A 57,671-nucleotide genomic window follows, 5' to 3' on the forward strand; every position below is an offset into this window, starting at 1 on the left:
GTTAGAAACTTTCTACGATTCATTAAAATTGTCTCCCTGCTGAGATATTTCCATTTTAGGAATATTATGGATTAGTAACGAATAAGTGACGCACAGAATAAGCAAGTTAGTTCGCGAGTGCAATAAATCCTAGTGTTTTTCCTAAGAGTATTATTGCATAATCAGACTGAAATTTATGCATATTTTATATATATCAGATGGATAAATGGTGTTTTCTAATGTGAAATCGTAAGATTAATTGACTGTGAATATTACCGTGTTTGGTAAAGAAACAATAACAAGGCCTGCTATTTTTATTGATGTTTGTCTATTGTTGTTTCGCTGAATGGTGTCGGGAAAGATCTGATCAAATTAATTCAGTCCATACCCCGTCCTGAAAAGCTTCAAGCGGTGTGAATTTAGATTTATATGACATCTTTTGTGATTCCTTTATCCAATAGCCGAGATAAAGGTACTGCAATTTTCTTTGCTGAGATTCCTGGATAAGCCACAGGATCATATAGCTTCCCAGACCTTTATTGGAATGCTTGACATCAAAGAAACTATAGACAGCAGAAACACCGTCATTCACCCAATCGACCAGACACGTTGAAATGAGTTTATCTTCTGGGGTTCTAAACTCGATAATCTCTGTGTCTATGGGGCTGGTTTCAACCATTTCTTTGTAATCATGCCATGACATATCACTCATATCACCATCGCTGTGACGTTGCTCTACATAAGAACGGAAGAGTTCAAACTGTTCCTTGGTTGCTTTGGAGTTGTATGCCTTGGCTTGTAAGTTTTGGTTTTTATTCCAAATACGGCGTTGTGATTTTGTCATTTTAAAATCATCTGTGCGCACCCGTACAGAAAGACAATAATCGGAATTATTATACAGAGGACGGTACAGATAATTATGACTACGCCGAAATCCAGATTTTATAAGTAAATTATATTGTTGAATTGGTTGGTGGCTTGAAAATTCTGTTACCAGTTTACGTTCTTCTTCCCCATCTTTATAGGGGCAAGGCGAGGGAGGCGTTGTAAAGAAGAGTTGTGGCTTGGTGAACATCATGCACTAAAGTTTATTCGTAATTTTGGTGCTCAAGAATAAACAGGGCCGTTGTTCATGGTCAACGGCCCTGTCAGTTTTGCTGGTTTTGTTCCCAGTTATTGGGAAAGCCTATGCCAGTTTATCTGCCAACTTTACAAATGGACGGGTTAAAGCATCTGGCAAATTTAAAACTAAAACATCAGCCAATGTATTAAGGAAGCTCTCGGCCCAACGAACAGCTGGAATTGTAAAGGTTAGCGCCATAATCGGAAGAATATGAATTGCCCCGCCGACAACTAGGTCGGATAACCAATGGGCGCCTGCTACTGCTCGTGCTGTTCCGCCAAGTATCGCGATTGGGAGTGCGAGCCAAAAATATTTACGGCCAATAGCAAAATAAAAGAAGAAACCATAAATACCAGCAACAACAGCATGATTACCGGGGAAGCTGTCATCGGCACTTACTTTAGCTTTTAACCAAGGGACAAGTTCGTTCAAGTTATTGAATGTATCACTATAAATCAAAGAAGGACTAAGGGATTCATAGGATCGGAATGCATGTTTGGCAAAATAAACGCCAACAATAATGCCAATTCCCATAACCAGCATGTGCCCTAGTCTCAGACTAAGGGGTCTGCTTCGATCACCGATCACATACCAAAGGCAGGGAATTGCCATGATAAGCCCGTTCAGCTTATCAAATACCGGTGTATTTGAAGCAGCCCAAAAGACTTGCCAGGGTTCGCCCCAGGTTAAAGTACCATTGACGGCCCAGAAAAAATCAACACTAGCAGCGTGCCAAAGCTCACTTGTTGGTTCCCAGATATATGAAAGTCCGAAAAGAACGGCGAGGGTTATCAAAATGGTGAAATTTTTTATTCGCCACTCGGTTCCAAGTAGTTCACGCTGCATTTTTAATTTCTCAATAATAATCTGATACGAATTTTAGTCTTTATTACCGAGAAAAAATCGATAAGACCAGACTAAAAGATGACAGATTTATTATGCTTGAATGCGGCTAAATTATGAAGGGCGGCGATCTTATTCAAATCTGCCAGGTATTTTGTGGAAATATAAAGGTCGTTAGAGTGAAAACCCGTTATTTACTTTAGGATATTATCAATTGTTTCATTGGGAATTTCATCATTAACAACAACTGTATGAGTTAAAATATCATGCAAGGTTCTTTTCTCATCATTAAAAAAAGCGACAAGTAATATTAAGAAGCTTGTGGCTGGTACTGTCAGATAGAAAATAACCGTCGTCAGAAAAGCATGAACCAAGGTTACAGGCTTTCCATCCATCGTTATCATTTTGACACCCATTGCATTCATCCCCGGTGTTGCCCCTTGCTGTGACAAGAAATAGGTATGATAAACTAACGGAATAAATGACAGAAGCGCCAATAAAGGGGATAAAATTCCAAAAGACAGTATAGTTAAAACAAAGGCAATAAAACCTGCAACAAGGCCTAAAATTACTAATATGATAAAATCAATTACATAGGCAAAACTGCGATCAAAAATTACACCCCTTGTATCTGATGGGGTAATTCCAAATCTTAGTTTTTGCGCTACTCTGTTAAATCCTACGGCTTGTGTATCAGTCATTTCAATCAGATAGGGATGAAAAGCAATAATTCAAGATCTGTTTTATGTCGGGTCCGAGCTTATGGTATCGACATCAATGGATTTTCCTTGATCCATTTTTTTCTTCAGGACTTCATCGTCATCTTTTAGAAGAATGATTGAAATACGTCTGTTAATATCTGCTGTCGGATTTTCTTTGTCAAAGGGCTCTGTTGCGGCCAAGCCTTCAACAGAGGCGACACGGTCATTTGCCAGTCCCGCATCTATAAGGGCACGTCGGCTTGCATTGGCCCTTTCCGAAGAAAGTTCCCAGTTTGTATACCCGTTCGCAGCTTTATAGGGCGTGGCATCTGTATGCCCTTTGATTGCTATCTGTTGGTCAATATCTTTAATTGCATCTGCAACAAGGCCTAAGAGTTCTTTTGTATGGTCTAGCATATTGGATGTTCCGCTCGGGAACATAGAGGTGCCATTCTGATCGACAAGTTGAATTCTTAGTCCATCAGGTGTTTTATCTATCAACAAGTTTTCTTCTAGACCTGCAAGAGCTGGATTTTCTGCAATTGCTGTTTTTAGGGCAACGGCGGTTTCTTCGAATTGTTTTTGCTCTTGTTCGCGACGGAATTCTTCTAACTGTTCCTCATCTGCCTTGCCTTCGCCTTTTAAGGGGTCTTTTTCTGCGTTTGGATCTGTTTCTTCGCTGTCTTCTTCGGGGGGCAGTTGCATTTGCACACCAATACTTGAAAACTGAGACACTAAGGCTCCGTCTTTGGATATAGATTGCCCGCCTAATAGCCCGTCAGAACCACTTGTTGCTTTTGAGATGTTGGAAGAGGGAGCAAAATAGTCTGCAATTCCGTTTTTTTGCTCTTCTGTTGTGGCATTAAGCAACCAGAGAAGGAGAAAAAAGGCCATCATTGCAGTCACAAAGTCAGCATAGGCCACTTTCCAGGCGCCGCCATGATGTCCGCCGTGGCCGCCTTTCTTGACCTTTTTAATTATGACTTCGCCTTGAGCTTCCTCAGCCATTCTTCTTTTCCGAACTAACTAATATTATAAGAATATATACAAATTGGGGTGAAATTATGAGCCTTGGGGAACTTAAAGCGTTCTAACCCGGTGCAGGTAGTTCATTCGCAGCTTCTTCGACTTCGTAGAAGCTTGGGCGGACATGAGACATTAGGGTTTTGCGGGCGTACTCAACTGAAACGGTCGGCGCATTGCCTGCCATATGTGCGAGCAAGCCGGCTTTAAGGCACTCATAATATCTGGAATCTTCTTCAGCGACCTTGGTGAAGGCAGAAGCCATCGGCGAGACGAAGCCATAGGCAGCAAGAATTCCCGAGAAGGTCCCCACAAGCGCCGCACCAATTAGCTTACCAAGAATTTCCGGTGGCTCATTAATCGAACCCATTGTGTGAATCACCCCAAGAACCGCGGCAACAATACCAAGGGCAGGAAGACCATCACCCAATCCTGCCAAAGCACCGCCAACATTGGCATCCTCTAAATGGTGAACTTCGAGTTCTTGATCCATCAGCCCTTCAATTTCATGAGGGTTATCTGCCCCCAAACTCATCAGACGCAGATAATCACAAACAAAAGAAACTGCATGGTGATCGCCATGGAATTTGGGGAATTGAGAAAAGAGAGCAGATTCTTCTGGATTTTCAACATGCTGTTCAAGGGCTAACATGCCTTTGGTCTTGGCCAGTTTGAAAATTTGATACTGCAAACAAAGAAGCTCGAGAAAGTCTTCCTTTTTATAAGAAGGCCCCTTGATCATACGACCAAAAGCAGAGCCAATTCCTTTGAGTGTTGCTTTGGAGTTTGCGCAAACTGTTGCACCAACACCAGCCCCCAAGATAATTACGAATTCAAAAGGTTGCCAAAGGACACCCATGTGTCCGCCAGCCCCCATATAACCACCCACAACACAAGCTGTTACGACGATTAGACCTATAATTACTGTCATGACAGAAGTTCAATTCCTGTTAAAAGCCTTTTCTGCATCTTTGCGGAATAAGGTTAACAAGTCGTAATTATCTGTAAAAATTAGTTAAATAATCTTATGATTTTATAATTGTTTATTGACCTTAGCTATAATGCCTTCTCTTGCGGATCAGCATAGGTAAAAGCTCGACCATTAAAATAGCGCTTAAAATAAGAGCACAGCCAATTATACCGTTTGTTTCCAGTCGTTCACCCAATACGACTGCCCCGGCGATGGCGGCAAAAACTGTTTCCATACTTAAAATCAAGGCGGCATCGGCGGGCTGGGTATGAGCTTGACCAACAACCTGTAGGGTAAAAGCTATTCCCACAGATAGAATTCCGGCATAAGCAATCAGCCAAAAAGCAGACTTAAGTATTTCTAAGGTAATGGTTTCCATCGCAATAGCAAAGATAAAACCGATAACTGCCGAGACAGCGAATTGTATAGATGCAAGGGTTAAGGGCATGGACGTTCGTGATGCGACCAAGCCAACCAACAAGACATGTAGTCCCCAAAAGATGGTTGAGGTCAGAACAAGCGCATCCCCATAGCCCAGCTGTAAACTTGAATCAACGCCGCTTATAAGGGTGGTCCCTGAAAATGAGCACGCAATTGCAATCCAGGTAATCCAATGGGGTTTTTTGCGGAAAATAATAAGGCCCAGCAGGGGAACCATAGGGACATAAAGGGCGGTTAAGAAACCTGCGTTGGTAACGCTTGTATGAATTATACCGTATTGTTGAATAATTGTTGCGGTAAAGAGGATGACCCCAATTACCCCCATAAGGAAGAAATCTTTTTTAGATACAACAAGAAAAGGTTTCTCTTTTCGCACAGCTTTTTTCTTTTTCCATTCTCTCAAGGCGAGGGGGAGAACGACAAGAAATCCAAGAAAGAAACGGGCAGACGTAAAGCTCATAGGGCCAATAACATCCATCGAGACATGTTGGACAACAAAAGTTGACCCCCAGATAGCTGCAGCAACTAACAATATAAGGTTAGCTTGGATACGAGACATGGCCCTAAAACTCTCAACAACATAAACCGAATTCCGTTCAACTATCTGCTTTTGCATGCAGTTACAAGCATCGTGCGCTTTATAGATGGATTTTGTCGAAATTAGGAAACTTGATGATGAAAAAGAAGTCGCTTTCAGAATACTTTAGTATTTTCATGGGTAATATCTATCGATACAAAAAAATTCGGTTGTTTTTTCTATAACTTTGTTTGTAGGGTGCCGTTGCGTCCGCATGGGCCATGAATGCAGAATATGTAGAATACAGATTTATAGATAGAGTACTTGGGTATGGCATTTAACTCTGACGAGTTTCGCAAAGTATTGGGAAATTTTGCTACAGGTGTGACCGTTGTCACAACCCGGGATAAATCTGGTATTCCTCATGGTCTGACGGCAAACTCTTTTTCTTCTGTATCTCTTGAACCGCCTTTAGTGCTGTTCTGTATTGACAAGCGATCCAACTGTTTGCCTGCATTTAACGAAGCCGATGCATTTGCGATTAATGTCCTGACTGATGGTCAGAAAGATATCTCTGACCGATTTGCCTTTGCCGAAGAACGATGGGAAGGCGTCAAAACCTTTTCTATGAAAACGGGAGTACCAATTTTAGAAGGTTGCCTGGCTAATCTGGATTGCTCGATGCATGCACAATACGATGCTGGTGATCATGTTATTATTGTTGGTAAGGTAGAAGAGACATTGATCCAGAGTGAAGGTGATCCATTACTATATTTTCGCGGTAAATACCGTGGTGTCCATATTGAATAAAAATATCAAAATCTGCCGTTAGACACTTGATATTGTTATGTGAGTGCGAATTTAAGGTCGTTAATAAGATCATTGGAATCTTCCACCCCCACAGACAACCTTATTAAGTTATCAGTTATACCAATAGCCTGTCGGTGGGCGGAAGAGACCGCAGCGTGGGTCATCGATGCAGGATGCTCAACAAGGCTTTCTACGCCTCCCAAGCTGACAGCAAGAGCAAACAGATCCACACGCTCAAGGAAGCGCTTGCTTTCTGCCAAGCCCCCTTTGAGTGTGAAGGTTACAATACCACCCCCAGATTTCATTTGCTGTTTACAAAGTTCATATTGAGGGTGAGAAGGTAATCCCGGATACCACACTTTTTCAATTTGATGCTGTGTTTCCAAAAATCGTGCAATTTCTAGAGCGTTCTGACAATGGCGATCCATTCGTAATGCCAGCGTTTTTAACCCCCTGAGCGCCAGGAAGGAATCAAATGGTCCCTGAATTGCCCCCAAAGCATTTTGGAGATATTTAACTTTATCACACAGATCAGCGTTTTCTCCGACAACAAGTATCCCGCCAATCATGTCAGAATGACCGTTAAGATATTTTGTGGCAGAATGCATAACCATATCAATGCCCAGTTCCAGCGGGCGCTGAACCCACGGCGAACAAAATGTGTTATCACAAACGGTAATTATGCCTTGTTGCTTGGCAATTGCGGCAATCGCCTGAAGATCAACGAGTTGTAGTAGTGGGTTCGTAGGTGTTTCTATCCAGATCATTTTTGTTTCTGGTCTCAAGGCTGCCTTTAAGGCATCAATGGATGTCAGATCAACAAAATCAATTTCTAACCCCGCAGAACGTGGCCGTACATCACGAAATAGCCTGTGTGTTCCCCCATATAAATCATGCATGGCAATAACATGCGACCCACTATCCAATAAATCCAGCGCTGTACTTATTGCGGCTAGGCCGGATGCAAAAGCAAGTCCCAGTTGACCGCTTTCCAGATCAGCAATACAGCGTTCATAGGCCTGACGTGTCGGGTTTTCAGTACGACTGTACATGTACCCTTTGTTCGCACCCAAACCGTCCTGCACGTAGGTTGACGTGGCATAAATCGGCTGCATGATCGCCCCGGTACTGGGATCTGGTTCCTGACCTGCATGAATGGTACGGGTTGCAAAGGATAATCTATTGGGGCGTTTTACAGGGATATCAGACATTGGATAGCTTCGCTTATGATGATTTTAAATCGCTAACGATTTGAAACACTGCCTTTTCCGGGTTGCTTTGACAAGTTGTAAGAGTCTGCTCCAGAAGTGGTTCGATTGCTTCCTGATCAAAGAATGGTTTTTCTTGTGTCCCTGTTACATAACCATCTATCCAAAAGGCAAAAGTCATTAAATCATCCTGATCATCAAAGGCTGAACAGGGGACTTCTTTAAAACTTTGTTCAGATGCATTCACAGGTGAGCTTAGTAAATATAGGGGGAACAAGAACAAAGCCACGACGTGTTTGTAGTTGTGTGTTTTCATAACGAATACCTTTCAAAAAATGAAATGATATCGTTTGATAGCTGACATAATACTGATAAAAAAAGGGACCCGAAAGCCCCTTTTGATTTAGATTGAAATCACTCTTTAATCCGTTGATCTGGAAGATAATATTCTTGTGGAAATACCCATTTCCTGCAGGCGTTCAACGATCTCGTCAACATGTTCGCTATCACGGGTTTCAATGATAAAATCAATTTCGACCATTTTTGCCGGGACATCATAAAAATGTCTTTGATGCATGACGTCGATAATGTTGCCGCGGGCTTTGCCGATTTCACTAGAGATCTTGGCTAACAGGCCGGGTTGGTCGACCATTTCGGTTCTGATACGTACCAAGCGACCATCCCGCATCAAGCCACGCATCAACAATCCAGACAACATTCGGGCGTCTATATTGCCGCCACAGATAACTGTCGCAATTTTTTTACCCTTGAATTTTTCCGGGTTATTCAAGATAGCTGCAACACCTGTTGCACCAGCTCCTTCGGAAACAACTTTCTGTTCTTCAACTAGGGTCAGGATCGCTGTTTCAATCTGGCTTTCATCCACAAGAAAGATCTCTTCAACAAGCTGATCAATGATCTCACGGGTGATGACACCGGGCTCTTTAACGGCAATACCATCAGCCATGGTTGATCCGCCGGATGTGGCCGGTTGATGTTTTAAGGCCTGTGACATTGAGGGGAATAGATTTGCCTCAACGCCATAGAGCTCGATGTCTGGATTGATTGCGTTTGCTGCAAGCGAAATTCCTGACAAAATACCGCCGCCGCCAATAGGCACGATGATCGCGTCCAGATCGGGTTGTTCTTCCAGCATTTCCAGACCAATGGTTCCCTGACCGGCAATAACATGCTCGTCATCATAGGGATGAACAAAGGTCAAACCGTCTTTCGCGACGATTTCATCGACAACCTTGCGCGAATCATCCAGCGTTTCACCCGACAGAATAACCTTGGCGCCCAAAGCACGGGTGCGCTCTATTTTACTGAAAGGGGCTGTTTCGGGCATAACAATTGTGGCCGGTATGCCCATACGGTTGGCATGCAAGGCAACCCCCTGTGCATGGTTGCCCGCAGACATGGCAATAACGCCTTTTTCTTTTTGCGCATCCGTCAGGTTCTTGATCCGATAAAGTGCGCCACGATCCTTGAATGATCCACTAAACTGCTGACTTTCCAGTTTAAGGTAGAGTTCGCAATCCAGTATTTTAGAAAGCCGTTTTGCATGAACAAAGGGTGTTCGAACCACTTCACCGCGTATTTCATCCGCCGCCTGACGAATATCTTCAATTGTTACTGTCACCCTATCAATCCTAATATTTTTTTATTTAGTTTCGTTTGTCTTCTTTGCGCTCAACGTTAAGTGCTGTGCATTTTTTTCTACTTTTTTTCCATCAAGCTTCACATAATCTCCATCGCGCCAACGTAATAGAAAGTTACCGTAAAACTTTGACAGCGGGTTTCCCGATTGTCCTGTTGCGATCAGAAACCTTGAGTTATCAAGGTTATCCAGATCGTAAACAGCCCGGTAAGAGGGGCCATGAACATTCGGAAAACGCCATAAATCGCCATTTTTCATAGATGGACTGGCACGATTTATTGTGTCGTGTCCACCCGGCGTTGCGATTTTTAGTTTTAATAACTTACCTAAAATTGGAATTCTATCAAAAATTTGATGCTTGAAGCTTGTTGAGTGTAACTCTCCCCAGGTGATGTCTTTGTCCAGTTGCTCATAATTAGACGCAACTCTTCTGAGGCTTTCTGTCATCTGGGCGACACAGTTATCTTCATTGACGAGTTTTTCACCATATAAACACCAACTGTCAGGTCTTTCAGACAGGCGTCTTTGCAGCCGTAGTATGTTTGCTGTTTGGAAAGAACTGGCATCCGAGGGCAGACTTCCAAAAGCGGCCCGGTTTAACCAGTAAATCCAGTGATAGAAAATTGCAGGTTCCGTTGCGTTGAGAGAAAGCTGCCCATCCCACTCTGAAAGTTTTTGTTTTATGGTTTCACTCTCTGGGTCCGTTGTGGGTGTCTTGAGCAAAATTTCCAGAACTTCCAAGGCGGCAATTGATAGAGTATCCATTTGAATTGTCAGGTTATCTTCAACAGACAGTTTATCGCTTTGGTCAAGAAGTTGATGAATTCGACGGGCGCGATAGGAATTGGGCCAGTCCTTAGCGATCAAATAGGGATAATCATCACTGACGAGCTTATTATTTGCCGTGACCAGCTTTTGATCAACCGGGTTTAGGCTTTTGGGTAAATCCTTGTGTGGAATGATACCAACCCAATCATTGTCCCCGGTCCAGCCTGAAACCGGATAGCGTCCATCGCCTTGCTTACGAACAGGAACGCGTCCCGGCGCCATTAGTTGAATATTACCCAGGCGGTCAGCCATAACCAATGTTTGTTGCGGCGAATGGAAGTTCTTTACGGCGCGGGAAAAGTCCTCTGACTGTTTGGCGTAATTGATATCGTAGAGTGCCTGAGCTGTTAAGTCGTCTTTGCGTAACGCTGTCCAGGATAAAGCTAAAAGGTGCCCATCTTCTTTATTGGCCGTACCATTTAAAACAGGCGAAAGAATAGGGCCATGACGTGATCTGCGTACAGTAAGTTCGTGTGCAGGCTGATCCTTGATCAAAATTGTTTCTATGCTTTTCTCAAAATCTTTATATCCCTCTGGGGTTAAATACTGGTTTGGATCGTCGGGATTGAGCTTTTCTATAAATAAATCCTGTGTGTCGCTGTGTGTCGTCGTAAAGCCCCATGCAATATGACTATTATGTCCCAACACGAGAAATGGGACACCCGGCGACGTTGCACCGGCCCAAGTGTAATCTGGCGTTTCTATTCGTACCAGATACCAAGGCCCCGGGGCATCCAGCGCAAGATGCGGATCATTGGCCAGAATAGGCTTTCCCGTCGTCGTTTTGTTACCGGAAACAACCCATGCATTCGATGCGTCTTTGGGTGCCAGAGGCCAGGGCAAGGGGTGCTGCCCGGCAAAAATTCCTTGTGGTACGGCTTTCGACAAATCGAATGAGGCGATAATTTGCGGATCGTTTTTATCTTGAGGCCAAAAACGATCAACCTCTTCGGGTGACAGGTGGTTTAACAGTCTTTGCCGTAAGAGTTCGCGATTGAAATTGTCAGAAAGCTGGAGAGCCATAAGCCGCCCCCATAACAGAGAGTCCGTTGGCGTCCATTTTTCAGGTCGGTAATTTAACAGTTGAAATTCAGGGGAAAGCGTTGATGTGTGATTGTTAATATAGGCGTTTACACCAGCGCTATAGGCAACAAAGGCTTTTTGTACATTGGGGGAAAGAATTTCATAATTTTCTTCTACTAGCTTTTGAAAACCCAGGGTCCGCATAAACCGATCAATATTTAGCGTTGCTTCACCAACCACTTCTGACAGTCTTCCAGATCCTGCTCTGCGCATAAAGTCCATCTGCCAAAGCCTGTCTTGTGCATGTATAAACCCCAGTGCTTTGTACGCATCATATTTGTTCTGTGCCTTTATTGTTACAAGGCCTTGATCATCGCGAATAACATCAACCCTTTCCTGTAAGGCCTGAATTTGAATGTTACCGGTTAATTGGGGCAGCGATCCACGCATCCAAAAGAATATTCCTGTGCCAATAAAAAGAACAGTGAGGAGCATTCCGGCAAGACAGAGTATGGGAATTTTAATTTTACGAGACATTATAAACCCGAAAGAAAAAACAAATAAAATCCGATTGTTCAAGAAGGTGATTGAACCTTCTCACATGTTGCTTATTATGTCGCTTCTTATTTGATTTCTATTTCAGTATACGAACCAAGTCTGATAAAGGGCCACATTAAAATCAGGCCTTGAACTTGTTTGTGATTAAGGGGAACAAACATGGCCGGAAACTCTTCCAAAGTTGTCATCTTCGCAGCAATGGCCGGAAATGGTTTGATTGCGATAACCAAGGCGATCGCCGCTGCTTATACTGGTAGCTCTGCGATGTTTAGTGAAGCTATTCATTCTGCGGTCGATACCGGAAATCAAGGGCTATTGCTTTATGGGTTGCATCGGGCAAAGCGATCTCCGGATCAAAGACATCCTTATGGATATGGTCGTGAATTGTATTTCTGGGCTTTTGTTGTTGCTCTGCTGGTTTTTGCGATTGGCTCTGGCGTATCCATATACGAAGGCATCCACAAGGTTATGGAGCCTGAACCAATTCAAAACCCGATGGTCAATTTTGTTGTGCTTGGTGCTGCTCTCGTCTTTGAAGGAGCGGCGTGGTATATCGCCTTTAAAGAATTCAGGAGATCTGTTAAGGGGCGGAGTTATTTTGCTGCTGTCGCCGCGAGTAAAGACCCGTCAATTTTTGCGGTGCTTCTGGAGGACTCTGCCGCTATGCTTGGGCTTATGATCGCATTGATCGGACTGGGCCTGGGGCTATGGCTTGATATTCCTGAACTTGATGGTGTTGCCTCAATCGTAATTGGTATCCTGTTAGCTGCTATCGCGTGGGTCCTTGCATATGAGACGAAGGGACTTTTGATCGGTGAGGGGGCTGACCCCGAAATTGAAAGGTCAATCCGTCGAATTATCGCGCACCATTCCGAAGTTCTAAGAACCAATGAAATCTTGTCTTTGCAAAATGGCCCCATGGATATTCTGGTTACGCTGTCTTTGGACTTTAAAGACGATATTTCATCACAAGATATCGAAGCTGTTATTTCTAAAATGGAACGGCAAATCAGAACAACCCATGCCGATGTCAGAAAAGTATTTATCGAAGCGCAAAGCTGGCGCGGCCATAATCGCGCAGCCAATAGTAATTGATTGAAACTGACCAGTTGTTAGACCTGATCAGGATGCTTCAAAGTGTTGTGATTTTAAGCTTTCAATAAAACTTTAGGGCAATAACATAATCTTCTTACAATCTGTGTCGTACTATCTCTGGGTACAATTTAAAAATGTATCTCAGTTAGTCTTGACTTCATCATAAATGATATCACGTGTGACAGACTACATTCTGATATTTAAGGGTATTAATAATGACGAATGAAAACCTTGTAAGTGTTAGCACTTTATCACAACTTTCAGGCGCATGGCGTGATATTGCCCAGACAGCCGCGCGCAGTGTGGGACTTTCAAGGTCTGATACATCCGTTAGCACAAAAAATATCAAGAAGATGATGGACGAATGTCTAAATGGTCCGGGTGGCGATGTAGCGGCAAGAATGCGGACCGCAGATCTTGGGCGGGCCTATCTGGACCTGGATTTAGATGGGAAACGTATCTTTCTTAAAACACTGGCAGAGGATTTTTGTGCCAACGATGATCTGATTAAATCAGCAATTAATGAATATCAGACATCAAAAGATGAAGCAGAACGTATTATTGCGGCTTATCATCTTAGACAGGCGTCATCACCCGACCGTTTAAAGCTTTTAATGCAATTCAATGCGCTGCCAAATGGTGTTAAGTTTTTAGTCGATATTCGCGACGACCTTTTAAAGATAAAAGGCAAAGATCCTTATCTCAATGCTTTGGACCGGGATTTACAACAACTTTTGAGCTCTTGGTTCGATACGGGGTTTCTGGACCTTGTCGAAATGAACTGGAATACCTCTGCGGCTCTGTTGGAAAAACTGATCGCTTATGAAGCTGTTCACGAAATAGGTTCTTGGAATGACCTTCGAAATCGTCTTGATTCTGATCGGCGGTGTTATGCGCTTTTCCACCCGCGAATGCCCGATGAACCGCTTGCGTTTGTAGAGGTTGCGTTGGTGAAAGGGGTGGCCAAGAATGTTCAAGCGCTATTGGACGTAGAAGCCCCCCTTGGAAACCCGCGAAATGCTGATACAGCTATCTTTTATTCAATCACCAATACGCAAACGGGGTTACGTGGTATTTCATTTGGGGAACATCTGATCAAACAGGTTGTCCAACACCTTTCCCATGAAATGCCGTGGATAAAAACCTATGCAACCTTGTCACCTGTTCCCGGGTTCAGGGCTTGGCTTGCCGATCTGGATGCCAGTTTCTACGAAGATGCCGTTACGACGGACGAGATGGAACGCCTAAAGGCAAAAACCGGCGCAGATGTGGCCAAGACAGCGATCTTTCTCTGTTTTCAGGATCAGAACTGGTATGAAAATAAAGAACTCAGCGAACTATTGCGCGGCCCGCTTAGCCGTTTGTGTGTTGCCTATTTCCATGAGAAAGATCACAAAGGGCGCGCACTGGACCCAGTTGCCCGTTTTCACCTTAAAAACGGTGCACAGTTAAATCAGATAAACTGGTTGGGCGATACATCTGAAAAGGGAATTTCGCAAGCAAGCGGCATTATGGTCAACTATCGTTATGATCTGGCTGATATTGAGAAGAACCATGAAAGGTTCATGAATGACGGCTCAGTTGTGATGAGCTCACAGGTGCGGAGTTATTTAAAGCAACTCAGCGGTGAATTAGGTGAGGAAAGTACCTTTGCCAAGCTAAAGCGAACAATTGCGGGATAAAGCGCGTTTGATACCAACTTTGCTGCCTTCTGTACTCAAATAGCTCAGGAGTGAAAACCTTTTCTTAAAATCGAATCAATCTCATCATTGATGACTTGTTCAGCCTCTTTACGCCGCAGTCCCGCCCGAACAAGAACAAGAATACCCTGGTAAAAAATGAGCAAACGCGTAGCCGCTTGTTGTGGGGAAGGGGGTTTGGCTATTTGTCCTTTTTCAGCACAACGCATGATCTGTCTTTTGAATGCGGCCTCTAAAAGGGAAAATCCGGTATCAAGTTCTTGGGTGGTATGTCGCCGTCTATTGTTAAACTCGACTGCTGTGTTGGTCAACAAACACCCATTTTCCTGACCGTCGGCTTCATCCAGTAATGAATGGAAAAGATCTTTTATGCCAATAAGCGGATCATCTGCTTGATCCAGGAAAGTACTGATTCTATTTCGCACAACATTATTATTGTAGAAGCCAATCGCGATATCAAAGAGAGCTTCTTTTCCGCCAAAGGAATTATAAAGACTTCCCGATGTTAAACCCGTCGCCTTTTCGAGGTCTTTCACCGTTGTCGCTTCGTAGCCCTTTTCACGAAAGATATTTGCGATCTTCGCGAGTGTATCTTTTTCGTTAAATGACAGATTTCGACCCATATTATTCTCATAAAATTTTAGATTGATTATTTTAAAATAAATATTATAAAATAATTATTATCACAAGAAACTTATATTTTCTTTTGTTTTCAATTTTTAAGGGGAATGCGGAGTTAAAGAGAGACAAGTTTATTGGTGTCAAATTAGGCAAAAGAAAAATATGCAATTTTACCTATAATTTATGTCTGCTTCACCCTTACACGGTAAAATATTCAGAAAATGAACCAGATTGAGTCAGCTTCATGCTCGGAATTTTTGCAATCGCTTCTGTGGTATTTTTACTGCCAACAATTATTTATGTTAGCAGCGATGAAAAGATTCTTGGACGCCTGACTTACGTTTTCAGGATGCTGTTTTTATCTCTTTTTCTCTGGGCATTTCTGGTTATGAGCTTTACCAATGCCGTCTCTGTCGAAGATGTTTTAAAACTATTAAAAGATCCCATTGCTGATATTCATATTGAGGGAGGCTGGACTGTTTTGTCCGTTATTCTCGCCACAATGTGTACACAAATATGCTGGATGGTTCATCGTCTAAATCATATCGGTTGGCCCAAGTGGCTGGCGCTCTTGATAACAATCCCCGGTATCAACCTTGTTTTCGGTTTCTTGCTGACGACTATGCCCGGAAAAAGAATAGCAAGAGGGCGCTCATCTTTTTTAGATGATCACAACGATATCGAAACCGATTTTTCATTTGAAAATCCTTCTTCAAGCCCCGGTATTCATCGCCTGAATAAAGATCTATATGAATAAGAAAAGCCCGGCAAAATTACCGGGCTTTCTCATTATACACATAAAATTTTGTGTTTATTTATTGGGCTGTGGCGTCACACGCAGATAAGGTTTGTGTGCCACCCAGCCTTTCGGGAAGCGTTCTTTTGCATCTTCGTCGCTCAGGGCTGGAACGATAATTACATCATCGCCGTCTTTCCAGTTAACTGGCGTTGCTACTTTGTATCCATCGGTCAACTGCAATGAGTCAATAACACGCAGGATTTCATCAAAGTTACGTCCCGTGCTTGCCGGATAGGTAATGATCAGGCGTACTTTTTTCGCCGGATCAATGATAAATACTGAACGAACGGTCAGCGTATCGTTCGCGTTTGGGTGGATCATGTCGTAAAGATCAGACACTTTGCGATCAGCATCAGCCAAAAGCGGGAAGTTAAACTGGTGTCCCTGAGTTTCCTCGATATCGCCAACCCACTGTGTGTGATCCGAAAGGGGATCAACACTTAGGCCAAGAACCTTAACATTGCGTTTGTCAAACTCTGGCTTGAGTTTCCCGACATAGCCAAGTTCGGTTGTACAAACCGGGGTGAAATCTTTTGGATGAGAAAAAAGAACGGCCCAGCTATCACCAACAAAATCATAAAAATCGATTTTACCTTCGGTAGAATCCTGTGAGAAATCAGGTGCTGTATCACCTAAACGTAAAGTCATTGCAGCCTCCATTGAGGTGTCATAAGGAACGGAAAGAAATCCGCTGTCGAGATAAATATGAAAACTTGAAAAAGTTCCCGAAAAAGAAAAGTGATCTTACCCTGAAAAGATAGGGATTGGTAGTAAATATCCAACCCGTTTAAACCATTTTTTGTAATTGTTTCTTTATCTTTAAAACAAAAGACCTGAATTTTGCTTCAGGCCTTTTGCAATTTTTGTATTCCTTGGCTTTATTACGTAACTGGGATTTATTTTAGTAGCCGGGCGGCTTCGAGTGCAAAGTAAGTAAGAACAGCGTCTGTACCCGCACGTTTAAAAGCCATCAGACTTTCCATCATAACCGCATCATGATCAAGCCAACCGTTGGCAGATGCAGCCTTGATCATCGCGTATTCGCCGCTGACCTGATAGGCCATGGTTGGTACGCCAAAGGTATTTTTAATGCGCTGAATGATATCCAGATAGGCAATGCCAGGTTTTACCATAACCATATCCGCCCCTTGTTGAAGGTCATTTTCAACAAGTCGCAAGGCTTCTTCGCTGTTGGCCGGGTCCATTTGATAGGTTTTTTTATCGCCCTTCAAAGCACCCTTTGCACCGACTGCATCCCGGAAGGGACCATAAAAACCACTGGCATACTTGGCACTATAGGCCATGATTTTTGTATAGGTATAACCCGCTTCATCCAGTGTATCGCGGATTGCGCCGATGCGACCGTCCATCATATCCGAAGGACCTACATAATCACATCCGGCTTCGGCCTGTACCAAAGCTTGACGGCACAAAATTTCAACGGATTCATCATTCAGAATAACACCGTCCTTAACAATACCGTCATGCCCCAATGAGTTATAAGGGTCCAGCGCAACATCACCGATCAATGCGATTTCCTGATAATGTTTTCGGATTGATCGTGTTGCCTGACAGATAAGATTATCGGGGTTATATGCCTCGCGACAATCTTCTGTTTTTGTTTCAGGGTTGTTATAGGGGAAAAGCGCGATAGCCGGGATACCCAATTCAACAGCCTCGGCAATAGCATCAACCAAACAGTCAGGGCCGTACCTTTTAACGCCAGGCATTGACGGTACATCGCTGGTACCGTTGTTTTCTTGTAAAAATACGGGCCAGATAAAGTCATCAACAGACAGGCGGTTTTCGGCAACCATACGACGCGTCCAGTCATCTGTACGAATACGACGCGGTCTAACCACAAGATCCTGCCTAAAGGTCTTATTCAATTCTTTTCTCCTGATGAGATTCGTTTTGTGCTACCTTCTACCGAAGCTCTCGAAATTGCAAGTATTCGGCTTAAAGCGCGATGGGTCAGATCGTCGCAAACCCTTTAGAATAAAGAAAATAGTTGTCTAGAATAAATCTTACGATCCTCTGACAACATCCACCATGCTTTTGTCGGCTGTAAATTTTGTTTCATCGGGTTGTCACTTTTATGTCCTTGGAAAAAAGCCCTGGCCATGAGTAAGCTGTTTTGCTTAAGCATACATACAGGTGAGATTATGAAAAAAATTCTTTTAGCAGGGGCAGGGGTACTGGCCCTTGGGTTTGGCACGTCACATTCCTCAGAAGTTCAATTGCGCATACTGGAAACGACAGACATTCACGTTCATATCGTTGATTATGACTATTATAAAGATGCACCATCTGTTGCGGTTGGTCTGGCTCGTACAGCAACACTTATCAAAGAGGCGCGCCAAGAGGTTCCGAACTCTCTACTAATTGATAATGGTGATCTAATACAGGGTAATCCATTGGGGGATTACATGGCCAAAGAGCGCGGTTTACAGCAAGGGGAAGTACATCCCGTTTTCAAGGCCATGAACCTCTTGAAATATGATGCTGGCAACCTGGGAAACCATGAATTCAACTATGGTTTGGATTTCCTCAGTGAGACGTTGAATGATGCCGCATTCCCCTATGTTTCATCCAATGTTTTTATTGATGATGGTGATAAAGACCCAAGTAATGACAAACCTGCTTTCGATCCATACATTATTCTTGATCGTGAAGTTGTCGATACAGCAGGTAAAAAACACAGTATCAAAGTTGGTGTAATTGGTTTTCTTCCCCCACAGATAACCCAGTGGGACGAAGCCAACCTGAAAGGCAAGCTTGTTACCCACGACATTGTTGATACAGCTAAAAGGTATGTTCCGGAAATGAAAGAGAAGGGGGCTGATATTATCATTGCCGTTCCGCATTCTGGATTGAGTGATGTTACACCACAGGGGCGAGATGAAAACGCCACCTACTACCTATCCAAAGTAGAGGGGTTGAATGCCATTCTTTTTGGTCATGCCCATGCCGTTTTCCCGTCAGAAACCTACAAGGATATTGCTGGGGTCAACATTGAAAAAGGTACAATCAACGGTGTCGCTGCAACGATGCCCGGTTTTTGGGGAAGCCATCTTGGTCTTGTTGATCTGACTTTGGATGTAGATGACAACGGAAACTGGAAAGTTGTTGATAGCACAGGGTCAACCCGTGGTATTTACAAGCGTGATGGACGCAAAAAACATCCTTTGGTCAAAGCCGATCAAACCATCATAGATGCCGTGAAACACGAACACGGAGAAACAATCGAATTTATGCGTAAGGCTGTGGGCACAACATCAGCCCCGATTAATTCTTTCTTTGCTCTGGTTCAGGATGATCCTTCGATCCAGATCGTGACGAACGCGCAAAAATGGTATGTAGAGAAACTTATCAAAGGTACCGAGTACGATGGTATACCTGTTCTCTCGGCTGGTGCACCGTTTAAGGCCGGTGGTAGAGGTGGTGCGGACTATTACACCAACATTCCAAAGGGTGAAATTGCCCTGAAAAACGTTGCAGATCTCTATATCTACCCCAACACCCTGCGTGCTGTTTTACTGAATGGTGCACAGGTTCGTGAATGGTTGGAAATGTCAGCAGGGGCTTTTAATCAGGTTGATACAAAGAATATTGACGAGCAAATCCTGCTCAATCCAGACTTCCCGTCTTACAATTTTGATGTCATCGATGGTGTGGAATATAACGTCGATCTAACACAGCCAGCTCGTTACAATAAAGAAGGGCAGATCGTTAACCCTGATAGTCACCGTATTATAAATATGACCTATCAGGGCAAACCACTAGATGTGAGGGCACAGTTTGTTGTCGCAACGAATAACTATCGTGCTCACGGTGGAGGGAACTTCCCAGCTTTGGACGGTTCAACAGTCATTATTCAGGCGCCTGATGAAAATCGCACAGTTCTGGCAAACTACATCTTTGATCAAAAGAAAATTGACCCAAGTGCGGATAAAAACTGGAGCTTTGCGCCCATCAATGGGGACGTAAAGGTCACCTTTGAAACAACACCGTCTGCGAAAGACATTTTGGGCAGCAAAGACATTATTAGCTACATAGGTGAAGGCAATGATGGTTTTGGCAAATATCAAATCTCTTTTAAATAAAACGAGATTACAGATATCTCAGTAAAAAGGCGGCGTCCGATCAGAGCCCCCATGTAAATTGAGAGGCACGAACATTTGTTATTATGTTCGTGCCTCTTCTTCTATTATCTTTCTTCTTTTATTAATTGCCAGTTTTATTAACTGCCAGAAGCATCCAAAGCCTGGCTTAGGTCCGCAATAATATCGTCGATATGCTCAATACCGATCGACAGACGAACATAGCTTTCTGAAATTCCAGTCAATGCCTGTTCCTCTGCACTTAATTGAGAGTGTGTTGTGGTGGCTGGGTGGATTGCAAGGCTTCTTGCATCCCCAATATTAGCCACGTGGAAGAACATTTTCAGGCTGTCAATAAATTTACGTCCAGCTTCTTTTCCGCCTTTAAGCTCAAAGCCAAGCAGGGCACCATAGCCACCTTTTAGATATTTATCAGCAACATCTCGCTCGGCACCTTTTGCCTGACTTGGATGAATAACAGTTTCTACAGAGGGATGGTTGCTTAGAAATTCGGCAACAGCTGTCGCATTTTTGCAGTGTTCCCGCATACGCAGGGGAAGCGTTTCCATTCCCTGGATAAACTGAAATGCATTCATCGGTGACATAGCCGAACCTAGATCTCTCAATAGAACGACACGTGCGCGGATGATATAGGCAATAGGTCCAAGTGGTTTAACCGCTTCGGTCCAAACCGCACCATGGTAACTGGGATCAGGTTGGGTCAACAGCGGAAAGCGAGCAGCATTGGCTTCCCAATCAAAATTACCACCGTCAACAATCATACCGCCAATCGAGGTTCCATGGCCGCCAATATATTTTGTGGTAGAATAGACAACGACATGGGCCCCGTGTTCAATCGGGCGACAAAGGATCGGTGCAGCAGTGTTATCCATGATAAGGGGAACACCAACTTCATTCCCGATGTCTGCCACTTCCTTTATCGGAAAAACGCGTAAGCGTGGATTTGGCAGAGTTTCAGCGTAATAGGCTTTGGTGTTTTCATCTGTTGCACGGCGGAAATTTTCAGGGTCAGTCGGATCAACAAAACGGACCTCAATCCCCATATTTGGCAGTGTGTTGGCAAACAGGTTATAGGTGCCGCCATAAAGTTCAGTTGAACTAACAATGTTATCACCAGCTTTGGCGACGTTTTGGATGGCCAAAGTACTAGCAGCTTGTCCTGAACTAACCGCCAGTGATGCTGCACCACCTTCCAAAGCAGTTATGCGTTCTTCCAGGACTGCCGTAGTTGGGTTCATGATACGTGTATAGATGTTCCCGAACTCTTTCAGGGCAAAAAGGTTTGCAGCATGTTCCGCACTATCAAATTGATAAGACGTTGTCTGATAGATAGGAACAGCAACAGCACCTGTTTGCGGGTCATTTCTATAGCCAGAATGAAGAACCAGTGTTTCCGGATTTTTTGTGTCGATAGTCATAGCTTCACCCGTTTGTGTTATTTCCCATATGAGGGATTTAAAGTCTGGATGAACAACAAGCGGGAAAATGCGTAATTGTAAGTCGGATGGGTTTCCCCTCGATTTAGCTGCATTTTTTAAGCGCCCGCAAGCTGAGCTCCAAATCAGCGCTAATTAATGTTGTTTACCCTACGTTTATAAAACAACCAGAGCAAGAAAGAATTGCCTTTAATTACATGAAATAAGTGGAGAATATCGTTTGGGATCAATGATTTTATTTAATTTTTCTTTCTAAATTGGATTTCGGTTAATCCGCCGTTAACGCCTGTTGCATAAAATACCAACAAATTTCGTTAAAGTTTATGGTTATTGTGAGGACATCGTGAAGGCTGCTTATCTGCAAACAATTTCTTTGGTTGAACGCTTGCACCGCCAATGTCTGGAGGTCGTGAAAGCAGAATTAGATCGCCGTGGTATTCGGGATTTAAATAATATTCAGGCTCTGATCCTCTATAATATTGGGACAGAGGAACTTTCTGTCGGCGAGTTAACGCATCGTGGATATTATCTGGGATCCAATGTTTCTTACAATGTAAAGAAAATGGTTGAGAACGGGTATTTGATACAAGAAAGATCGCCGCATGATCGCAGATCATTCCATGTACGTGCTTCGGATACCGGACTGGAAATCTTCAATTCCATCTCTACGCTTTTTGATGCACATGCAGAACAAATAAGTGGCGGGGTCGTTTCTGACGAGGATTTGAAAGTCACAACAGCTACACTTCACCGTCTGCAATTGTTTTGGTCTTCCCCCATGCCAATGGGGGGCGGGGTCAATCCTGCTGCCTGATAGAAACAACGACATGTAATATCTTTGAAAAGATTGCTTGTTCTGCTATTTTTAAGGCCTCTGTATTAACAGGGGCCTTTTTATTTATGGTTTGATTTAATGCGATCACACGATCCGGGCATAATAATAGAATTTTCAAGAATGGGGGCCTATGTCAAAGTTAGCGCCTTTCACGAGGCCACGATGACAGAGGTCTCCATTGTCGGTGACCCCAGAGAAACCGAGCAAAGGCTTAAACAGACTGTCATAAAAAAATTAAACTATGTTCTCAACAAACAAAACGCCGATAAATCTGGGACAAAAAAGATAGCCAGAGATACTACCAGAGATACTAAGGGTGGTATCGTCGTTTAAAAACTTGGTTTAAAAAAGCGGGCTGTTGTTTTCAATCTGAAACTAAAAACAAAATAGAATCAGAAACCAGTTGTTAATGACAAAGCGGTTGAGACTTGTTTTTGACTGCGACAAAATAGCGCATAATTTTTATCAGGTTTTAAAAAAATACGAAAATTCAAATACTTATTTTTTCTTCGTATATTATATATGTGTCATCTATTCTGGTTTTAGAGAGTAATATCAGTGAGATACAGGCACCAACCGTAAATCAAATTAGATGATATGTTATGCCGATGAGTTGTGTCGGTACAATAATGCCGCAGATGTTCTACAAAATGTACGTAAATTGTCTAGTAAGTGACAAAAGAATCACATTATAACCTTTAACCAGTTTAAAGCCCGATAAGAATTAATGATAAACCTTGAATGCAGGAGAGAGACAGAACTCGGTTCTCGGGGATTAAAATTTATAGTAAATCACCTATAAACGAGCTCTTCTTATGTCACCGACTTTCGAGAACATGGCAGGTGTGCTATGTGATCCATTCGCCTTTTCGGGAAAACAAAAAAGTACGGACAAATGAGCAAAATTACCATTGCCCTCGCTGCGGACCATGCGGGTTATGAACTAAAGGATTTGTTGAGGGAAGACGTCAAAGCCCTTGGATTTGATGTGCTTGATCTTGGGACTAATGGTCCAGATCGTGTTGACTATCCGGATTTTGGTTCTGCGTTAGCAAAAGCAATTCAAAATGGTGATGCGCAAACCGGTATTCTTGTTTGTGGTTCTGGTATCGGCATATCAATTGCTGCAAACCGACACAAAGGTATACGGGCTGCTCTTTGTCACGACGAAACCTTGGCGCGTTTATCACGAGAGCATAACGATGCCAACGTTCTGGTTTTAGGGGCCAGAACAACAGGTATTGAGGTGGCGAAAGCTTGCCTTAAAACCTTTTTAAACACTGAGTTTTCCGGTGGGCGCCATCAAGGCCGCATCGAAAAACTTGGATAATTATCACCTTTACCAGAGAGTGAAGTTGTCATGAGCTTAGATACAACCACCTTCTTTAACGCCCCTTTGGCACAGACTGATCCTGAAATTGCTGCTGCAATTAACAAGGAACTTGGTCGTCAACAAAATCAGATCGAACTAATCGCATCTGAAAATATTGTTTCCTTGTCCACGATGCAGGCATTGGGAACCGTTCTAACAAACAAGTATGCCGAAGGTTATCCAAATCGTCGCTATTACGGTGGTTGTGAATACGTTGATGTTGTCGAAGAATTGGCAATCAACCGAGCTAAAGAGCTTTTCAACTGTGCATATGTAAATGTACAACCACATTCCGGTGCACAGGCAAACCAGTGTGTCACCTTGGCCTTGATCAAACCCGGTGACACAATTATGGGTCTTGACCTGGCTTCTGGCGGACACCTGACACACGGATCACGACCTAATCTTTCCGGTAAATGGTTTAATGCAGTCAGTTACGGTGTTGATAAAGAAACACATCAGCTGAATTATGATGAAATTCGTGATCTTGCTGTTGAACACAAACCAAAACTGATCATTGCTGGTGGTTCTGCTTATCCACGTGTACTGGATTTTGCCAAGTTCCGTGCTATTGCAGATGAAGTTGGTGCCTATCTGCACGTTGATATGGCGCACTTTGCTGGTCTGGTTGCTGCTGGTATTCATCCAAGTCCGATGGAACATGCACATGTTGTGACAACAACTACACACAAAACATTACGCGCTGGCCGTGGTGGTATGGTTCTTTCCAACGATCTTGATATCGGAAAGAAAATCAACTCAGCTGCGTTCCCAGGTCTTCAGGGCGGTCCGCTAATGCATTGCATCGCGTCCAAAGCCGTCGCTTTGAAAGAAGCACTGGACCCAGATTTCAAAATTTATGCGAAACAGGTTGTTAGCAATGCGCAAACACTGGCAGCAACACTTGTTGAAAATGGTTTTGCCATTACAACAGGCGGCACAGATACGCACCTGATGCTGGTTGATCTGCGTCCAAAAGGCCTAACAGGTGACATTGCCGAAGAAAGTCTGGACCGTGCTGGTTTGACCTGTAACAAAAACGGTATTCCATTTGATCCGGAAAAACCGATGGTAACTTCTGGTATCCGTTTAGGTACCCCGGCAGGTACAACACGCGGCTTTAAAGACGCAGAATTCAAGAAAATTGGTGAACTAATCACTAAAGTTCTTGATGGACTTGCTGCAAACCGCGAAGATAACTCCAAAATCGAAGCGGAAGTTCGTGAAGAAGTCGAAGCACTTTGCCGCGAATTCCCAATTTACAAAGATTTGGAAATCTAAGGTTTTATCCGGGTTATGATTTCCAAATTGTCATAACTCGGATCCCCTTTGGGGGAAACTGTGAGGGAATATGCGCTGCCCGTTCTGCAGTAGTGAAGATACTCAGGTCAAAGACTCGAGACCAACCGAAGATCACACCGCGATCCGAAGGCGGCGCCAATGCGCAGGCTGCGGGGCTAGGTTTACGACTTTTGAACGCGTTCAATTGCGCGAGCTTATTGTTGTAAAAGGGAATGGACAGCGCGAACCCTTTGATCGGGAAAAAATAGCCCGCTCAATGAATATTGCTCTACAAAAACGAGATGTTGACAGAGACCGTGTTGAACGCGTTGTCAGTGGCATTGTTCGCCGACTTGAATCTTCGGGCGAAAGTGAAATCGCCACTGATTTAATTGGTGAGCTTGTCATGGATGCATTGGCGACACTTGATCAGGTTGGTTATGTCCGTTTTGCTTCTGTTTACAGAGATTTTAAAGAAGTAAGAGATTTTGAAGAATTCGTCGGTAAACTGGGCGATGATCTCGACATCTTGGACCCAAATCCATCCGATTAATAATGCGTTGTTAATTGACCTTATTTCGTCTCAAACAGTTACAGAAAACGTGTGATGTCCACTGAACAACATTTAGTTGACCTCCAACATATGGATGCCGCGCTTGCTCTTGCTGCTCGTGGATTGGGAAGCACGAGCCCCAATCCATCTGTTGGCTGTGTTATTGTCAAAAATGGCCAGGTGATTGGTAGGGGACGAACGCAACTAGGCGGACGTCCGCACGCTGAAAGAGTCGCCTTGGACGAAGCTGGAACAGCATCTCAGGGGGCAACAGCATATGTAACGCTTGAACCCTGTTCACATCATGGAAAAACCCCGCCTTGTTGCGAAGCTTTGATTGCCGCAGGTATTAGCCGATGTGTTGTTGCTATGGAAGACAGTGATGCACGTGTCCAGGGGCGCGGTTTAAAAGCCTTGATCGATGCAGGGATTGAAGTCGCCGTCGGCATACGACAACACGAAGCAGAAGAACTGAATGCTGGATTTTTCAAGCGAATTCGACACGGGCGTCCTCTTGTAACCCTAAAAGTTGCCACCACATTGGATGGGCGCATTGCCACGAAATCAGGGCAAAGCAAATGGATTACAGGTAATGCTGCCCGGCGTGCCGGACATATGCTTAGGGTTCGGAATGATGCCATTCTTGTCGGTAGCGGTACGGCGGTGATCGATAATCCGAGGCTGGATGTGCGGCTTCCCGGACTGACAAAACAATCACCAACACGTGTTGTTATGGATGGCCGATTACGCCTGCCTTTGACACATGACCTTGTCGCGAGGGCAAAAGAACATAAAACGATACTGATGACTTTTAGGGAAAATGATTCATCTCGTCTGTCTGCCTATGAAGATGCAGGGGTGGAAATCTGTCTGATTGATAAAGATAAAGACGGCTACATCAGTCCCAAGGAAGTTTTAAAGGCACTTGGGGCGCAGGGTATCACAAGGGTTTTGGTCGAAGGCGGAAGTCATATTATCGGATCTCTTTTTAAAGATGACCTTGTCGATCGTATCGTCTGGTTCAGGGCGTCAAAGATAATCGGTGGAGATGGATTATCTGTAACAACAGGTTTTGGACTTGAGGACTTGTCTCTAGCACCAAGGTTTACTTTATCCAACGTTGCCAAACTTGGTGATGATATGATGGAAAGTTATCGACGTGATTTTTGACTTAATGATTAAATGCACAACAAAAGGCATTTAGATGTTTACGGGTATTATTACAGATCTAGGATCTGTTCAATCAATCTTGAATAATGGTGACAAACGCTTTGTCTTTAACACAGCGTTTGATATGGATACGGTCGACATTGGTGCGTCTATTGCTTGTTCTGGCGTCTGTCTGACCGTTGTTGAAAAGGGGCTGGGCTGGTTTAGCGCCGATGTCTCGGCTGAAACTCTGTCAAAAACGACTTTGGGTTTCTGGACCAAAGGCACGCCTGTCAATTTTGAACGTGCTTTACGCATGGGCGATGAGTTGGGGGGGCATCTGGTTTCTGGACACGTCGATGGTGTTGCATCTGTGGTCAGTATTGTGCCAGATGGGGATTCCAAACGTTTTACTTTTGAAGCGCCGGAAGAACTTGCAAAATTTATCGCACCTAAAGGCTCCATTGTTCTGGATGGTGTGTCTTTGACGGTAAATGAAGTTAACGGAAAGCAGTTTGGTGTAAATATTATTCCGCACACAGCAGAAATGACGACCCTTGGCCAATGGCAGGTTGGCAGTTTCAAAGCCGGAGATTGTCAGGTTAATCTGGAAATTGATTTACTCGCCCGTTACGTTGGACAGTTGCTGGAAAGGCAAAACAATGGCTAATGCACCTTCTAATGCTATAAAATCCTTCAGCGATATTCTTTCTCCGCCCGAAGAAATCATCGAAGAAGCACGCAATGGTCATATGTTCATTCTGGTGGATGATGAAAATCGTGAAAACGAAGGGGATCTTGTTATTCCTGCCCAGATGGCGACCCCGGAAGCTATTAACTTTATGGCGAAATACGGTAGAGGTCTTATTTGCCTGGCCCTTTGTAAAGAACGGGTAGAAGAACTTGGCCTGACACTGATGGCCCAAAAAAATGGCACACGGCATGAAACCGCTTTTACTGTTTCTATCGAAGCAAAGGAAGGGGTGACAACCGGGATTTCTGCACCTGATAGAGCACGCACAATTTCAGTGGCAACCGATCCGTCTGCTTCACCCGATGATATCGTAACGCCTGGTCATGTGTTTCCTCTGGTTGCACGGGATGGTGGCGTTCTGGTTCGAACCGGACACACCGAAGCCGCAGTGGATATAGCACGTCTTGCAGGATTGAATCCCGCTGGTGTTATTTGCGAAATCATGAATGACGATGGAACGATGGCACGTCGGGATGATCTGATAGAATTTGCGCAAATACATAAGCTTAAAATTGCAACAATTGCGGATCTGATTGCCTATCGAAGAAAACATGATCATCTTATCGAAAAAACGCTAGAAGATAAGCTGCATTCCAAGATTGCCGGTGAATTTAACATGGCTGTCTATGTCAACAACACAACATACGCTGAACACATCGCCCTATGGAAAGGGGACATTTCATCAGATGATCCCTTATTGGTGAGAATGCATGCCCTGAATGTTCTTGATGATGTGTTGATCGACAGCCAAAGTGGTAAAGCCGGTGATCTTCATAATTCGATGAAAATGATCGATAAAGAAGGTCGTGGTGTTATTGTTTTGCTCAGAGAGCCATCCCCAAAAAGCCTTTCTGATGCGATAAAAACCAGACTGGGGGAGCCTGTTGAAGCAAATCATGATCTACGGGATTATGGTGTTGGCGCGCAAATTTTACTTGATTTAGGGGTTCAACAGATGATTCTGCTCACAAATTCACAGAAAAACATTGTTGGGCTTGACGGATACGGGCTTTCTGTAGTTGAACAGCGTCCAATAGTTGAAACAGCCTGATCTTGTCGATTTGGATTAGGCACAAGACAGCATAGATTTATTAGGTAGCAAAGAATGACTGACAAACCCCACGTTCTGATTGTTGAAGCACGTTTCTACAGCGCCATTGCCGATGAAATGAAAAGTGCTGCTATTGCTGAACTTGAAAAAGACGGGTGTAGTTACGAAGTCGTCGCCGTTGCCGGTGCATTCGAACTTCCTGCCGCGATTAAATTTGCTTCACAACGTACAGATGGTCGTCAGTTTGATGGCTATGTTGCCCTTGGATGTGTTATTCGTGGCGAGACAAGTCATTACGACTATGTCTGTGTTGAAAGCGCAAGGAAGCTTCAGGATCTGGCCGTTGATAGTAACATGGCAATTGGCTATGGTGTATTAACCGTTGAGAACGAAGCGCAGGCATGGGCTCGGGCAAGAGCTTCTGAGAAAAACAAAGGTGGTGCTGTAACACGTGCCTGCCTTGATATGATCGCTTTAAAACGCCAGTACGGTGTTGCATAAGGAATTATGACCGTGACTGAGGAGAACTCAAAAGCGCCGAGTGCAAGCCTTAAGAAAAGCATGGCACGCCTTGCCCTTATACAGGCGCTTTTCCAAATAGAATTCAATCAAGGTAGTTCAAAAACCGTCTTGGATGAATTCTTGAACATGCGCCGAGATGAAGAGGTTGACGGCTTGAATATAGCCGCAATGGATCAGAAGCTTTTCATTGAACTTTACAAGGGCATCAACCAGGAACGTGAGCTTCTTGATGATATGCTTGTATCGGTTCTGGATAAATCATGGCCTATTCACAGGTTAGACCCCTTGTTGAGGTTGGTTATGGTTGCTGGTGCCTACGAAATTCAGCAGCGCACAGAAACGCCCGCAAAGGTGATTATCTCTGAATATGTTGATGTTGCTCACGCATTTCTTGGCGACAAAGAAACTGCAATGGTGAATGGTGTATTGGATCGTTTAGCGCATAGCCTGCGCAAAGATGAGTTTTAATATACAAAAACAGGATTTTTGATACGTGGACGGAACTGAATTTGATCTAATCAAAAGCTATTTTGCGCCGCTTACCCAAAACTATCCCGAAGCCTATAACCTTGAGAACGATGCGGCTCTAATTAACGAAGATGCTGATCGTTCCACAGTTGTAACAATGGATACTCTTGTCGAGGGTGTCCATTTTTTTTCGACTGATCCCGCCGATGATATTGCGCGTAAAGTTCTTCGTGTAAATCTTTCTGACTTGGCTGCCATGGGGGCTAGACCTAAAGGTTATACACTTTCTATTTCCTATAATGCATCTATTTCAAACGATTGGGTAAAGTTATTCACCCAGGGGCTGGCAGAAGATCAAAAGAAATTTCAATGCAATTTAATGGGCGGTGATACCGTCTTTTCTGTTGGTCCCTTAACCTTATCCCTTACCTGTTTTGGATCAGTACCCCGCGGGAAATGCCTATACAGAACGACAGGTGAAGAGGGGGATGATATTTGGGTAAGTGGAACCATCGGAGATTCTGCCGTCGGGTTGAAATTATTAAAAGAAGAAATAAACAGCAATTATCCTGCAGCAACATCATTTTTAATTGATAGATACAGAGTTCCTCAGCCCAAAACTGAGCTGGGCATTGCCTTATTAGAGCAGGGGATAAGTAAAACGGCTCTTGATATATCGGATGGACTTTTGGCCGATGTTAACCACATAGCCAAAGGATCTAATCTTCAAGCCAGAATAACATCATCCAGAATACCTCTGTCCAAAGCCTTTAAAGACGTTTTTGAAACTGCATTAGGTCCTGATATTTGCCTGGCCGCAACGGGTGGGGACGATTACGAGCTTCTTTTCACATCCCATAGAAAAAATCGACAGGAACTGATTGAAATATCAGATAAATTAAATACACCAATCACCCGAATAGGCGTTTTAGCCAAAGGCACTGGCGTCTTGTTGTTGGATGAAGAAAACCGAGAAATACCCGTCGATCAATATGGATGGGAACATTTTTAATTTAAATGTTTAGATTGAATATCCTTTGTTTAACTTAAACTAAACTTTATTATCACTATTACATTTAAAGTTATTTATCTCTGGTGTTTATATGAAAAAAATTATCATACTCATTGCGATAATATTGCTGCTTGGCGGTGGTGGTTTTGCTGGGTGGTGGTTTTTTCTGAAACAACCAGAAAGCGACGAAGAAGTTGTCGAAGAGATTCCCGAAATTCCATCTGCTTTTCTAGAGTTCCCGCCAACTGTAATTCACCTTATTAAAGAAGGTGTCGTAACACATCATGTAACTGTTAAAATAACGATTGAAGTTGCTGAGGGACCCGATCTTATTAATGCAGAGCGGTGGCAAATTCGACTGCAAAATGATTTTATGACAGAGTTACACTCTCTGTATTACTACAGGTACTTTACCCAGGATGGGTATGTAAGTGACAAAATCACTAAACGGCTGATCAATGTTGCTGATAAAGTTATGGGCAAAGGTGTTGTTCGTAATGTTGAACTTCTTGTAGAAGGAATTACGAAACCTTCGAACAGTTAACCGTTATCTGCCCCAATAATCTTTGAAAACAAAACGAATTCCCCTTGGAATTATCAATAAGCCCTGTGTATGGTTGCTTATATTGAAGTGAGTTAACCCTATATATGTCACACCACGACCCAACCAAATCCAATGTAATTTTTCTTGCAATCTGCCAAGCCTTGGGGATGAGCTGTAGCTCTATGCTCATTTCAATGAGTTCTCTTGTCGGCACGACGCTCGCAGATGATAAGTCATATGGAACATTGCCGTTATCTTTGCAGTTTTTAAGTATGATGGTATGTGCCTTACCCATTTCGTACTTTATGAAACATTATGGCCGTCGAGCAGGTTTTAGCCTTGGAGCTGTTTGCGGGGCCTTATCTGGATTTTTCTCTGCGCAGGCTGTTTTAGATAATAATTTTGAGCTCTTTTGTTTAAGTTCATTTCTATTCGGCGCCTTTACATCGACAGTTGCTTATTACCGATTTGCAGCCGCTGACACGGCAACAGAAGTATTTAAAAACAAAGCAATTTCACTTGTGATGGCCGGGGGCGTTATATCTGCCTTTGCGGGACCAGAACTTGCGAAGTGGTCCAAAGATATTGAATTTTTTGGACCAGTGCTTTTCGTCGGTAGTTTTTACGCGATTACCGCCCTCTGTTTGGTAACCCTGGTAATTGTACAGTTCCTGAGAATTCCTAAATTAGCCGTACACGAACGAAAATCTGCTGGTAGGCCTATCCTAGAGATTGCCCGACAGCCCGTTTTTTTTGTTGCTGTTCTTAGTGGCATTGTTAGTTACGCCTGCATGAACCTTGTTATGAGCATTACCCCGGCGGCCATGATTGCATGTGCTCACCCCTTTGATGCCGCGGCTTTTGTAATTCAATGGCATGTATTCGGTATGTACGCCCCATCTTTTTTTACAGGCTCTATCATCAATCGTTTTGGGTTAATCAAAGTTCAGATGACGGGTGCTATTCTTATCGCCGTCGCAGCAGCTATTAATTTAACAGGGGTTGAGCTTGAAAATTTTTGGTTTGGTTTGGTGGCCTTAGGACTTGGCTGGAACTTCCTCTATGTCGGGGGGAGCGCGATGTTAACTGAATCATACAGACCCGAAGAAAAAGCAAAAGTACAAGCCTTTAACGAACTTTTGGTTTTCGGAGTTGTAGCAACAACAGCTTTTGGCTCTGGCTTTGTTTTCGACCAATTCGGTTGGGCCGCTGTGAACACCCTGGCCTTTATTCCTGTGGGTATTTTTATTGCAGTTCATTTAATATACTGGCACCCACTAAGGCGCAGCTTATCTTCGGCGAAAACTATATAAGGTGAAAACTATATAGAGTGATTAATTCCCACCACCCGGCGTAAATTTACCCAGGTTACCAAGAAGCTGTTGAATTATGGTCAGATCCTGACCTTCTGTTGGTGTGATCCGAGTTACAGGATCAATAATGCGACCATCTTCAAGTGCAAACTGTCGTGATTCTTCCAGTTTTCCATCTTCGGAAAATTTCACCACAAGGATGCTTCGCTCCAGAACTACAGGGTCGTAAAACGCTGTCTTTTCAACTCTTTCACCGACGTAGTACCAGACCTGATCTTTAAAAGTCGAAAGGGTCGATGGCGATCCAAGTAACTCAGCAACGTCACGACGGCTAGAAACACCCGTTTCCAGTTTACTGACCTCTTCTGGATCTGGATAGTTTCCTCGCACATTCACCCGGCTTTCACAGGCGCTAATGGCAAAAGGGATAATCATTGCAGCCAGTAGCGTCTTGGCTTTAGAGGAAACTTTATGAGACATAATCGTAATCTGACCCTATTGATCTATATATGAGCGTAAGGCTATTTAACATATAAGCTGTTTTTGCTAAACCATACGCGTTACACAGGCACTATACTCGTCTATATACTTGTTTCGAGTCATAAATCCAAGCTGATTATATCAAGAGGTTCATTAGTTGTTCAGGAAGTTTTTTCGTCGCGATCGCGAATCTGATGCCGTACATGATTTGTATGCATGTCTTGTCGAACAGGCGCGCAAAACAGAATTTTATGAAAACCATTCTGTACCGGATAGTCTGGATGGTCGTTTTGATATGATTACCTTACATATGTTTCTGGTCTTGCACAGATTGAAGGCTGAAAAAGAAAGAACGGAAGCATTTTCCCAAAAACTTTTTGATCTGATGTTTTATGACATGGATCTTAGTTTAAGGGAAATGGGTGTCGGGGATGTAGGTGTCGGTAAACGTGTCAAAGCAATGTTACAGGGCTTTTACGGCAGACTGGCAGCCTACGAAGGGGCACTAGAACAAGGCGATACAGCTCTCGAGGATGCGTTGAAACGTAACCTCTATGGAACAATAGAAGCTGACGAAGCCGCAGTTCAATACATGCGAAACTATCTAATTCAACAGATTGAATACCTTAAAGACCAGGATATTTCAGATATCGTGTCTGGCAAAATTAAGTTTCGTTCCTAAGATTTGGTATGGCAACCCTGCAATAAAATAAATTGACCCCTAATTTTGCCTCGCTTATTGTGCGCGATCTGGAATTTAAGTGTTAAATTGGGTTGTTATTCATTCAAACTTACACCTAATAACAGAACTATATCGTTAAAATCTAATCAGGAGTTCAGCAATGGATACGCCGGGCGAAAATGAATTTTCGCGTCGCTACCCCGTTGATAAAGTTCAGGCACGTTCACAGGCTTTGAATATAAAAGCAAAACCAGATGAATGTGCGGCCGTTGCAAAAAGATTTGATCTCGTTGAATTGAGATCACTTTCGGCAACATTGGAACTTGACCCAAAAGGGAAGGGCACATTGCTTGGCGTAAAAGGCCAATTGAAAGCCGACGTTACACAATCTTGCATTATAACTGCAGAACCTGTGTCGACGACAATTGATGAGCCTTTTGATATACTCTACAGCTTTGAACCTATTCGGGAAACAGCTGAAGAAATCCTGATTGATATTGATGCAGAGGATCCACCAGAAATGGCTGATCCAACAGGAATTGATTTTGGTGAGGCTATTGTTCAGCAACTAGCTGTTATGTTAGACCCTTATCCGAAAGCACCGAATTCTACTTGGGATGGCGATTCTGTGGACGAAGCGCCAGATGAAGAAGAAATACAGGAAACAGCGAAAACAAGCCCGTTTTCTGTGCTAAAAGACCTACAAATTAAAAAGTAAGGTATCTTTACCTTAGTTAGGGCTTGCCGTCGGCGTTGTTATTCGTTAATAAGCGGCGAGTTTTTTATTAAAGCTAAATGCGAGAGTTAGAGCAATGGCTGTTCCAAAGAGTAAGATTAGTAATTCCCGCCGCGGTCAGCGTCGGTCACATGATGCGCTTCGCGCAAGCGTTTCACAAGAATGCCCAAACTGTGGTGAGCTAAAGCGCCCACACCATGTTTGTGCTTCATGCGGTCATTATGATGGTCGTGATGTAGCAGAAGCTGAAGCCTAAGGCTTGTCCAAATAGTCTTTTGTGATAGGCCGATCATTGTGATGGTCGGCCTTTCTTTTATGGATCAATTTGACAAGCGGGAAACCAGTGAGCGCTAGCATAACCATAGCCTTAGATGCAATGGGAGGTGATGACGCACCGGATATTGTTGTACACGGAGCAGAAATAGCTTCACAAAGATATCCTAACGTCAGATTTCTCATGTTTGGTCGAGAGCAAGAGGTTATGCCTCTGCTGGAAAAAACGACCCGATTAAAAGACGTCGTTGAGTTTATTCATACTGATGACAAAGTTCTCAGTGATGATAAACCGGCTGTTGCATTACGCTCTGGGCGGAAGTCATCAATGCGTCTTGCCATTAATGCTGTACAGGATGGCCGTGCGGACGGTGTCGTTTCCGCGGGTAACACTGGTGCACTTATGGCTATGTCAAAGTTTGTCCTTAAAACTCTTCCCGGTGTAGATCGGCCCGCAATAGCCTCTTTCTTTCCAACGTTACGGGGGGAATCCCTCATGTTGGATTTAGGGGCGAACCTCAGCTGTGATGCCGATAATCTGGTTGATTTTGCCGTGATGGGAAATGCCTTTGCCCGATGTGTTCTTGGTGTACAAGAACCATCTGTAGGTATTCTGAACGTCGGTTCTGAAGATGTTAAAGGTCACGAATATCTTCAAGTCGCAAGCTCTATGCTTCGCAAAGCTGACTTACCTGGCGATTTTATCGGATTTGTCGAAGGTGACGATATTGGTAAGGGAACTGTGGATGTGATCGTCACAGATGGCTTCACAGGTAATGTCGCTCTGAAAACGGCGGAAGGTACTGCAAAACTTATCACGGAATTCTTTCGTCAGACGTTCAAAAGCAGCATCCTGGCAAGTCTTGGCTACCTCTTGGCAAGCTCTTCACTAAATAAATTAAAGAAACGTGTTGACCCCCGCCTGTATAATGGGGCTATCTTTCTTGGTCTTAACGGCATTGCTGTTAAGAGTCATGGTGGTACTGATGCAATCGGTTTTGCAAATGCAATTGGCGTAGCCGTTGATATGCGCGATCAGGATATTGTTACCAAAATTCGTGAAGATTTCGATTCGCTGACACGTGAACCGATAAATGAGCAGGCTGGATTTGAATGATAGTGCGTGCAAAGATCAAAGGCTGTGGCTCTTATTTACCAGAGCGCATTCTAACAAATGATCAACTGGCCGAACGGGTTGAAACATCCGACGAATGGATTCAACAGCGCACGGGTATCAAGCACAGATATATCGCCGGAGAAAACGAATTAACTTCTGATCTGGCAACGAAAGCTGCTCTTGCAGCTTTGGAGCATGCAAACATCAATGTATCAGAAGTTGATCTCATTGTATGTGCAACTGCGACACCTGATGAAACCTTTCCAGCTACAGCAACTGTTGTACAGAAAAACCTTGGTGTGACCAAGGGCGCTGCGTTTGATTTACAAGCTGTTTGCAGTGGTTTTGTTTATGGACTTTCTGTTGTTGATAGTTTGATCCAGACAGGACAGGCAAAGACCGCATTGCTTATCGGGGCTGAAACTTTTTCCCGTATTCTTGACTGGGAAGATCGCTCAACTTGTGTTCTTTTTGGCGATGGAGCAGGGGCTATTGTTCTGCAAGCAGAAGAAGGCAATGGCGATACCAGCGATAGCGGAATATTAAGTACCCATATTTACGCAGATGGTCGTTGTCATGATGCGCTTTACGTAGATGGAGGACCATCTTCTACGGGTACAGCTGGCTTCTTGCGGATGGAAGGGAAAGAAGTTTTCAGGCAAGCTGTCACAAGAATGCCCGAAGCAATTGATGCCGCTTTGAAAAAGTCTGATTTGGGCCCTGAAGCAATTGATTGGTTGGTTCCGCATCAAGCCAATATCCGTATAATTGAGGCCATGGGGAAAAAATTGAAGCTCCCCAAAGAACGTGTTGTTGTAACTGTCGACAAACACGCGAACACCTCTGCTGCGTCGATACCATTAGCATTGACCGAAGCCGTTTATGATGGCCGAATTAAACGTGGTGACATGATCATGATGGCGGCAATGGGGGGTGGTTTTACATGGGGATCGGCCCTTTTACGTTGGTAAATAAAACCTATTGTGAAGGTTATCTCAGAACAGCTTTGTGAGATAAAACTTGTAATTTCCTGAAAAGTTTAGCAAAATCGCCTTGTATATCATTTGAGTTACTGGTTTTTCCGGGAAATTCGCATAACGATAACAAGGGGAGTGGAACTTCATTATGAGCACTACAGTCACTCGTGCTGATCTCAGTGAAGCCGTATATCAAGAAGTTGGCCTATCCAGAAATGAGTCTGCTGATCTAGTAGAATCTGTTCTAAACGAAATTTCTGACACCTTGATTAAAGGTGATTCGGTTAAAATATCATCTTTTGGTAGTTTTGCTGTTCGTGAAAAAGGTGAGCGTATTGGACGTAACCCGAAAACCGGGGAAGAGGTTCCAATTTTGCCACGTAGGGTTCTCGTCTTCCGAGCTTCTCATGTTTTGAAAAATAAAATAAATACGTCTCTTTCTTAAGATATCGTATTTTTGCGGAACGTATCAGTAATCTGCTGATAAAAATTTAAAAAAAAGCAGGAGTTTAATCTGCCAATGTCTGCTGCGGAATCCTCAACAAAATCTGCGGCTGCGTTCCGGACTATTAGCGAAGTATCTGGCGATTTGAATGTACCACAGCATGTGCTGCGGTTCTGGGAAACGAAGTTCCCACAGGTAAAGCCATTGAAACGCGCAGGACGCAGACGGTATTACCGCCCGGAAGATTTAAAAATACTACGTCAGATTAGAGATCTTCTCTACAAAGACGGGTATACAATTAAAGGCGTTCAAAAGCTCTTCAAAGAAGGCGCCTTTAAAGCGAAAAATTCTTTGGATACACAAAAAGTCAGCGATCAGGTAACAAAACCAGATGCAGATCCTTTAGAAAACATGCCCAAAGAAGCTCTTGATCAGAAGGAGCAAAAGCCCCTGACAGAGCAATTTTCGGGCCTCACTTTGGATCACCAACAAGAAATCCTGAACGAGTTAAAATCTATTCGCTCTCTTCTGGACTAATTTTTCATTTTTTTCTGACAAGGCCATTGCCTTGCACTTTTTGCGAATGTATATAGTGCCCAGAAATATTCTTAAACATTATATGCTTAGGTTTACTCTATCGGAGTATAGCGCAGTCTGGTAGCGCACTTGGCTGGGGGCCAAGGGGTCGCAGGTTCGAATCCTGCTACTCCGACCAAAACACGAAACCTCTGATCTATTTTGCAGATCAGAGGTTTTTTATTTCAATATCGGTATATGAATTCAATAGCTTATCAGGCTGGTATTATTGTTCGACTATGATAATCTTGGCCCGTATAATCAGAAGCTTGGGGGATAGATCGGTATGAATACCGGAACCAACGAAATCAAAACAGTTCTGGAAGTTAAAAGCCTGAACAAAAGCTTTAATGGTCTTAAAGCACTTGATAACGTGAGCTTCAAAACGCAATTGGGGGAAACCCTTGTTATCATCGGCCCGTCAGGTAGTGGAAAGACTCTCCTACTTAAAACCATGCTTGGTATAATACTTCAAGATTCTGGTGATATCTTTATTGATGGCCTTCCCAAAGAAAAGGTTCAGGAAACCGCACCGAATTTCCTGGATCGGTTTGGTATGCTCTTTCAACAATCCGCACTTTTTGATTCGATGACCGTCTGGGAGAACATAGGGTTTAAAGACCTAAAAAAACCAGATGCAGACAAAAATATCATCAAAAAGGAAGTAATAAAGCTGTTAGACAAAGTTGGTTTGGGGCCAGAAGTTGCAGATTTATACCCATCTGAACTATCCGGCGGAATGCAAAAACGGGTTGGTTTAGCCCGTGCATTTTCTGGAGACCCGGAATTTTTGCTCCTTGATGAACCTACTGCTGGCCTTGACCCAATTATGAGTAATTCAATTAGCCAGCTCATAAAGCAACAAACAAAAGAACACAAGACAACATCAATTGTAATTAGCAGTGATTTAGAATCTGCGCGGAAAATCTCTAATAATATTATGATGTTACATCAAGGGGCCATCGTGTGGCATGGACCGGCTTCTAAGCTGGAAGAGACAGAAAACCCATTTATCAGACAGTTTATTCACAAGTCCGCAAAAGGTCCCATCGCAGTTTTAACTGAATAATGTTCTATGTTGATAAAGAAAACTATACGGAAATTGACGAGAAAAAATCTCGCTTTATTTCCTATCTCATGCCCATTTCTTCTTTTGAAAATCGTTTAAACGAATTACGCGAAGAATATAAGAAAGCCAATCATCATGTTTGGGCTTTCAGAAGATTCAATCAATATGATCAAGTTGAAGAGGGATCGAGTGATGACGGAGAGCCAGCGGGAACTTCTGGTCCACCTACGCTTAAAGTCCTTCAGGGAAATTCTTTAATTAATACAGCCGTTATTACCGTTCGTTTTTTTGGGGGAACAAAACTGGGGACAGGTGGCTTGGTTCGGGCCTATAGTGAAAGTGTGAAACAGGTTATCCAAAACGCCACCCCCAAAGCCTATGTTAAGCTACAACAACAAACACTTTCGTTGCCTTTCAAGTCTATTTCCCATGCAGAATATCTCTGTGATCAAATTGGCATTAAGATTATTCATAAAGACTTTGGTGCTGACGGGGCAACTTTTCAAATAGAAGGGATAGAAGAGAAAATATCTATGTTATTGGAGCAACTTAATCTTCGATAATAGTATTCTGCACAGCAGACATTGCTTTTAATGACTTGGCCAGCGCAAGCAGTTCATTTCTGGCCAGCATCAGAGCCTCTTTATCCTTGGAAGAAAGGTTGTGTTGGGTTAACCGATACTGATAGATGCGATGTGCCTGTTTTGTCAAAACAGCCCACTTGCTATTTGGGTCATCCACCAAAGACAAATGCTTGGGCTGATCACGTTTAAGTGCAGCCGCAATATCTGTCGCGTTTTTTATGGCCCCCTGATGCATTAAGCTTGTCCCTGTACCTAAAGCTTCTTCATCTGCGTGGAATTTGGTTAACAGTCTCTTACTACAATTTAACTAAAATTGCTACTATAAAGCCCTTTATTTAAAGATTTGTATTACAGACCTGAAAATGATTAAAAGCCCCCTCTTACAAGAAGGGGCGATATTTAAGGAATATTGTTTAATTAACTATAGAAGTTAACGTCTCTCTAGTGAGGTTTTTGATCAGGAGCTAAAGGGGCCGGATTCAAATTTCCAAGTTCCTTGGCCTGGTCTATAATCGGAATCAAATCAGACATAATTGTATCAAACAATTGTTCGAAACTGTTAATGACATAATAGATCGGTTGATAAATATCTATGCGGTAGTTTGTTCTAAAGATATTCAAAGGATCAAATTCCATAATGGTTGGTTCATGGCTATCCATACAATAAACAGCTTCGCCGGATGATGATGCCAAGCCTGCACCATATATGCGATTTCCTTTGTCGGTCTTGATCAAACCAAATTCTACTGTAAACCAGAAAAGCCGCTGTAATGGCCACATATATTGTTTTTCGACAGAGAGAGCGAGCTTACCATATTCCTGCACATAATCTGCAAAAGACCGGTTGGTTAACATTGGGCAATGCCCATATATTTCATGGAAAATATCTGGCTCTTTTATGTAATCGAAATCCTCTCTTAAGCGAATAAATGTTGCGGCCGGAAACCGTCTGTTTGCCAATATTGCAAAAAAATCTTTGGGAGGAATGACAGCCGGAACAGATTCAACGCCAAACCCGGTAGCATCAAACAATCGTGCACTGATTTCTTTCAGTTGAGGAACCCTATGGTTATTGAGGCCCAAAAGATCCCTTCCTTTGATAAATTCATCACAAACCCGCCCCTCCAGAATTTGATTCTGTCGCGTGATTAAATCTCTCCAAATTTCATTCTCTGATCGGGTGTAGTGATATAAACCTTTAGAATCCGGTGTTTTCGATTCATAAGTCGAGCCTTGGTGTCCCATTTTTTACCTCATTAATAAATCCCTGTTTTATTTGCTTATTTTATCTTAAAAAATGGGGTATTATATTCTAATAAGTCTCTTTAATTAACTTTTGAAACTACTTTTATTCAACAATAATCAATATTTTAAAATGATTGACCTTGATGTTCTTGATGTAAAAATACTTAGTCTTTTGCAAAAAGATGCATCTCTCTCCACGGCTGAGATTGCTGCTGCCGTCGGTCTATCCCAGTCGCCTTGTTGGCGACGTATAAAACGTTTTAGGGATGAGGGACTAATCCGAAAGGAAGTATGTTTACTGGATCCTAAAGTTGCAGGTCTGGGCGTAACGGTATTTGCGACAGTAACGTTGGTTCAGCACAGCGAAGAACAAGTCAGGCAATTTGAAGATATTGTTGATCGTCGTCCAGAGATAATGGAATGCTACACCATTACGGGAAATCGGGATTACCTCTTGCGAATTGTGGCAAAGGATATTGAAGCTTATGACCGCATGCTCACTGAACAGTTTTTACACTTACCGATTATTAATTCTGTAAATTCTCGTTTTGCTCTGCGTAATGTAAAATATTCTACTGAACTGCCTATTTAAAATCAGAAATTATAAAGTTATTTTTCTCTCGATCTAACTGAACATAAATGACCAAAATCAAGTCAAGATATACGCTTGTCCAATAAACTAATCCTATCACGGATAAGTAAGTATTTTATGGTTTATCGCTTTATCAGCGTTCACGAGAAAATTATATGTTTTCATTTCAAAATACCAATTTTATTAACAAAAAATCCTATAAACAGAGACATAATTTCGACGTCATAAATTTTTTAATAATTACCAAAAATTTCCTCTCTTCATTTTGGAAAAAAGAAGCTTACCGATCTCACCCTGCTGAATTTATTTTGTATTTCCTGACTATTAGTGGATTGTTTTTATGGGATAAATTTGACTTATCCTGGAGCTTCCAACGCACAACTTTGACAATGCATATTTTAGTGTCATTAGTGCTTTTTCCTGTATTTGTTTTACCATTTTGGCTTGCTCATCGAAACGTGTTTTCAAAATCTCCAAAAATATTTTTACGAAGAACTGGTCGTCTTATCGAGTTTGGATTGATTGCCTTAACTTTAAGCGGCCTCTATTTATTTCTGTTGGGTAATCGTGGCGATTTTGCAGGCCAAATTGCCTATTGGACACACTTGTTATTGACCTTACCCCTTTTATTACTGGTCATACGTCATGCAATGCGTTGGTCTATTGTCAAAAACGTGAAATGGATGATCATTTTTTGTTTGGCATTATTGACATTAATCGGCTCTTCTTTTGCTGCGACCGAGAGCACTTCGCTAATCACTGGGGATAATGGTTCTAAACTTTTTAGTGCCAATTATGACGCAGGTTCCGTTTCTTGGATTGATAAAAAAACTGGTGAACGCGTCGGTGAGATTGAAATTGGCGGCGATTTAAGACGCATAGCAATGGGCCAAAACAACACGATTGCAGTTACTGATTACTCAGGTAAACGTTTGGTTTTGATTAACTGGCGTACAGCTAAGATAATAAAATCGTTTGATCTTGGGCTGCGCCCTTTCGGTGTTGTTTATGACAGAAAAAACAATGTCTTTTGGGTAACATTATTCGAAGCACACGAATTGGTTGCCGTGCATCCGGAAAAAGGTATTGTCCATACAGCTAAAACAAGAGATACGCCCCGTGGTCTCGCCTTACTCTCTGATAATCGGTTAATCGTAACTCATTCTCTGATCGGTGAGGTTTCAATCTACGATGCGCAATCAATTCCTCCTCTTCACTTAAACACAATCAAATTACACAAAAGTCAGGAACAAAACGAATTTCTTTCCCAAGGAGTTCCTCGTGTATTAGACGATATTGCCGTTAGTCCAGACGAAACAGAGGCTTGGTTGCCGCATGTATTATGGAACTTTGATCATCTATTTCAGTTTCAATCGACCATTTTCCCCGCGATCTCCCTTTTAGATCTGCGCCCGGGTCATGAACAAGAATTAATAGAACGTCGAAAACATCTATTCCAACAAATCAACTTAAAAAGTCCTACTCAGAAACGTTTTGATGGCTCTCCAAAGACACTCATCATGTCCAATCCACATGATGCGGCATTTTCGGACGATGGAAGTAAAGTCTATATTACAATGGCCGCGAGCGAGGATCTTCTGGTTTTTAACCTCTCAGGTCGAGACCCAATCGACAAGACTGATACTGAAATTAATGATGCCAAAGCGTCTGAGATTGTCAGACACCTTCCAGGGGCTAATCCCCGTGCATTGGTTGTCGACGACAAAAGAATTTTTATTCAGAATGCCATGAGTCTGGATATTACGCTCTTAAAAGAGAATAGAGCAGGGCCTGTGGTGCAAAAAGCAGTCTTTGCCCGTACTGTAAGCAAAGATCCTCTTGATCCGAGTTTACGGCGGGGGAAAACACTATTTCATAGTGCTAATACTGACCGATATCCCAATGCACCAATGTCCGGTGATTTTTGGATGAGTTGTCAGTCTTGCCACGTTGACGGTTTTAATTTTACGAACGGATATTTATACGATGATACCCCCATTGATAAATACCGCTATGCAAGAATTGGCCATGGCAATCTTTCCAAGATGATTGCTGGAGATTTTATTGGTGATTATCTACGCATAATTCAAGATACACAAGGCGGCATGGGACATGACGGCGAGGGTGTTGCAGAGCTAATAGACCCCGACGCCCCCTCAGATGAAGTAGTTGAGATGATGCTTGATCTGCATGAATATATTTCTTCTCGTGAAAATTTGCCATTTGTATCCAGTTGGTTACGACTAGATAACGAAAATCAGTCAGTTCATGAAAGTGAGTGGGTTAATTCAGCCACCTGTGCATCATGTCATACTGAAATGTTCGATCAGTGGGCTGATAGCCTGCATCGATTAATGGGTGAGTCAAATCCCTATTATATGGTTATGGAAGATGTCGCGGCTGCCACTGAGGGTGAGAATTTCAGGCAATGGTGCATGGGGTGCCATAGTCCTCAAGGTCTTCTTTCCGGCCAAACAGCAACAATGGGCCCAGGTCATATGTTCGAACAAGGTGGTTCATCACTCTTCGAAGCATTAGAACGTGACGAGCCTGATTTGGATGAAGGAACAGGATGTTTGTTCTGTCATCGTATTTCAAGTGTAGAAAATTCAATGAGTTCTAGTGCAGGAGGCAATGCAAGTCTAACGGTTAACTTGTCTGATCGGAAAACATATGTCTTCGAAAATAGCACGAACAACACTCTGAGCTTCTTAGGCAATCATGCGATAAATGCAAAGCCAAGTACTCATGCAAATTCTTATAGCCAAAGCTTTTATGCAGATTCAAAATTATGTAGTTCTTGCCATAATGAATTTGCCCCTGGTAGTGGATCGATAATCGTAAATACATTTGGAGAGTGGGAAAAATCATCTTTTAATAGACCTGATAATCCTGAAGAACATCGATCTTGCATCGATTGTCATATGCATGGTGATATTCAGCGTATAGGCCAAGACATCCCGGGCACCTCAACAGATGGAGGGAGGGTAAAACCTAATGTTGTCACTCATCAGTTCACAGGGGCTAACTACCATTTAGTCGGATTGCGAAACTCAAAACTAGAACAAATGAGTATTGAGCTTTTGCAAACGGCAGCAACCTTAAAGACAGACCTTACCGAAGACGGTAAATTAAACATACGAATAAAAAATATAGGCGCCGGTCACGCACTTCCAACTGGCGTTGCTGATTTTCGACAAATATGGCTTGATCTGAGTGTCTATTCTGCTGATGGCCGTGTGATATTAGAGAGCGGTAAGGTTGATGATAAAGGCTTCGTTGATCCTAATGCTAGATTCTTCCGTAAAGTCTTTGGTGATAAATATGGGAACCCTGTCGGCCTTAGATTTTGGCGTTATGAAAAAATGTTGGAAGATACAAAAATTCCAGCTGATGGCTTTCGAGATGAAGTATTTGATCTGCCAGATGATATACAGTTTCCTATTCAGGCTAACGTTAAACTTATGTTCCGGACTTACCCACAATTTGTAACTAATCTGGTACGCGAACAATATCCGGCACTTCCTGCCCCCAAGACCGTTTTAATGACCGAAGAGTCAGTTGTTTTGAACAAACTGAATTATAAAAATCAGAAATGAGGAAGCATGTATCAGCACTTTTTCAGGATTCTTTCGATAACCTGTCTATGGTATCGAAATTTTATATTAACTTTTATCATCGGTTTAGGAGTTATGTTCACGAGTAATCTCGTACATGCTGAAAACCATAGCATTGACCAAGTCATTGACCTCAATGCATTAACACCAGAGGAAATTTATCGATTTGATCCAAATTATTTATGGATAGAACCTGGCGATACTATCAGTTTTTTGAACTCCACTGGGAACCATACAGTAACGTCTATTAACGGGATGTGGCCCAAAGGTGCTCCGCTTGTAAAAATTGAACATAAATCAGTCGCAAATGTTACCTTTGATATTCCCGGGATCTATGGATTTAAATGTAAGGTTCATGGTCGACATGGGATGTATGCGTTGATTGTCGTTGGGTCACCTGATTCGAACATTAACGATCTTGAATTTTCAAACATTGGTAAGCTAGGGCGTAAAGTATTTGAAAATTTATTAGAAAGAATGAGAAAGGAAATGGCTAAGCGTTAATAATGAAACCCCTTTTTAATCTATATTTTGAAATATGCTTCCTATTATAATACCCGCTATAAACCTCAAATGGCATTATCTGAGTCAGGGTTAACTATTTTTATAAGGACCAAAATGCAAATCCGCAAAGAAGAGATCAAAGACCGCGCACAAGTTTTACAGGTCATACACGATGCCTTTGGTCAATGGGATGAATGCGATCTTGTTAAACAGCTATATCTCGATAACGATGTTCTTTTTGGATTGGTTGCAGAAGAAGAAGGAACGATTATAGGTCACATACTCTTTAGCCCAATGGAAATAGGCTCGCCTGACATACAGATTAGAACTGCGAGTCTGGCACCACTTGCTGTTTCGCCAGATCACCAAGGTAAAGGGATAGGAAAGCAGCTTATCGAGCAAGGAATACAAACCTGCAGAGATATCGAAGACCTCTCGGGTATTATTGTTCTTGGTGAACCTGCGTATTATTCAAAGTTTGGCTTTCAAAGTTCTTTAACAAATCACCTTGAAGCGCCCTTTTCGGGTGAGGCGTTTATGGGATTGGAATTTAGAAAAAACATATTCCCTAAAGGTGGAAAAGTGACCTATCCCCAGGCATTTGGCCTATGAGTTTAAGAGAAAATTTATCCTCGACTAACAACATTTTGGAAATGATTTATTCAGCTTTTCCTGGCTAGTACTTTTCAAATCATAATCTGAATCATCCAGAACGATATAGGCCTTTTTGCTTACATCAGATTTATTTTGATTTAAAACATTATCTTCCACCGTTTCATCATCAAAAACAGCTCTGTAGGCAGCACCTTCAAGATCATCATACTGCCCTGTGCGCAAAGACCACAAAAAAGCGATAAGCCCCAACAAGCCAAGAAGTAGGGCGATTGGAATAAGAAATGTAAGAGCTGTCATTTGCTATGCTCCTTTTCAGAAAGTCTAAGCCGTAAAGCGTTTAGGGTAACAACAACTGATGATCCCGACATCGCCAGGGATGCAATCAAAGGCGTCACATATCCACTCATGGCAAGAGGAACAGCAATCATATTGTACACGATTGCCAACCCAAAATTTTGAAAAATTAAATCACGCGCTTTTTTCGCAATCGTGATTGCCTCTATAATTGGTTTCAGCTTATTACCCTGAAAAATAAAATCAGCCGTTGTCTGACTGATATCAGAAGCCGTCGCCGGAGATGCGGAAACAAAAGCACGCGCCAATGCGGGGGCATCATTCAGACCGTCACCAACCATCAAAACCTTATGTGAATTATCGGATAAACCATCCAAATATAAGATTTTATCCTTAGGGTTCGCCTCGGCAGTCCATTTACTGATAGACAGTTGTTCTGCCGCCTGTTTAACCGCTCTTTTTCTATCACCAGAGAGTATTTCTACAGATTTAAGTGTCTTTTGCGCATAACCCACAGCGCTATGTGCATCATCTTTCAGCTGATCTTCAAAAGTAAAACGAACCTCTTTGCCAGAACTATCCGTTAGCCAAAGCTCACTTACTGTGTCATTCATCATATCATCGTTATCTGTAATACCGCACCAGCTTCGATTGCCGATACGAACTCTATTTTCATTAAGATAACATTCAAGTCCTTGGCCCGGTTCTTCATGTACCTTATCCAACGGTACAACAGGCCTATCCATTGCAGCAACCAAGGCTTTTGACAAAGGGTGCTTGCTAGACAAGGCAAGCGAGGCTGCTAAGGATAAATCTTCGCTTGAAATACTGTCCTTGTTGGTCAATACAGGTTGTCCCTTTGTTAGGGTACCGGTTTTATCAAAGACGACAACATCTGCATCTGCCAATCGTTCCAGCCCATCCGCAGCTTTTACCAAAATACCTCTGCGTAATAACAAGCCGCTAGCGACGACCTGAACTGTTGGTACTGCAAGCCCTAACGCACAGGGGCACGTAATAATCAGCACTGCGATTGCATTCATTAATGCAAAGTGCCATCCGTTATCACCAAGTGCCCACCATCCAATAAATGTTAGCGCAGAAAGTATATGCACAACCGGCGCGTAAATCTGAGCGGCTCGATCAGCAAGCCGAACATATTTTGCGCGACCTTGTTCAGCTGTTTCCATCAATTTTACAATTTCGGAAAGTAGTGTTTGATCGTCCTGTGCCGTTACTTCGACCTCAATAGGCGTGGAAATGTTCAGCGTACCAGCAAATACATCGTTCCCGACGGACACTTTCTGGGGAAGGGATTCACCCGTGATTAAAGAGCTATCAATTTCAGTAGTTCCATTGATCACGGTTCCGTCGACGGGAATTTTCTCTCCAACAGCAATGGCAACCTTCATACCTGGTTCAACGGCCTCTACAGGTAATGATGCGTGTGTCCCGTCATCTTTAATGATCGTTGCAGCAATAGCCCTAAGCGATAATAGATTCTGGGCTGCAGATTGTGCTTTGCTTCGCATACGGCGATCTAGGTAACGACCAATAAGCAGAAAGAACAGCAACATAACTGATGCATCAAAATAGGCATGTTGTGCGCTTTGCAGGGTTTCCGCAACGCTCATCCCCACAGCCAAAAGAACAGCAAGGGAAATAGGAACATCCATATTCAAACTGCGTGTTTTCAAAGCTGCAATTGCTGACCGGAAAAACGGCTGTCCAGAATAGGCAACTGTTGGCAAAGCAATAAGACCTGATATCCAATGCAACAGATCACGGGTTGCCGGCCCCATATCATCAGCACCTGACCATACAGCAACAGATAAAAGCATAACATTCGCAGCCGCAAATCCGGCGACACCCATCGCTTTTAAAAGTACTTTGTCTTCTTTTTCACTCGCATTACTCATAAGTGCGGGATTGTAAGGTGTCGGCGGAAAATCTAAATCGTCAAGCTTCCGAACAATTGCAGTTGCGGATGTTTTGGTCGCATCCCATAAAACATAAAGCCTTTTGGTTGATAGATTTACCCGTGCTGTTTCAATGCCATCCATTTTGTTGAGGTTTCCCTCAATCAGGCGGATACAGGAAGGACAATGAATTGTATCAACAATCAAATGAAGCTGTGAAAGTCCTGCATCGTTCTTATAGACATAAGCCGTGGGATCAATACTGGCCGACACCTCCTTAGGAGTTTTTATCTCCACAGGTTCTTCATGATTTTGATTTTTGAGATCAGAACAACACTTTGACATGATTAAGTTACTTTACAAAAAAACGCTTTTCTAACTGAAAAGGAGTTCCATCTGGAGCAGTTGCAGAAAGACTGACATGCCATTGCCCTTTGAGGGGAAGATCGACAACCGCCCCGTATTGGCCATAACTGCTTTCAGCCAGAACAAGTGTCTGATCGTATCCTTGAAGGGTGGGTCTGCCAATTTTTACCGTCACATCAAAACCTGACAAATACTGGTTGTTTTGGTCTTGTAATGTAAAAGAAACAAGCTTTTGCGTACCTTGTGGCAAAAGTTCCAGAGAGCTTTGCCAATTTAACTCTCTCTGTAACTTGGCGGCCTCAATCGTTTGATTATAATTCAGACCGTCAACATAGGCATTTTCCTTGGATAGTCCGGTCCATGTATTTGTCGCAAAATAAACAAATGCCATATTCATCCCGATGATAACGCCAAAAAAGGACAAGATAGAAACCAGGAAATGTTTTCCAGTAAATTTCTTCTCTGTTTGCGGGGCAGGGGCCTTATTCATTACAGATACGCTTTCTACAATACTCATTTGTTCGGACCTATAAACACATTATCATTTGAAACACTATAACCCGTCTCTTTATTAGTAACAGTGATGGTGATGGGTTCTGATGATGTTTTCAGTTCTTGGGCGTCAACGGATAGAAAGAGATGCACACTTCTAAGGTTGTCTGATTTAACGTCAACAATCGGGGCCGGACCAACATTTTCAATGTCGTTTATTTTAATCTCGTTAAAATTAAGACCTGTAACAGTCACCAGGAACTGTTGCGGCGCACGCTCTTTGTTTAGGATTTTAACGGTATAACCATTACGAATACTGCCGTCAGATAACTTCACAAACAGTGGATTACGATCACGCAAGACGTTGAGATCCAGAGGAGATCGACTGGCAAGCAGATAGACCATAAAGGCACAAACCGCAAAAATTGCTACTGCATAAAGAATTGTTCTCATACGCAAGAGGCTAAACTTTTGTGGTACCCCTTTTAGTCTTCGGGCCATATTGGCATCGGTATCATAGCCGATCAAACCACGAGGTGTGCCCATCTTGTCCATAATGCCGTCACAGGCATCAATACAAAGCGCACAGTTAATACATTCCAGTTGAGCGCCATCACGGATATCAATACCCATCGGACAAACGACAACGCATTGCTTACAATCGATACAATCTCCAAAAGCCTTGTCGTCTTGTGTTTTTTTAGCGCGGCCTCTTGGTTCGCCTCGATCTTTTCGATAGGTAACCTGAAGGGAATCTTCATCCATCATTGCGGCCTGAATGCGCGGCCATGGACACATATAGATACAGACCTGTTCCCGTGATAACCCGCCAAGTGTATAGGTTGTAAAGGTCAACAACGCGACAAAGGTATAGGCCATCATATCGGCTTGTAGCGTAAAGAGTTCGACCAAAAGGGTTGGCGCATCAGCAAAGTAGAAAACCCATGCACCACCAGTTGCCATACCAATGATCAACCAGATGGTATGTTTAAGAGTGTACTTCCATACCTTTTCAAAATTCCACTTGTGACGGTGTAACTTTATGCGGGCATTACGATCACCCTCGACCCAACGTTCAACAGCGATAAACAAATCGGTCCAAACGGTTTGTGGACAGGCATAACCACACCAAACACGTCCGAAAAGACTGGTGAAGAAGAAGAGCACGAGGCCAGCAACTATAAGAATACCAGTAATGTAGTAAACTTCCTGAGGCCAGAGTTCGATAAAAAAGAAATAAAACCGATTGCCCGGAAAATCGATTAAAACGGCTTGATCCGGGGCACCGGGACCACGATCCCAGCGAATAAAAGGAACTAAATAATAGATAGAGAGCGTGATAATCATAATCAGCCATTTTAAACGGCGGAATTGACCAACTGCCCGTTTGGGAAATATAGGTTCACGTTTTTTATAAAGAGGACGGTTCTCTTTTTTGTTAACGGCCTCCACCTCAACAGTGGCTTCCTTAACGATCTGTTCCAGCTTGGTGCTCATCTCTACAGACGTTCTTTTCTGACGTTAAGTTGTTTTTTTATGATACGGGAGAGACAAAGCCCTCCCGTACCTCATCAGGCCTTCGTATTATTCACCACCACCAAGGGAGTGAACATAAATGCTCAAGGCTTTAATCGTCACAGGATCCAAACGGGCTTCCCATGTCGGCATGACACCCTTTCGTCCATAAGCGATAGACTGAACAACAGTTTCTTTATCACCGCCAAAGAGCCACAGCTTATCTGACAGATTAGGTGCACCCATTTCACGATTACCAACGCCGCCTGGGTTGTGACAGGCGACACAGTTATCTTCAAAGATTGGTGCTCCACGTTGAGCAGCTTCACTGTCAGTAGATGTGCCAGATAAAGACAAGACATATTCCGCAACATCAGATATTTCCTGTTTTTCCAGGATTTCATTTGTAAGAAATGCTGTCATATCATTAAATCTGGTTTCATCATGCGTGGAACGAATACCATAGTTAATGGTATAGTGGATGTCTTCGAGTGATCCGCCCCATAACCAATGGTCATCATTCAGGTTCGGGTAACCCTTGGCACCCTGAGCACCACTACCGTGACACCCGGCACAGTTATCGCCAAAAGCGGCCTGACCAGCAGCAAGAGCATACTGATTAAGGTTCGGATCTTTTGCGATATCCTCCAAACTGGATGCCACAATTTTTGCTTCGATATCTGCACGTCCAGCTTTCACTTCGGCCAGTTCGTTCATAACCGTTTGGCGTTGAGAATAACCCAACATTCCTTTGGTATAATCACTTATGCCCGGCCATGCTGGCATCGCAATCCAGTACCCAATGGACCAGATTACAGATGCGTACAGCACCCATAGCCACCAACGCGGAAGGGGGTTGTTCAGTTCTTCAATGCCATCCCACTCATGACCAGTGGTATCGACACCAGAGATCTCGTCTTTTCTTGGATTTCCTGCCATGACTAGTCATCCTCTAATGGAATTTGAGCGGCGTGATCAAATTTGCTTTTGTTTTTGGGCCAGAGCGCGTAAGCCACACCGCCCAAAAACATCACAACCAGATACACAAGCCCCCAAGTTTGCGAAAAAGTAGAAATGTCGTTGTATTCCATAACTATCTCCTTATCGCAGTTCCGGACCTTCAGCCTTGTAGGCTGAGAAATCCACGAGGGTGCCAAGCATTTGCAGGTAGGCAATCAAAGCATCCATCTCTGTAATAACTTTGGCATTATCATCGAAGTTACGAACCTGCGCTTTGGGGTAACGTGCAAGCAGTCCATCTGTATCACCGTCCGGATCAACCTGGGCACGCAAGTCCTCTTCAGCCAACTCGATCATCTCATCGGTATAGGGAACGCCAACCATGCGGTTTGCTTCCAAGTGCTCTTTGATATCGTTAAACCGAAGCGGAGCATCAAGAAGGAAAGGATAACCCGGCATTACTGACTCAGGAACAATTCCACGCGGGTTAACCAAGTGCTCTTTGTGCCATTCATCAGAATATTTCCCTCCAACGCGGGCTAAATCAGGACCTGTACGCTTGGACCCCCATTGGAAAGGGTGATCGTACATTGATTCAGCAGCAAGAGAGTAGGGACCATAACGCTCTACCTCATCACGTAAAGAACGGATCATTTGTGAATGGCAGTTATAGCAACCTTCACGGATGTAAATATTACGTCCGGCCAATTCCAGCGGAGAATAAGGACGCATGCCTTTTACTTTCTCGATTGTACTTTCAAGAAAGAAAAGTGGCGCAATTTCAATAAGACCTCCGATTGAGACAACAATCAGAATCCCGATCAGTAGTACGATTGAGTTTTTCTCAAATACGTCATGTTTAATCATGATCTTAAAACCTCCTTATTCTGCAGCTACTGGGCTTGGAACAGCTTCGGGAGCGAGTGAACGGCTTTCCGTTCTTACGTCTCCACGGGCTGTCCGCCATAGGTTATAAGCCATGATCAGAGAACCGATCACAAAGAAGGCCCCACCGATTGCACGGATCCAATAGAAAGGATTCATCGCTTCGACGGTTTCCACGAAAGAGTATTCCAGGAAGCCAAGATCATCATAGGCACGCCACATCAGACCCTGTAGAATACCGGATACCCACATGGATGTGATGTAAAGCAGAATACCAAAAGTAGAGATCCAAAAATGATAATTCACAAGCTTTAGAGAATAGAGCTGCGTTCTGTTCCAAAGCCATGGCACCAGACAGTAAAGAGCGCCAAAACTAACATAAGCAACCCATCCCAACGCACCGGAATGAACGTGTCCAACTGTCCAGTCAGTATAATGACTTAGAGAGTTCACAGCCTTAATCGACATAACTGGTCCCTCAAAGGTACTCATGCCATAGAAGGCAATGGATACAACCAGCATACGCAATACAGGATCGGTCCGCAGCTTATCCCAGGCACCGGACAAGGTCATCAGTCCGTTGATCATGCCCCCCCAGGATGGCATCCAGAGCATAATTGAAAAGGTCATTCCCAGTGTTTGTGCCCAATCAGGCAGCGCAGTGTAATGAAGGTGGTGAGGTCCAGCCCAGATATACATAAAGATCAAGGACCAGAAGTGAACGATTGAAAGACGATAGGAATAAACCGGACGGTTTGCTCGTTTGGGAACAAAATAGTACATAATCGCCAGGAAGCCCGCAGTCAGGAAGAAACCAACCGCATTATGCCCATACCACCATTGTGTCAGGGCATCTTGAACACCAGCAAACAGGATATAGCTTTTTGAGCTTGTCCATGAAACCGGAACGGTCAGGTTATTGACAATGTGCAGCAAAGCAATCGTGACAATAAAAGCTAAATAGAACCAGTTGGCCACATAGATATGTGGTTCGCGGCGTTTCCAAAGGGTTCCCAGGAACACGAGCAGATAAACAACCCAGACAATCGTCAACCAAATATCAGTATACCATTCTGGTTCGGCATATTCTTTACCCTGTGTTGCACCCATCAGGTAGCCGGTCGCGGCAACAACAATGAAAAGCTGATACCCCCAGAAGACAAACCATGAAGAGAAAACACCAGGCAAGCGGGCTTTACAGGTTCGCTGTACGACATAAAAAGATGTTGCCAAAAGAACGTTACCACCAAAAGCAAAAATTACGGCTGATGTATGAAGAGGGCGCAACCGACCAAAGTTGAAATAGGATGTATCAAAGTTCAAATCTGGATACGCCAATTGAAAGGCAATTGTATCACCAGCTACAAAACCAGCTATTCCCCAAAAGACCGAGGCGATAACCCCGGCTTTAATAACCTTTAGATCATATTCGATCGGAGCATCTGCTGGTTGAGTTGCAAGGCTTTCTGAATTATCAAAATAAGCCTTAATTATGCCAAAAATCCCTAGTAAGAATGCACCTGCAAAGATATATGCATGCACAGACATTACCGGATCTTCGGTTCGCGCGGCTGTTAGTGTGGCATAAAACGTACCAATCACCAGTGCCGCAGCTATTACCCATCCGTCGAGGGGCATTTTCGCTTTTGCGGTAGTTTCCCGAGTCATTCCTGAAGTCGCCTTTTATCATAAAAAACGTGATAACACCGTAAGATAGAACACCTTACGGCACCCCGTAACCTACCAATCAAGTACAAAAGAGCATTGATCTAGGTCAATGGTACGGGATGACGCACCCTCAAAGAACAAAACGTAAACTTTGTTTTACGGCTTAGTGTTGTGTGATTGAATTTTGGTTTATTTTTTTACAAAGCCTGACTGCGTCACAAACATACCCTTTATTGATTAGCTGGTTCGGTATGGACTTAGTATAACCATTTTCAGGAATAATTGTATTCCTAATATCAATTGTTAGGTGTATCGCTTGGCACTCGCGTTCCACTGCTTGACTTTCTAACCATTCCAACAGCGTTTCAGAAATATCATTGCGTCCTAATATATCCGCAGTTACATAGTTTGTTACATCCATAACCACTTGATGTGTAACATCTTCTACAACCTTGTAACAAAGGACGCCCATGTAATATCCCGCGGTATTTTTAACCGTAATGATACCACATTCCCTACTATCCCTGCCGGTGAAACTATGCACATAATCCATCCATTGATCAGTTGTAATATCACTTTTCAATGTTTGAATTAACGGCAATACTTGAACAGTGTTAGATTGGTTTAATGGTTTGATGGCAAATTGCACGGCTTTACGATCCACATATGACTTTGTTAAGGTTATTGAAGTCTCCTCGGAAAAATAAGTCTTTGATGTAGGTCAATATGACGCATAGAAATAATAAGCTGAATTAAATTGTTACGTGTCTCTTTGGCATTCTTATAGTAAGCTCAATATATTACATAAAAAATTGTCAGGAATAATAAACGAATGAGAAGTGGTTCACACTTTGCCCAGACGGTTTCTTCCAGCCCTTTGGTGAACTCACCCTGTGAAAAGTGCAATGTTGCAGGAATGAGCTTATGTCATGCTCTTTCCTGTGATGATTTGAAAAAATTATCGTCTATTTCAACGGGGATAGAAGTCGGTAAAGGAGTCACAATCATCAATGAAATGGACCCAGCAGATTTTTTGTTTAATGTGACTGGTGGTTCCATCAAACTTTACAAACTGCTTCCCGATGGGCGACGTCAAATAACCGGCTTTCTTTTTCCCGGTGACTTCCTTGGCATTGCCATGAACGATTGTTATGCCTATTCAGCAGAGGCCCTTGAAGATTGTAAACTTTGTAGATTTCCACGTGCCAAACTTGAAGAGTTATTAAAAGAAATTCCAGACTTGGAAAATCGTCTGCTCAATATGCTTTCTAACGAACTGGTTCTGGCTCAGGATCAAATGTTGCTGCTTGGCCGCAAAACAGCCATAGAAAAAGTTAGTAGCTTTCTTCTATCGCTTTCCAAACGTACAAAAGCAAAAACTGGATCTGGAAATGTTATATCCTTACCAATGGGACGTTCTGACATTGGTGATTATTTAGGACTAACAACTGAAACGGTTAGTCGAACGCTAACCAACCTTAAGAAAAAAGGTATTGTTTCCATTCCGACGAATGGTCAGTTGGAAATCAATGACCTTGAAGAGCTTACAGATCTGGCTGAAGGGATGGATTAATTACGTTTGAATCCAAGCAATATTATTTATTGATTTGGCATTCAAAAAGATTAATTCCCTCAGGTTTATTTTAACTACCATCCTGTGTTATTCCTGTAGTTATATGTAAATAATGATTTTAGTGGCTTTGGGAAAAGGGGCCTGTACGCTGCTACTGAGAGCAATCTCAGTGCGCGATTGGGCGCACTTCCCAAAGCGAGCCGCTTATCACGCAGCTTGTAAGTCGTGATCTGGAACCTGGCAATAGTGTTCCAGGAGGATGCATTTCACTATGCATCCTCGGCAGGCTTGCTTCTTCACCCAGCTTTTAACTTAATTGAACTTTCCTTCTTTTCTTCTGTGCCTTAATCTCTCTACCAGACAATTAATTTGGTAAGCTCTTAGTCAGAAATACTTACTGTTACAAAAAAATGGATATCTATAATGGCAAGCCCACAACTCAAGAATAAACTCGGCGATCACCACCCCGTTTTTGGATGTTGGATTGATATGTTTAGTCCAATTGCGACCGAGATTATTGCTCAGGCTGGGAATGACTGTCTGATGATCGATCTGGAACACGGTCCGGGTTCCATCATGGATGCCATCACACAGATGCAAGCGGCAAAAGCCTATGGTCCAAAAGTTTATGTTCGGGTTTCAAGTAATTCAAATGCAAAGATAAAACGGGTTCTGGATGCCGGCGCAGATGGCGTCATGATACCATCGGTTTCCACAAAAGAAGAAGCAGAATATGCAGTAGCTGCAGCTCATTATGCGCCAAAAGGTAAAAGAGGGGTCGCCTCAACGATTATAAGGGGCGCAGACTACGGGGTGAACTCTCAAGGTTACTTGAAAAACTTTAACGACCAGATGCTTTTAATTTGTCAGATAGAAGACGCCGAGGGTGTTGAAAATGCTGCGGAAATCGCAAACACAGATGGCGTTGATATGATTTTCATCGGCCCTTCGGATCTTTCTGCAGACCTTGGGTATCCGGGTGAAACAGATCATCCCGCTGTTCTTGAATCTATTTATAAAGTTGAGCAAATTGTAAAAGAAGCCGGAAAATTACTTGGTGGGCTCCCAACGCCAAATAGAAACGCAGAATCACTCTTTAAATCTGGATACGACATGGTTCTGGATGGCAGTGATATTGGTTTTGTCGTAAAAGGAGCCAGAGAAAAAGTTGCTCAACTAAAATCAACCCTTGGTATTTAAGTTTTCAAATAAAACTGATTATAACTTAATAGGCATGCAATATTGTTTTTTGCGTTTAAAAGCCTCACAGGCTTTATTGGCATCTGACTTATTGCCAAAACCTACGCCCAATACCCTATAGAATGTGCCTTTTCCTGTGATTTTGATGGACTTGAGTTTAAGAGATAGTCCACTCGTTTCTTTGGGAAAGGCATTTCTTAAATCGGTCCACTCTTTTTCTGCATTCTGTTTACTTTTATTCGAAGACAGGTGAACCGCATAGTTTCCTGATGCCTTAATAACAGGGGGCTGAGCTATTTTTTCTGCGTTCTTGAGTGGGGCTGGGTTAATTTTTGGGGCCTCCTTGCTATTATCACTTGCCGAAAGCTCTGTTTTCTCGATTTGATCATTACTATTTTTTACAGATGAATCGTCACTTTCAGCAAGGGAATCAAGGGCTTTTTTGGTCGAGTTCGCAGCTTGTTTTGATCCTTTTTTAATATCTTCCCAAAGATCAACTCCCCATCCCTTTGTATCGTCATACACACTTTCACAGCCCCCCAATGTCAAAGATAAACATAAGGCCAGAACAGGTGTATAGAAATAACGTGAAATTGGCATGTGCGAGCACCAAATAAGGTTGGATATAGATTACATCCAACCTTAGATAATATATATTTATAAAAAGATAATTAATTCCAAGACTTAAGAATTTAAATTATCTATTATTTCTTTTCCTTGGGATGATGCTTTTCAATAAAGTCATTAATCACAACGGAAACACTTTCGCGCCATTTACGACCATTAAAAATACCGTAATGCCCGACACCCGCCTCAACGTGGTTTTTATGTTTATTTTTTGCAAGCGACGAGCACATTTCATGTGCAGCCTCTGTTTGTCCCGGTGCTGAAATATCGTCCAATTCACCCTCTACAGTAAGAAGCGCAGTCTTTTTAATTTTAGAGGGATCAACCAGTTGTCCTTTCCAGGTCAT

61 protein-coding genes, 1 tRNA gene and 1 riboswitch (1 of these 63 running past the window's edge) are annotated in these 57,671 nt (G+C 43.0%); of the genes, 34 read left to right on the forward strand and 28 right to left on the reverse strand.

What is annotated here, in order from left to right:
• Positions 1–346 precede the first annotated feature (346 nt).
• The 6 genes from WH95_RS15770 to WH95_RS15795 all read right to left on the reverse strand — a co-directional run bounded on the left by WH95_RS15770 (position 347) and on the right by WH95_RS15795 (position 5,639).
• The gene (locus WH95_RS15770) at positions 347–1,057 is read right to left on the reverse strand and encodes an arginyltransferase (RefSeq protein ID WP_046509066.1); all 711 of its coding nucleotides are present in this window, start codon (positions 1,055–1,057) and stop codon (positions 347–349) included.
• A gap of 108 nt (positions 1,058–1,165) precedes the next feature.
• The gene (locus WH95_RS15775; protein ID WP_046509068.1) at positions 1,166–1,948 is read right to left on the reverse strand and encodes a phosphatase PAP2 family protein; all 783 of its coding nucleotides are present in this window, start codon (positions 1,946–1,948) and stop codon (positions 1,166–1,168) included.
• A 191-nt stretch (positions 1,949–2,139) separates the two neighbouring features.
• Positions 2,140–2,646: an RDD family protein gene (locus WH95_RS15780; protein ID WP_052742080.1), complete on the reverse strand. Its 507-nt coding sequence runs from the start codon at positions 2,644–2,646 to the stop codon at positions 2,140–2,142.
• A gap of 42 nt (positions 2,647–2,688) precedes the next feature.
• On the reverse strand, positions 2,689–3,654 hold the full coding sequence (motB, locus tag WH95_RS15785) for a flagellar motor protein MotB (RefSeq protein WP_046509071.1): 966 nt from the start codon (positions 3,652–3,654) through the stop codon (positions 2,689–2,691).
• 82 nt (positions 3,655–3,736) lie between these two features.
• A complete protein-coding gene (motA, locus tag WH95_RS15790; protein WP_046509073.1) occupies positions 3,737–4,600 on the reverse strand; it encodes a flagellar motor stator protein MotA in 864 nt (287 codons plus the stop codon).
• 121 nt (positions 4,601–4,721) lie between these two features.
• Positions 4,722–5,639 (reverse strand): DMT family transporter, encoded by a 918-nt coding sequence (locus WH95_RS15795; RefSeq protein WP_046509075.1) that lies wholly within the window; start codon positions 5,637–5,639, stop codon positions 4,722–4,724.
• Between the two features lie 288 nt (positions 5,640–5,927).
• On the opposite strand from WH95_RS15795, the gene WH95_RS15800 reads away from it, so the two are divergent.
• Positions 5,928–6,407: a flavin reductase family protein gene (locus tag WH95_RS15800; protein WP_046509077.1), complete on the forward strand. Its 480-nt coding sequence runs from the start codon at positions 5,928–5,930 to the stop codon at positions 6,405–6,407.
• A gap of 35 nt (positions 6,408–6,442) precedes the next feature.
• Here WH95_RS15800 and WH95_RS15805 read toward each other — a convergent pair whose 3' ends face one another.
• From WH95_RS15805 to WH95_RS15820, 4 genes are all read right to left on the reverse strand, one after another.
• Entirely contained in the window at positions 6,443–7,618 is a 1,176-nt protein-coding gene (locus tag WH95_RS15805; RefSeq protein ID WP_046509078.1) for a trans-sulfuration enzyme family protein, read from the reverse strand.
• A gap of 13 nt (positions 7,619–7,631) precedes the next feature.
• Positions 7,632–7,931 carry an HdeA/HdeB family chaperone gene (locus WH95_RS15810; protein ID WP_046509079.1) on the reverse strand — a complete coding sequence of 100 codons (300 nt, stop codon included), beginning with the start codon at positions 7,929–7,931 and terminating at the stop codon, positions 7,632–7,634.
• 105 nt (positions 7,932–8,036) lie between these two features.
• Positions 8,037–9,257: a threonine ammonia-lyase gene (locus tag WH95_RS15815; protein ID WP_046509081.1), complete on the reverse strand. Its 1,221-nt coding sequence runs from the start codon at positions 9,255–9,257 to the stop codon at positions 8,037–8,039.
• 21 nt (positions 9,258–9,278) lie between these two features.
• Positions 9,279–11,663 carry a penicillin acylase family protein gene (locus tag WH95_RS15820; RefSeq protein ID WP_082114192.1) on the reverse strand — a complete coding sequence of 795 codons (2,385 nt, stop codon included), beginning with the start codon at positions 11,661–11,663 and terminating at the stop codon, positions 9,279–9,281.
• A gap of 180 nt (positions 11,664–11,843) precedes the next feature.
• Here WH95_RS15820 and WH95_RS15825 point away from each other — a divergent pair, with 180 nt between their 5' ends.
• Both WH95_RS15825 and WH95_RS15830 read left to right on the forward strand, forming a co-directional pair.
• A complete protein-coding gene (locus tag WH95_RS15825; protein ID WP_046509083.1) occupies positions 11,844–12,779 on the forward strand; it encodes a cation diffusion facilitator family transporter in 936 nt (311 codons plus the stop codon).
• Between the two features lie 215 nt (positions 12,780–12,994).
• The gene (locus tag WH95_RS15830; protein ID WP_046509085.1) at positions 12,995–14,461 is read left to right on the forward strand and encodes a malonyl-CoA decarboxylase; all 1,467 of its coding nucleotides are present in this window, start codon (positions 12,995–12,997) and stop codon (positions 14,459–14,461) included.
• Positions 14,462–14,505: 44 nt separating this feature from the next.
• Here WH95_RS15830 and WH95_RS15835 read toward each other — a convergent pair whose 3' ends face one another.
• Positions 14,506–15,102 carry a TetR/AcrR family transcriptional regulator gene (locus WH95_RS15835; protein ID WP_046509087.1) on the reverse strand — a complete coding sequence of 199 codons (597 nt, stop codon included), beginning with the start codon at positions 15,100–15,102 and terminating at the stop codon, positions 14,506–14,508.
• A 242-nt stretch (positions 15,103–15,344) separates the two neighbouring features.
• Between WH95_RS15835 and WH95_RS15840 the strand changes: the two genes are divergently transcribed.
• On the forward strand, positions 15,345–15,857 hold the full coding sequence (locus WH95_RS15840) for a DUF805 domain-containing protein (RefSeq protein WP_046509089.1): 513 nt from the start codon (positions 15,345–15,347) through the stop codon (positions 15,855–15,857).
• 54 nt (positions 15,858–15,911) lie between these two features.
• On the opposite strand, the gene WH95_RS15845 is transcribed toward WH95_RS15840, so the two are convergent.
• Positions 15,912–16,547 (reverse strand): peroxiredoxin, encoded by a 636-nt coding sequence (locus tag WH95_RS15845; protein ID WP_046509091.1) that lies wholly within the window; start codon positions 16,545–16,547, stop codon positions 15,912–15,914.
• 248 nt (positions 16,548–16,795) lie between these two features.
• Positions 16,796–17,788 carry a porphobilinogen synthase gene (gene hemB / locus WH95_RS15850; protein WP_046509093.1) on the reverse strand — a complete coding sequence of 331 codons (993 nt, stop codon included), beginning with the start codon at positions 17,786–17,788 and terminating at the stop codon, positions 16,796–16,798.
• A gap of 276 nt (positions 17,789–18,064) precedes the next feature.
• Between hemB and WH95_RS15855 the strand changes: the two genes are divergently transcribed.
• Complete coding sequence (locus WH95_RS15855; protein WP_046509095.1) at positions 18,065–20,005, forward strand: bifunctional 2',3'-cyclic-nucleotide 2'-phosphodiesterase/3'-nucleotidase; 1,941 nt, start codon at positions 18,065–18,067, stop codon at positions 20,003–20,005.
• Between the two features lie 137 nt (positions 20,006–20,142).
• Here the strand turns inward: WH95_RS15855 and WH95_RS15860 are convergent, their stop codons facing one another.
• Positions 20,143–21,441 carry an O-acetylhomoserine aminocarboxypropyltransferase/cysteine synthase family protein gene (locus WH95_RS15860; RefSeq protein WP_046509098.1) on the reverse strand — a complete coding sequence of 433 codons (1,299 nt, stop codon included), beginning with the start codon at positions 21,439–21,441 and terminating at the stop codon, positions 20,143–20,145.
• 86 nt (positions 21,442–21,527) lie between these two features.
• Positions 21,528–21,601: riboswitch (SAM riboswitch) on the reverse strand.
• Positions 21,602–21,802: 201 nt separating this feature from the next.
• Between WH95_RS15860 and WH95_RS15865 the strand changes: the two genes are divergently transcribed.
• From WH95_RS15865 to WH95_RS15925, 13 genes are all read left to right on the forward strand, one after another.
• Positions 21,803–22,273 carry a MarR family winged helix-turn-helix transcriptional regulator gene (locus WH95_RS15865; RefSeq protein ID WP_046509100.1) on the forward strand — a complete coding sequence of 157 codons (471 nt, stop codon included), beginning with the start codon at positions 21,803–21,805 and terminating at the stop codon, positions 22,271–22,273.
• Between the two features lie 99 nt (positions 22,274–22,372).
• Positions 22,373–22,627 carry a DUF6898 family protein gene (locus WH95_RS15870; protein ID WP_046509102.1) on the forward strand — a complete coding sequence of 85 codons (255 nt, stop codon included), beginning with the start codon at positions 22,373–22,375 and terminating at the stop codon, positions 22,625–22,627.
• A 562-nt stretch (positions 22,628–23,189) separates the two neighbouring features.
• Positions 23,190–23,624, forward strand: a complete 435-nt coding sequence (rpiB, locus tag WH95_RS15875; protein WP_046509103.1) for a ribose 5-phosphate isomerase B — start codon at positions 23,190–23,192, stop codon at positions 23,622–23,624.
• 30 nt (positions 23,625–23,654) lie between these two features.
• Complete coding sequence (gene glyA, locus WH95_RS15880; protein ID WP_046509105.1) at positions 23,655–24,947, forward strand: serine hydroxymethyltransferase; 1,293 nt, start codon at positions 23,655–23,657, stop codon at positions 24,945–24,947.
• A gap of 70 nt (positions 24,948–25,017) precedes the next feature.
• Positions 25,018–25,500 (forward strand): transcriptional regulator NrdR, encoded by a 483-nt coding sequence (gene nrdR / locus WH95_RS15885; protein ID WP_046509107.1) that lies wholly within the window; start codon positions 25,018–25,020, stop codon positions 25,498–25,500.
• A 54-nt stretch (positions 25,501–25,554) separates the two neighbouring features.
• Positions 25,555–26,670: a bifunctional diaminohydroxyphosphoribosylaminopyrimidine deaminase/5-amino-6-(5-phosphoribosylamino)uracil reductase RibD gene (gene ribD / locus WH95_RS15890; protein WP_046509109.1), complete on the forward strand. Its 1,116-nt coding sequence runs from the start codon at positions 25,555–25,557 to the stop codon at positions 26,668–26,670.
• 34 nt (positions 26,671–26,704) lie between these two features.
• Positions 26,705–27,319: a riboflavin synthase gene (locus WH95_RS15895; RefSeq protein WP_046509111.1), complete on the forward strand. Its 615-nt coding sequence runs from the start codon at positions 26,705–26,707 to the stop codon at positions 27,317–27,319.
• Positions 27,312–28,454, forward strand: a complete 1,143-nt coding sequence (gene ribB / locus WH95_RS15900; protein WP_046509114.1) for a 3,4-dihydroxy-2-butanone-4-phosphate synthase — start codon at positions 27,312–27,314, stop codon at positions 28,452–28,454. Before WH95_RS15895 ends, ribB begins: the two co-directional genes overlap by 8 nt.
• A 54-nt stretch (positions 28,455–28,508) precedes the next feature.
• Positions 28,509–28,955: a 6,7-dimethyl-8-ribityllumazine synthase gene (gene ribH / locus WH95_RS15905; protein WP_046509116.1), complete on the forward strand. Its 447-nt coding sequence runs from the start codon at positions 28,509–28,511 to the stop codon at positions 28,953–28,955.
• Positions 28,956–28,967: 12 nt separating this feature from the next.
• Entirely contained in the window at positions 28,968–29,444 is a 477-nt protein-coding gene (nusB, locus tag WH95_RS15910; protein ID WP_157845985.1) for a transcription antitermination factor NusB, read from the forward strand.
• Positions 29,445–29,469: 25 nt separating this feature from the next.
• On the forward strand, positions 29,470–30,456 hold the full coding sequence (thiL, locus tag WH95_RS15915; RefSeq protein WP_046509121.1) for a thiamine-phosphate kinase: 987 nt from the start codon (positions 29,470–29,472) through the stop codon (positions 30,454–30,456).
• A 91-nt stretch (positions 30,457–30,547) separates the two neighbouring features.
• A complete protein-coding gene (locus tag WH95_RS15920; protein WP_046509123.1) occupies positions 30,548–31,000 on the forward strand; it encodes a hypothetical protein in 453 nt (150 codons plus the stop codon).
• A 104-nt stretch (positions 31,001–31,104) separates the two neighbouring features.
• Positions 31,105–32,313, forward strand: a complete 1,209-nt coding sequence (locus tag WH95_RS15925) for an MFS transporter (protein ID WP_046509125.1) — start codon at positions 31,105–31,107, stop codon at positions 32,311–32,313.
• Positions 32,314–32,334: 21 nt separating this feature from the next.
• On the opposite strand, the gene WH95_RS15930 is transcribed toward WH95_RS15925, so the two are convergent.
• Positions 32,335–32,793: an outer membrane protein assembly factor BamE gene (locus WH95_RS15930; RefSeq protein ID WP_046509126.1), complete on the reverse strand. Its 459-nt coding sequence runs from the start codon at positions 32,791–32,793 to the stop codon at positions 32,335–32,337.
• A 157-nt stretch (positions 32,794–32,950) separates the two neighbouring features.
• Here WH95_RS15930 and WH95_RS15935 point away from each other — a divergent pair, with 157 nt between their 5' ends.
• From WH95_RS15935 to WH95_RS15980, 10 genes are all read left to right on the forward strand, one after another.
• Positions 32,951–33,475 (forward strand): ubiquinol-cytochrome C chaperone family protein, encoded by a 525-nt coding sequence (locus WH95_RS15935; RefSeq protein WP_046509128.1) that lies wholly within the window; start codon positions 32,951–32,953, stop codon positions 33,473–33,475.
• Positions 33,476–33,635: 160 nt separating this feature from the next.
• Positions 33,636–34,193, forward strand: a complete 558-nt coding sequence (locus tag WH95_RS15940; protein WP_046509130.1) for a DUF177 domain-containing protein — start codon at positions 33,636–33,638, stop codon at positions 34,191–34,193.
• Positions 34,194–34,287: 94 nt separating this feature from the next.
• Positions 34,288–34,467, forward strand: a complete 180-nt coding sequence (gene rpmF, locus WH95_RS21045; protein ID WP_082114193.1) for a 50S ribosomal protein L32 — start codon at positions 34,288–34,290, stop codon at positions 34,465–34,467.
• Between the two features lie 87 nt (positions 34,468–34,554).
• Positions 34,555–35,601 (forward strand): phosphate acyltransferase PlsX, encoded by a 1,047-nt coding sequence (gene plsX, locus WH95_RS15950; RefSeq protein ID WP_046509134.1) that lies wholly within the window; start codon positions 34,555–34,557, stop codon positions 35,599–35,601.
• Positions 35,598–36,572 carry a beta-ketoacyl-ACP synthase III gene (locus WH95_RS15955; RefSeq protein ID WP_046509136.1) on the forward strand — a complete coding sequence of 325 codons (975 nt, stop codon included), beginning with the start codon at positions 35,598–35,600 and terminating at the stop codon, positions 36,570–36,572. Before plsX ends, WH95_RS15955 begins: the two co-directional genes overlap by 4 nt.
• Before the next feature lie 154 nt (positions 36,573–36,726).
• Positions 36,727–37,023, forward strand: coding sequence for an integration host factor subunit alpha (locus WH95_RS15960; RefSeq protein WP_046509138.1), 297 nt, complete (start codon positions 36,727–36,729; stop codon positions 37,021–37,023).
• 75 nt (positions 37,024–37,098) lie between these two features.
• A complete protein-coding gene (locus WH95_RS15965; RefSeq protein WP_046509140.1) occupies positions 37,099–37,560 on the forward strand; it encodes a MerR family transcriptional regulator in 462 nt (153 codons plus the stop codon).
• 101 nt (positions 37,561–37,661) lie between these two features.
• A tRNA-Pro gene (locus WH95_RS15970) sits at positions 37,662–37,738 on the forward strand.
• 234 nt (positions 37,739–37,972) lie between these two features.
• On the forward strand, positions 37,973–38,668 hold the full coding sequence (locus WH95_RS15975; protein WP_218044515.1) for an ABC transporter ATP-binding protein: 696 nt from the start codon (positions 37,973–37,975) through the stop codon (positions 38,666–38,668).
• Entirely contained in the window at positions 38,668–39,231 is a 564-nt protein-coding gene (locus tag WH95_RS15980) for an IMPACT family protein (RefSeq protein WP_046509144.1), read from the forward strand. Before WH95_RS15975 ends, WH95_RS15980 begins: the two co-directional genes overlap by 1 nt.
• Here WH95_RS15980 and WH95_RS15985 read toward each other — a convergent pair.
• Both WH95_RS15985 and phhA read right to left on the reverse strand, forming a co-directional pair.
• Positions 39,218–39,487 (reverse strand): hypothetical protein, encoded by a 270-nt coding sequence (locus WH95_RS15985; RefSeq protein ID WP_046509146.1) that lies wholly within the window; start codon positions 39,485–39,487, stop codon positions 39,218–39,220. The genes WH95_RS15980 and WH95_RS15985 overlap by 14 nt on opposite strands.
• 206 nt (positions 39,488–39,693) lie before the next feature.
• Positions 39,694–40,497, reverse strand: a complete 804-nt coding sequence (gene phhA, locus WH95_RS15990; protein ID WP_046509147.1) for a phenylalanine 4-monooxygenase — start codon at positions 40,495–40,497, stop codon at positions 39,694–39,696.
• A 130-nt stretch (positions 40,498–40,627) separates the two neighbouring features.
• Between phhA and WH95_RS15995 the strand changes: the two genes are divergently transcribed.
• The 4 genes from WH95_RS15995 (at position 40,628) to WH95_RS16010 (ending at position 45,822) form a co-directional block, all read left to right on the forward strand.
• Entirely contained in the window at positions 40,628–41,089 is a 462-nt protein-coding gene (locus WH95_RS15995) for an Lrp/AsnC family transcriptional regulator (protein ID WP_046509149.1), read from the forward strand.
• A 155-nt stretch (positions 41,090–41,244) separates the two neighbouring features.
• Positions 41,245–44,688 carry a YncE family protein gene (locus WH95_RS16000; RefSeq protein ID WP_113772040.1) on the forward strand — a complete coding sequence of 1,148 codons (3,444 nt, stop codon included), beginning with the start codon at positions 41,245–41,247 and terminating at the stop codon, positions 44,686–44,688.
• A gap of 93 nt (positions 44,689–44,781) precedes the next feature.
• Complete coding sequence (locus WH95_RS16005; RefSeq protein ID WP_046509236.1) at positions 44,782–45,210, forward strand: plastocyanin/azurin family copper-binding protein; 429 nt, start codon at positions 44,782–44,784, stop codon at positions 45,208–45,210.
• A gap of 69 nt (positions 45,211–45,279) precedes the next feature.
• On the forward strand, positions 45,280–45,822 hold the full coding sequence (locus tag WH95_RS16010) for a GNAT family N-acetyltransferase (RefSeq protein ID WP_082114194.1): 543 nt from the start codon (positions 45,280–45,282) through the stop codon (positions 45,820–45,822).
• 24 nt (positions 45,823–45,846) lie between these two features.
• Here the strand turns inward: WH95_RS16010 and ccoS are convergent, their stop codons facing one another.
• The 9 genes from ccoS to WH95_RS16055 form a co-directional block, all read right to left on the reverse strand.
• Positions 45,847–46,122 carry a cbb3-type cytochrome oxidase assembly protein CcoS gene (ccoS, locus tag WH95_RS21870; protein ID WP_046509155.1) on the reverse strand — a complete coding sequence of 92 codons (276 nt, stop codon included), beginning with the start codon at positions 46,120–46,122 and terminating at the stop codon, positions 45,847–45,849.
• Positions 46,119–48,383, reverse strand: a complete 2,265-nt coding sequence (locus WH95_RS16020; RefSeq protein ID WP_082114195.1) for a cation-translocating P-type ATPase — start codon at positions 48,381–48,383, stop codon at positions 46,119–46,121. The genes ccoS and WH95_RS16020 overlap by 4 nt, the downstream gene beginning before the upstream one ends.
• 7 nt (positions 48,384–48,390) lie before the next feature.
• Positions 48,391–48,894, reverse strand: coding sequence for a FixH family protein (locus tag WH95_RS20735; protein ID WP_157845986.1), 504 nt, complete (start codon positions 48,892–48,894; stop codon positions 48,391–48,393).
• Positions 48,895–48,917: 23 nt separating this feature from the next.
• The gene (gene ccoG / locus WH95_RS16030; RefSeq protein ID WP_046509156.1) at positions 48,918–50,393 is read right to left on the reverse strand and encodes a cytochrome c oxidase accessory protein CcoG; all 1,476 of its coding nucleotides are present in this window, start codon (positions 50,391–50,393) and stop codon (positions 48,918–48,920) included.
• Between the two features lie 87 nt (positions 50,394–50,480).
• Positions 50,481–51,350, reverse strand: a complete 870-nt coding sequence (gene ccoP, locus WH95_RS16035; protein ID WP_046509159.1) for a cytochrome-c oxidase, cbb3-type subunit III — start codon at positions 51,348–51,350, stop codon at positions 50,481–50,483.
• A gap of 2 nt (positions 51,351–51,352) precedes the next feature.
• Positions 51,353–51,502, reverse strand: coding sequence for a cbb3-type cytochrome oxidase subunit 3 (locus WH95_RS16040; RefSeq protein WP_046509161.1), 150 nt, complete (start codon positions 51,500–51,502; stop codon positions 51,353–51,355).
• Between the two features lie 10 nt (positions 51,503–51,512).
• Positions 51,513–52,238 (reverse strand): cytochrome-c oxidase, cbb3-type subunit II, encoded by a 726-nt coding sequence (gene ccoO, locus WH95_RS16045; RefSeq protein ID WP_046509164.1) that lies wholly within the window; start codon positions 52,236–52,238, stop codon positions 51,513–51,515.
• Between the two features lie 15 nt (positions 52,239–52,253).
• Complete coding sequence (ccoN, locus tag WH95_RS16050; RefSeq protein ID WP_113772041.1) at positions 52,254–53,924, reverse strand: cytochrome-c oxidase, cbb3-type subunit I; 1,671 nt, start codon at positions 53,922–53,924, stop codon at positions 52,254–52,256.
• Between the two features lie 163 nt (positions 53,925–54,087).
• Positions 54,088–54,588 (reverse strand): hypothetical protein, encoded by a 501-nt coding sequence (locus tag WH95_RS16055; RefSeq protein WP_046509165.1) that lies wholly within the window; start codon positions 54,586–54,588, stop codon positions 54,088–54,090.
• Between the two features lie 168 nt (positions 54,589–54,756).
• On the opposite strand from WH95_RS16055, the gene WH95_RS16060 reads away from it, so the two are divergent.
• Together WH95_RS16060 and WH95_RS16065 are read left to right on the forward strand one after the other, a co-directional pair.
• Positions 54,757–55,497: a Crp/Fnr family transcriptional regulator gene (locus WH95_RS16060; RefSeq protein WP_046509167.1), complete on the forward strand. Its 741-nt coding sequence runs from the start codon at positions 54,757–54,759 to the stop codon at positions 55,495–55,497.
• Positions 55,498–55,920: 423 nt separating this feature from the next.
• Positions 55,921–56,697: an HpcH/HpaI aldolase family protein gene (locus tag WH95_RS16065; RefSeq protein WP_052742085.1), complete on the forward strand. Its 777-nt coding sequence runs from the start codon at positions 55,921–55,923 to the stop codon at positions 56,695–56,697.
• 18 nt (positions 56,698–56,715) lie between these two features.
• Here WH95_RS16065 and WH95_RS16070 read toward each other — a convergent pair whose 3' ends face one another.
• Entirely contained in the window at positions 56,716–57,297 is a 582-nt protein-coding gene (locus tag WH95_RS16070) for an SPOR domain-containing protein (RefSeq protein WP_046509169.1), read from the reverse strand.
• A 104-nt stretch (positions 57,298–57,401) separates the two neighbouring features.
• Positions 57,402–57,671: the final stretch of a polyhydroxyalkanoate depolymerase gene (locus tag WH95_RS16075; RefSeq protein WP_046509172.1), read on the reverse strand. 963 nt of this gene lie beyond the right edge of the window; 270 of the gene's 1,233 nt are visible here — the last part of the coding sequence; its start codon lies beyond the right edge, outside the window; the stop codon is at positions 57,402–57,404.

Origin of the sequence: Kiloniella litopenaei (genome assembly GCF_000982415.1) — a bacterium.
GTDB lineage: Bacteria > Pseudomonadota > Alphaproteobacteria > Kiloniellales > Kiloniellaceae > Kiloniella > Kiloniella litopenaei.

Bases quoted from the DNA above. Each gene is read 5' to 3' on its own strand.
- WH95_RS15845 (WP_046509091.1), bottom strand. From the start codon at position 16,547: ATGACTTTACGTTTAGGTGATACAGCACCTGATTTCTCACAGGATTCT.
- ccoG (WP_046509156.1), bottom strand. From the start codon at position 50,393: ATGAGCACCAAGCTGGAACAGATCGTTAAGGAAGCCACTGTTGAGGTG.
- WH95_RS15805 (WP_046509078.1), bottom strand. From the start codon at position 7,618: ATGTCTGATATCCCTGTAAAACGCCCCAATAGATTATCCTTTGCAACC.
- WH95_RS15860 (WP_046509098.1), bottom strand. From the start codon at position 21,441: ATGACTATCGACACAAAAAATCCGGAAACACTGGTTCTTCATTCTGGC.
- WH95_RS15870 (WP_046509102.1), top strand. From the start codon at position 22,373: ATGCGATCACACGATCCGGGCATAATAATAGAATTTTCAAGAATGGGG.
- WH95_RS16005 (WP_046509236.1), top strand. From the start codon at position 44,782: ATGTTCACGAGTAATCTCGTACATGCTGAAAACCATAGCATTGACCAA.
- WH95_RS15770 (WP_046509066.1), bottom strand. From the start codon at position 1,057: ATGATGTTCACCAAGCCACAACTCTTCTTTACAACGCCTCCCTCGCCT.
- motB (WP_046509071.1), bottom strand. From the start codon at position 3,654: ATGGCTGAGGAAGCTCAAGGCGAAGTCATAATTAAAAAGGTCAAGAAA.
- WH95_RS20735 (WP_157845986.1), bottom strand. From the start codon at position 48,894: ATGAATAAGGCCCCTGCCCCGCAAACAGAGAAGAAATTTACTGGAAAA.
- WH95_RS15930 (WP_046509126.1), bottom strand. From the start codon at position 32,793: ATGTCTCATAAAGTTTCCTCTAAAGCCAAGACGCTACTGGCTGCAATG.
- WH95_RS16040 (WP_046509161.1), bottom strand. From the start codon at position 51,502: ATGGAATACAACGACATTTCTACTTTTTCGCAAACTTGGGGGCTTGTG.
- WH95_RS15895 (WP_046509111.1), top strand. From the start codon at position 26,705: ATGTTTACGGGTATTATTACAGATCTAGGATCTGTTCAATCAATCTTG.
- ccoS (WP_046509155.1), bottom strand. From the start codon at position 46,122: ATGACAGCTCTTACATTTCTTATTCCAATCGCCCTACTTCTTGGCTTG.
- glyA (WP_046509105.1), top strand. From the start codon at position 23,655: ATGAGCTTAGATACAACCACCTTCTTTAACGCCCCTTTGGCACAGACT.
- motA (WP_046509073.1), bottom strand. From the start codon at position 4,600: ATGACAGTAATTATAGGTCTAATCGTCGTAACAGCTTGTGTTGTGGGT.
- nrdR (WP_046509107.1), top strand. From the start codon at position 25,018: ATGCGCTGCCCGTTCTGCAGTAGTGAAGATACTCAGGTCAAAGACTCG.
- WH95_RS15955 (WP_046509136.1), top strand. From the start codon at position 35,598: ATGATAGTGCGTGCAAAGATCAAAGGCTGTGGCTCTTATTTACCAGAG.
- WH95_RS16020 (WP_082114195.1), bottom strand. From the start codon at position 48,383: ATGTCAAAGTGTTGTTCTGATCTCAAAAATCAAAATCATGAAGAACCT.
- WH95_RS15965 (WP_046509140.1), top strand. From the start codon at position 37,099: ATGTCTGCTGCGGAATCCTCAACAAAATCTGCGGCTGCGTTCCGGACT.
- WH95_RS15925 (WP_046509125.1), top strand. From the start codon at position 31,105: ATGTCACACCACGACCCAACCAAATCCAATGTAATTTTTCTTGCAATC.
- WH95_RS16010 (WP_082114194.1), top strand. From the start codon at position 45,280: ATGGCATTATCTGAGTCAGGGTTAACTATTTTTATAAGGACCAAAATG.
- WH95_RS15800 (WP_046509077.1), top strand. From the start codon at position 5,928: ATGGCATTTAACTCTGACGAGTTTCGCAAAGTATTGGGAAATTTTGCT.
- ribD (WP_046509109.1), top strand. From the start codon at position 25,555: ATGTCCACTGAACAACATTTAGTTGACCTCCAACATATGGATGCCGCG.
- WH95_RS15810 (WP_046509079.1), bottom strand. From the start codon at position 7,931: ATGAAAACACACAACTACAAACACGTCGTGGCTTTGTTCTTGTTCCCC.
- WH95_RS15840 (WP_046509089.1), top strand. From the start codon at position 15,345: ATGCTCGGAATTTTTGCAATCGCTTCTGTGGTATTTTTACTGCCAACA.
- ribB (WP_046509114.1), top strand. From the start codon at position 27,312: ATGGCTAATGCACCTTCTAATGCTATAAAATCCTTCAGCGATATTCTT.
- WH95_RS15780 (WP_052742080.1), bottom strand. From the start codon at position 2,646: ATGACTGATACACAAGCCGTAGGATTTAACAGAGTAGCGCAAAAACTA.
- ccoO (WP_046509164.1), bottom strand. From the start codon at position 52,238: ATGATTAAACATGACGTATTTGAGAAAAACTCAATCGTACTACTGATC.
- WH95_RS16070 (WP_046509169.1), bottom strand. From the start codon at position 57,297: ATGCCAATTTCACGTTATTTCTATACACCTGTTCTGGCCTTATGTTTA.
- WH95_RS15775 (WP_046509068.1), bottom strand. From the start codon at position 1,948: ATGCAGCGTGAACTACTTGGAACCGAGTGGCGAATAAAAAATTTCACC.
- WH95_RS15960 (WP_046509138.1), top strand. From the start codon at position 36,727: ATGAGCACTACAGTCACTCGTGCTGATCTCAGTGAAGCCGTATATCAA.
- WH95_RS16000 (WP_113772040.1), top strand. From the start codon at position 41,245: ATGTTTTCATTTCAAAATACCAATTTTATTAACAAAAAATCCTATAAA.
- WH95_RS15855 (WP_046509095.1), top strand. From the start codon at position 18,065: ATGAAAAAAATTCTTTTAGCAGGGGCAGGGGTACTGGCCCTTGGGTTT.
- rpiB (WP_046509103.1), top strand. From the start codon at position 23,190: ATGAGCAAAATTACCATTGCCCTCGCTGCGGACCATGCGGGTTATGAA.
- WH95_RS15980 (WP_046509144.1), top strand. From the start codon at position 38,668: ATGTTCTATGTTGATAAAGAAAACTATACGGAAATTGACGAGAAAAAA.
- WH95_RS15830 (WP_046509085.1), top strand. From the start codon at position 12,995: ATGACGAATGAAAACCTTGTAAGTGTTAGCACTTTATCACAACTTTCA.
- WH95_RS15920 (WP_046509123.1), top strand. From the start codon at position 30,548: ATGAAAAAAATTATCATACTCATTGCGATAATATTGCTGCTTGGCGGT.
- ccoP (WP_046509159.1), bottom strand. From the start codon at position 51,350: ATGGCAGGAAATCCAAGAAAAGACGAGATCTCTGGTGTCGATACCACT.
- rpmF (WP_082114193.1), top strand. From the start codon at position 34,288: ATGGCTGTTCCAAAGAGTAAGATTAGTAATTCCCGCCGCGGTCAGCGT.
- ccoN (WP_113772041.1), bottom strand. From the start codon at position 53,924: ATGACTCGGGAAACTACCGCAAAAGCGAAAATGCCCCTCGACGGATGG.
- WH95_RS15795 (WP_046509075.1), bottom strand. From the start codon at position 5,639: ATGTCTCGTATCCAAGCTAACCTTATATTGTTAGTTGCTGCAGCTATC.
- WH95_RS15835 (WP_046509087.1), bottom strand. From the start codon at position 15,102: ATGGGTCGAAATCTGTCATTTAACGAAAAAGATACACTCGCGAAGATC.
- phhA (WP_046509147.1), bottom strand. From the start codon at position 40,497: ATGGGACACCAAGGCTCGACTTATGAATCGAAAACACCGGATTCTAAA.
- WH95_RS15985 (WP_046509146.1), bottom strand. From the start codon at position 39,487: ATGCATCAGGGGGCCATAAAAAACGCGACAGATATTGCGGCTGCACTT.
- ribH (WP_046509116.1), top strand. From the start codon at position 28,509: ATGACTGACAAACCCCACGTTCTGATTGTTGAAGCACGTTTCTACAGC.
- WH95_RS15825 (WP_046509083.1), top strand. From the start codon at position 11,844: ATGGCCGGAAACTCTTCCAAAGTTGTCATCTTCGCAGCAATGGCCGGA.
- WH95_RS15995 (WP_046509149.1), top strand. From the start codon at position 40,628: ATGATTGACCTTGATGTTCTTGATGTAAAAATACTTAGTCTTTTGCAA.
- WH95_RS15940 (WP_046509130.1), top strand. From the start codon at position 33,636: ATGGATACGCCGGGCGAAAATGAATTTTCGCGTCGCTACCCCGTTGAT.
- WH95_RS16065 (WP_052742085.1), top strand. From the start codon at position 55,921: ATGGCAAGCCCACAACTCAAGAATAAACTCGGCGATCACCACCCCGTT.
- WH95_RS16060 (WP_046509167.1), top strand. From the start codon at position 54,757: ATGAGAAGTGGTTCACACTTTGCCCAGACGGTTTCTTCCAGCCCTTTG.
- WH95_RS15820 (WP_082114192.1), bottom strand. From the start codon at position 11,663: ATGTCTCGTAAAATTAAAATTCCCATACTCTGTCTTGCCGGAATGCTC.